This is a genomic window from Pseudonocardia nantongensis, assembly GCF_046546495.1.
Lineage (GTDB): Bacteria > Actinomycetota > Actinomycetes > Mycobacteriales > Pseudonocardiaceae > Pseudonocardia > Pseudonocardia nantongensis.
The window spans coordinates 1-57,024 of sequence record NZ_JBKGXT010000021.1 but is presented as its reverse complement, the minus strand read 5'-3'; the positions used below and the strand labels follow the sequence as shown (position 1 = coordinate 57,024).

Below are 57,024 nucleotides of genomic sequence, written 5' to 3'. Positions count from 1 at the left end.
GACGGCGCGTGACGACCTGTGGCCGGTTCGACGTCGTTGCGGAGTTCTTGGGCGGCAGGCAAGGCGGCGCCGACAGCCCGGGCACGCAGGCCTGCTGCGGGAGAAGCGACGGGTGTATCGGCGTATGAGGCACAATCGGGCGAAAAGGACGTCCAGATCCACGGCGGCGTCCTGGTCAGATGTGGAGGTCGAGATGGCAGGCATCGTCGCGCGGATCCAGTCGTTCCTGAAGAGTCCGCAGGGACGCAAGTACACCCAGCAGGCCAAGCGGATGGCGAGCGACCCGCGTAACCGGGCCAAAGCTCAGCAGATGCTGTCGCGGTTCCGCGGCAAGCGCTGAACGACCGATGTGAATGGGGCTTGGGACGGGACTCGCGTCTGGACCACCCGGCCACGGCGATCGATCAGGAGATCGGGATCGCGAGTCCCGCTGAACGCCGCGCTGCCCGGCATCCGGCGAGTGGCCCGCGGGCCACTCGCCGGGACGATTCACCCGTCACACCTCGTCGAAGACGGTGCCCATGTCGGCCCACGCGGGCGACCGCGTATACCGGATCCAGACGGCGACCAGCAGTCCGATCACCGCCACTCCGAGACACACCCACGGCACCATCGCCGTCACGAGCGGGATCGGCGTTCCGGGGGTGCTGGGTACGAACGAGTAGTACAGCCCGCCGAACACGGCCAGCGCGCCGACCATGGCCGCCAACACCGCGACGACCTGGAAAGCGGGCTTGCCGGTTCGCCGTCCCTGCATGGTGCCGGCGATACCGAGCAGCAGGTACACGAACATCAGCAGTGGTGTGCCCAGCCCGGCCAGGAAGGTGAACACGAACACCCCGCCGGTGAGCCCGCTGTCCTCGCCACCGGCCACCGTGATCTGGGTGGCTCGGCTGGTCAGTAGCACCGAGCCGCCCGCGAGGACCACCCAGGCCGCGACGTCGACCCCGATCGCCCGCCACGGGGTGTTCCACCTCGGATGCAGGCGGCCCAGCCAGGCCGGGAGCACCCGTTCGCGGCCCATCGCGAACAGCACCCGGGACACCGCCATGTGCACGCCCAGCGCACAGAACAGACTTGCCAGCGCGGCACAGGCGAGCACGATCGCGGCGGTGAGCGTGTCCGGGGCGACCGCGGCCAGCCCGGCAACCGAGGTGGGCCAGTCGGTCGCGGCCTGCTGCACTCCGAAGCCGACCGCGGTGGCGTAGGTGATGACCAGATAGAACAGCCCGGCCAGCACGATCGAGCCGACCACCGCGCGCGGGATCACCCGGCGAGGGTTGCGAGTCTCCTCGGCGAGGACTGCGCTGGCTTCGGCGCCGGTGAACGACAGCATCGCGAAGCTGAGCCCGAACAGGATCCCGGTCCACGGGACACCGGCCGCACTGGGCCAGAACGCAGCCAGGTCGAGGCTGCGGCCGGGGTCGGCGACCGGGGTGGACTGGTCGAGCACGCTGACCGACGGCGAGCCGATGGCGATCACGATCACCGAGACCGCCAGCATCGCCAGCATGCTGATCAGCAGGAACGCGAGCTGGATTCGGGTCGAGGCCTGCACGTTGAACAGGCTCATCAGCGTGATCAGCACCAGCCCCGCGAGCGAGAACCAGATCCAGGACGGGTCCGCGCCGGTGACCAGGTTGACCAGGGTGGCGGTGAAGAACCCGAACCCGCAGAGCACGGCTCCACCGAGGATCAGGAACGCCGCAGCGTAGCACCACCCTCCCAGGAACCCGATCCACCGGTTGGCGCCCCGGGTGAGGTAGGTGTACATCGAACCGGCCGAGGACAGCGACCGGGCGAAGTACGCCACCGTGCCCCCCACACAGAGCATGGCCAGCGTGCCGAGCAGGAACGCCAGCGGCGTAGCGCCACCGGCCTTGGTCGAGGCCAGGTAGGTCAGGAACGCCCCGGACATCGCCGGGGCGATGACCGACAGGCTCTGCGCGATGACGTCGGGCAGGCCGAGGGACTTGCGGAACCGCCCCTCGGAGGCGTTCGCGCCGGCGCCGGCGCGAACGCCGGTCGGCTCCAGCTCAGTCGCCATGACCGTCCCCGCCGGCCTGTCCGGACGCGCAGTGGCCGTTCGAGCTCGGCGGCACGTCCAGCGCAGGGTTGCGATCGAAGAACCCGTCCGGCTTCATGGTGAAGCCCGCGGTGTCCACCGGCATGACGGGCCAGTCCTCCGGACGGGGGTAGTGGGTCGGACCGAAGGTGTGCCAGAGCACGATGTCCTCGCCGTCCACGTTGCGGTCCGCGGCCGTCCACTCCGGGAGTCCGGCGCCGCCGGGGTGCTGGTTGATGAGGTCTCCGGCGGAATACCGCTGCGCCGGGTCGTAGCGGGTGACCCACAGGTGGCGGGTGGCGAACCCGGCGCGCTGGGCGACCACGGAGGACTCGTCGGCCTGCATCACCGGGTGTCCCTCCGGGTGCAGTACGTAGCCGACCGGGTTGCCGTAGCGGTTGTGCACCTCCGGGTTGAGGATGCGCCAGGTGCGGCCGTGGTTGTTGTCGGCCATGCGCTGCGCCGCCGACTCGGTGCTCAGCCGGGTGCGGGCGCGACGGAAGGCGTTGCCGCGCGGGTTGTCCGGACCGACCGGGAGGCGCTCGGTCTCGAGCTCGTCGACGGCGTTGCGTGTCCCGTCGAGGGTCATGTCCAGCCGCGCCGAGAACAGGTGCTGGTGGTACGGCGCGCCCAGCCCGGGTGCCACCTCCGTGGCGAACTCGGTGCCTTCCTCCGGGTAGGCGGAGGTGAACGGGATCCCGGTGGCCTTGACCTCGCACTCGAACGTGCCGTCGAGGTAGAGGTACCAGTAGTAGCCGTAGTCGTAGTTGCCGATCGTGGTTAAGTAGGAGATCACCATCCGCCGCTGCCGGCGGGTCTCGGCCGCGCCGGTGAACAGGTCGGTGTGCTTCCACAGCACGCCGTAGTCCTCCTCGTGCATGCAGATCGCGTTGCGGATCGTCCGCGGTGCGCCGAAGTCGTCGGCGATCACGGCATCCATGTAGTGGATCTCGCCGAGGCAGTCGCAGCCCAGTTCCAGGGAGTTGGCGTAGCGGGCGAAGTTGTACTCGCCCTGGTCGAAATAGTTGATCCAGGAGCGCACCGGCGAGGGGTCGGCGTAAGGAACGAGCATCTCGGCGATGGACGCCCGGTAGGCGAAGGACCGGCCGTCGAGGCTGATCTGGTGCAGGGTCAGGCCCTCGCGCTCGTTGAACCCGATCCGCAGATCCCACTTCTCCCAGCGCAGCCGGTTGCCCTCGACGGTGAACGAGGGGCCTTCCGGCTGGGTGATCTCGATCGGCCTGAGCGTCGTCCGGTTCGACCCGACCTGCGCGGGATCGTCGAAGTTGCCGGGCTCGGTCGGCACCGGAAACTCCCGCACGTCGATCACCTTGTTGACCGTGCGCGCGGTCAGGTCGACGTAGGCGACGACCCCGTCGATCGGGTGTGCCCACGGGCTGTCGGCCGGGTGGTCCTGACGGAAGCCCAGTACCCGCACGACGCGCCGCCCGACCTCCTCCGGGTATCCGTAGACCCCGGCCGAGAGCGGGGCCGCACGGACAGTGGCGGGGTCGACGCCGCGACGGCGCAGCGCCGAGCACCACTCGTCGCTCTCGAGGATGACGCCCTCGATCATGTCGAACTCTTCGTCGATGATCGGTGGCTGCCCGGCCGTGGCCGGGTCCAGCTCGCGCACCACGTCGACCCGGCGGTGTGTCACCGACACCACCACGTCGCGGGAGGCCCCGGTGTCGAGCTCGAGCAGCATGACCCGGAACCGGCGGTCCACGCCGTCACCCGGTTCGTGGGCCTGCACCTCGGTCTTGGCCGGCTCCTCCGGCAGCAGCGCCGCCCACCGGGTCTGCTCGGTGAGCAGGCCGGTATCGGACAGGATCTCGCGGACGTCCGAGATCTCGGACGCGGTGGTCGGATCGAGCGGGTGGGCCGTGTGGGCGTCGCGGTCGGCACTGGCCGCGTCGATGATCGTCATCTCGCTCCTCGGTCGGTCGGGCGGTCGTGGCCGGTGACGATGCGACGCCGGTCACCACCCGACAAGATGCCGTCCCACAACCCGAGAAGACGATCTGTTCGTGGTCTCACAACCCGGGAGAACCGGTTGCGCCCGCGGCAGCGGTGTGGTTCATCGACTCGGAACGGCTCGACCCGGGGAGGCAGCGGTCCGAGGAGGCGGCTCGAGGACCCATTCTAGCGATCAGGAGGCGTGGTGACACGTTCGCCCCGGGGCGCGGACCTGCTCCGCACACAATCCCCGATGGCCGGGCTGGACCGGCGCAATCTCGGACCGGTGCAGGTGTTCGCCCAATCGGTCTCAGGGGCGGCCCCGGCCGCGGCCATGGCGGTCGTCCCGGCGCTCGTGGCCGCCAGTTCCGGCTCCGCCACCATCTGGTCGATCGCGGTGGCAACCGCGCTGGCGCTGCTGGTCGCCAGCTGCATCGGCAGGTTCACCCGGCGGATGGCCGCGGCCGGTTCCCTCTACAGCCTCACCGCGAAGGGGCTGGGTCCGTGCCCCGCGTTCCTGTGCGGCAGCGGCCTGCTGATCGGCTACGGTCTACTGTCCATGTCGGCCTTGACCGGGGCGGCGATCCAGCTCAGCGCCGTGTTGACCCGCCTGGGGATGTCGCCGGCGTTCGCGCCGCCGAGCGTGATCGGCGCGTTGCTGATGCTGGCCGCACTGATCGCGACGCTCACCGTCCGCGGGGTCCGGCTCTCCGCGGTGGTGGTGCTGCTGGTCGAGACGCTCTCGATCGGTCTGATCCTGGTCGTGTTCGCCATCCTGCTGGCCCAGCACGGGGTGCTTGTCGACACCGCGCAGCTGACGGCGCCGGCCGATGTCGGGCTCGGCGCCATCGCTGCCGGGGTGCTGCCTGCGCTGGCCTTGTTCATCGGCTTCGAGGCGGCGGTCGCCCTGGGCGTCGAGGCCCGCCGCCCCTTCCACACCATCCCCCGCGCGGTGCGCCGCACGGCCGCGCTCACCGGCGCGTTGGGCCTGTTCGCCGCCTACACCCAGGTGGCCATGTTCGCCGCGGCGCCGGGTGGCCTGGCCGCGAACCCCAACCCGATCCCGACGGCCGTGGCGTCCGAGCAACTCCCGTGGCTGTCGATGCTGCTCGACGCCGGCCTGGCCGCCTCGTTCTTCGCCTGCGCGCTTGCCACCACCACCGCCCTGGTCCGGTTGCTGTTCACCGCCGGCCGCGAGGGAGTGCTGCCCGCGGCCCTCGGCACGGCACACCGACGCCACCGGACCCCGCACGTCGCCGTCGCCGTCGCCGTACCGGTGGTGGCCGTGGTCCCCGCCGTCCTGGTCGGCTGGGGGATCCCCCCGAGCGGAGCGCTCAGCGGGTTGCTCATCACGGCCGCGCTCGGATACCTGCTGGCCTATCTGCTGGTCTGCCTGGCCGCGCCGGTGTTCCTGCACCGGATCGGTGAACTGACCGTCGACGCGGTACTGACCACCGCGGTCATCGTCCCCGTACTGCTGGCGGTACTGGTGGCGTTCGTGGCCTCGGCACCGGTCACGAGCGCGCCGCTGGTCGTCGGCTCACTGCTGGTGCTCGCGGCGACCCGATACCTGTGGCTGCGGGGCCGGCATCCCGAGCGGGTCGCCGCGATCGGCATGTACGACGAGACCTCGGCCGTGGATCTGGTCGGGGCGCCGGTCGCGCCCGGGCGGTGATGGACCGTGTCACAGCCGCCCGTGGGGCGTCAGCAACGAGCGGTGCGCAACACGCTCGAGATCCTCGCCGAGGTGGTCGCCGCCGGCCCGGGAGTGACCGCACGCGAGATCTCCTCGGCACTGGGGCTGCCTCGCGCCACGACCTACCGCCTGCTCAACCAACTGGTCGCCGAGGAGTACCTGGTGCGGATGCCCGACCTGTCGGGTTTCGCACTCGGGACCCGGGCGGCACGGCTCAGCGCTCCGGTGAACCCGCCGCTCAGCACAGCCGCCCGAGCAGTGGTGTCCCGCCTGCGCTCCCGAACCCGTTGGGGCGTCCACCTGGCCTCCTACACCACGGGCAACGTCGTGATCCTCGACCCGGATCCGGACCACCCCCCCAGCCCGGCGCACCTACTGGCAGCGCATCCCCACGCGTCCGCACTCGGCAAGCTGCTGCTCGCCGAGGCTCCGACCAGCCAGAACCGTCCCCAGAAGTTGACCCGGTTCACCGAACACACGCTTGCCGGCCTCTCCGCGCTTCGCACAGACCTCGACTCGGTGACCCGATCCGGATTGGCCACGCAGCGCGGCGAGCTGCACCCCGAACGCGGCTGCCTCGCCGTAGGGGTGCGCAGCCCGACCGACAGTTCCCTGATCGCCGGACTGGCGCTGAGCGGACCGGCCCACCGGATGGCAGAGCCCCAGGTCGAGCTGGTGAACCTACTGCGCGAGCACGCCACCCAACTCGGCCCGCTGCTGGCCTGAACCGAAGATCACGAGTCCGAACGGCTTCCGATCCAGGGGTCGACCACTGCCACCCGGTCCTCGCGGACCGCCGGCTACGTCACGTGGCCCGACCGGTCGTGAACGGCAGCACGAGCCGGGAGGGATGCAGCGCGTCGCGGTAGATCTTGTGGGTCACCGGCCGGCCGACGGGCAGGTGGAAGGCGTCCGGGGGCAGCAGCGCGTTGTGCGCGTCGGCCGGCGGTTCGTTGTTGGACAGCTCCGCCACCAGGCGATGTCCCGGCAGGAAGGTGCTCGCGAAGGGATAGAGGCGCAGCACGTACTCCTCGACCCGGCCCGGCTCGACCGGGACCGCACGGGTGTGCGGGTGGTACGGGTTGCCCACGGTGGTCCGCTCGTCCAGCTCGCGGTGCGACGCCTTGAGGAAGCCGGTGGTGATCAGCTGCCGGCTCCCGTCCGGGGCGGCGTCCCACAGCCGCATGATGAGGTTGGTGTCCGGCTGGTCGATCTCGGCGAACAGGTGCACGGCACCGGTGCCCATCAGCTCGGTGGCCTCGTCGAACGGCGCGGTGCTCCAGCCGAGGATCTGCACCGTGTCGGTCACCGTCAGCGGTGCCTGGTAGAAGCCGTCCGGCGCGGCGTGCTCGGGGCCCATCAGCTCGGGCTCGGCGGAGATCTTGTGCCGTGGGCGCAGGTACAGCGACCGGTACTCGACCTCGCGCGGCGGCCACTGCGCGGCGGTGACGACCTCGCGCGAACCTTCGACGAAGACGCTCACGGCGGGCTCGTCCATGATCCCGTTGTCGATGCCCTTCAGCCAGTACTCGTACCAGCGGAACATCCGGTCGTGCTCCTCGCCCCAGGGGCGCGACTGCATCGGCGGGTAGGAACCGATGTCCAGCTTCTTGGGGCCCTTCAGCACGTCGAACAGCTCGATGTGACCGTCGACGGTCCAGCCGCGGCCCTGGTCGATCTGCAGGTGGACCGGGATGTCGATGTTCTCGGCGAGCGTGACGGGGTTGCGCTCGGAGTACCACTGCCCGTCGAGCTCGTTCATCACGATGTCGAACCACATCTCGCGGTTGCGCGGATATCTCAGCACGTGCACGAGGTTCGGCCAGGCGGCGACGTCCGGGTCCTGCAGCCGCTGCTCGACGAGCGCGGCCAACTCCTCGGGGGAGTGCCTCTCGATCATGCGCGACTTCACGTTCGTGTGCGCGATGCCGGAGTCGCCGCCGCGTCCCTCACGTGCGGCGCGCGGCATGAACCACATGATCCCGCCGTGGTAGGTCGTCTCGTAGAAGTCGAAGTGACCACCGCTGACGAAGATCGCCTTGAGATGCGGCGGACGCTCTGCCGCGGCCAGCACCTGCATGGACCCGAAGTACGAGATGCCGATCATGCCGATGTTGCCGTCGCACCACGGCTGCGCGGCGACCCATTCGATGAGGTCGTACAGGTCCTGGCCCTGGGAGACGCCGCCGAAATTGTAGTTGCCGATCATCTCGCCGCCGGAGTACCCGTCGCCGCCACAGAAGTGTCGGCGCCGCGTCGTCGTCGCCCGGACTCATCGTCGATGCAGGTGAGCGGGCAGGCGGAACTCGCCGGTGCGGAACGGTCCGCCGCCGATGATGACCTGCCGTCCGTCCTGGATCTGGTAGATCAACTGCGGCTGGGCAAGCGAGGGGTCACCGTGCTCGTCGACGCCGAGCGCGACCTGGCCGGGGGTGTCGAAGTTGTAGGTGCCGTTGACCCCGCGGTACGGCTCCGCACGCAGGTGCGTGGCGATCGCGTCGGCGTCGGACAGGTCGCCGCACGCGCTCCATGCCCGGGCGATGCGCTGCATGCGGTCGTAGGCGAGGCCGGCGTGGGAGCGGCCCGGGGCGGCGCCGAACCGGTCGGTGTAGCGGCGGGCGAAGGCGCGCCCGGGACGATCGGAGTAGGTGCCGGTCGTGGTGGCCCAGATGACGCCTTCGGCGAGCGATCCGAGGCGGTGACGGAAGGCGGGGACCGACGGCGCGTAGATCGAGTAGGGGAGCACGGGGGCTCCCCGCTCGTGCAGGGCGGTCACCGCCTGCACCGCGTCGTCGACGAAGAAGCTCCCGATCATGACCGCCGCGGCCGGTTCCCGGACGGCGTCACCCACCGCCCGGGCCCAGCCGTCACCACCGCCCGTCCGGCCGACCGGCACGACGTCGAGCGACCACCCCTGCCGGTCGGCGACCGTCCTGGCGCGGTCGATCCCGAAGTCGACGCCGTGCCACGGCCGCACGACGATCGCGAGCCGGTCGGACGCGATGCCCCAGCGACCCTGTTCCCGTACGGAGGTCATGAAGGACACGAACCGCGAGGCGTACTCGGTATCGCTGGCGCAGACCTGGAAGACCCGGCCGAACCGGCTGAGGTCGTCGCGCACCATCTGCTCCATGGCGCCGCTGGTCGCGGCATGCAGGTAGGGCACGCCCGTGGACGCCGCCGTCTCGTGGCCGATCTCCTGCGCGGCGAGGTAGCCCGAGGTCAGGATGTCGACGCCGCCGCCCGCCAGTGACTCGAAGGCCGTCCGGACCGACGCGGAGCTGGTCACCTCGACGTCGCGGACCGCGGCCCGGACCCTGCGGCCCCGGACCCCGCCGGCGGCGTTGATCTCCTCGATCGCCAGCCGGAGACCGTTGACCATCTCGTGTCCGTCGTCGCTGCCCGTGCCCGTCAGCGGCAGCGCCGCACCGACGACGAGCTCGCGGCGCGGTTCCGCCGGACGGGGACGGGGCACCTCGCGCCGGGGCCCGCCGGAGGGAGCGGCCGCGTCGGAGGAAGCGGCCGCGGCGGCGAGGAGCCGGCCCACCGACAGGCCCGCGTAGTGCTCCGCCGATCCCGGTAGCGGCACGCACAGCAGGCCGGTGTCCAGTGCGTGCGTCGCGGCAGCCGTGCGGGTCGGGGTCCCCAGCTTCTGCATCAGGTGGGTGACATGGGTAGCGGCCGTGCGCTGGGTGATGCCGAGCTCGCCGGCGACCTCGGCGTTGGAGAGGCCGACGACGAGCATCGTCAGCACCTCCAGCTCGCGCGTCGACAGCCCGCCCGGGAGCTGCTCGACGGGGTCACCGCTCAGCTCGACGTGGTCGAAGCCGAGCTCGGTGCAGGTGGTGAGGGAGACCCTGCAGAGCCGGGCGGACAGCGGTGCGCGCCAGTGGAACCGGCATTCCCGCAGGTCGGTGTGCTGCATCGCGGACGCGATGCGGTGCAGCTCCGGCGGCACGTCGCAGTGGGTGCCGCGGTCGGCCAGCCCCAACCGCCCGTCGGGGCGAACCTGCACGGTGAAGGCCGCGCCCGACCACGCCGATCGGGAGCCACCCGGTGTCGTCATCGAGGTACCTCCTTCCCGGCGCGGTGGCCGCACGGGGCGCGTCGTCCCACGAGCATGCCGTACGGATGCGCATCCGGCGATGGCCGTGCTGGCCCGTGGCCGCGTCGTCGCGCCCGCCGACGCTACGTACATCTGACGATGGCGGGCGGCCCGGCCGGTCCTAGCTTCGCTCCGAACCGGCCGGGCTCATCGACGAGCGGTCGCACCGTCGCCGGAGCCGTGATCGGCCGGACCGTCACACCGAGGATCGGAGATGTAATGGGACATCTGCAGCTGCCCCCGGGGAAGAAGATCGCCGTCAGTCTCGGCACCGACTTCGACTCGCAGTGCCTCTGGCTCGGGGCGTACAACCGGCCCACCCCGTCGTCCATGTCGCGCGGGGAGTTCGGCGCCGAGGTCGGCGTGCCGCGTCTGCTGTCGCTCTACAAGCGCTACGACGTCCGCACGACCTGGTTCACCCCGGGCCACACGATCGACACGTTCCCCGAGTGGTGCAAGAAGGTGCTCGACGACGGCCACGAGTTCGGCCACCACGGCTACTACCACGAGAACCCGACGCTGATCTCCGGTGAGACCGAGCGGCGCCTGGTCGAGCTGGCCTTCTCGACGTTCGAGAAGGTGCTGGGTATCCGGCCCGTCGGCTACCGGTCCCCGTACTGGGACTATAGCGAGTCCACCCTGGACATCCTGGAGGACTCCGGGCTGATCTACGACACCAGCCTGATGGGCCGGGACTTCCACCCCTACCACCCGCAGCGCTGGCAGGTGCGCTGGGAACAGGGCAACGTCGCCGGTCGCGCGAGCCGGATCCTCGAGGTCCCGGTGAGCTGGTACCTCGACGACTTCCCGCCGCTGGCCTACACCGGCAGCTCGATCGGCATGCAGGACTCGGACACGATCTACCGGCGCTGGAAGGACATCTTCGACTACGCGTACCGGAACGAGACCGACCCGGTCTTCGCGACGTGCGTCCACCCGCAGATCATCGGCCAGGCCAACCACATGCTCTGGTACGAGAAGCTGGTCGACTACATCAGCGGGCACGAGGGCGTCTGGTTCGCCACGATCGAGGAGATCGCGCGCGCCTGGGTCGACGACGAGACCGACGAGGCGAAGTTCGCACTCCCCGACGTGCGCGGCGTCGAGCCCGCTCCGGCGGACTCCGGCTGGGCCTGACCCACAGCACGCACGCCCCAGCACGCACGCTCAGCGAGGAGAGGCATGACCACACTCCCGTCCGACTCCCTTCCCCTGCCGGGACTGCACGGCGAGGTCGAGGTGATCCTCGACCGCTGGGGTGTTCCGCACATCTACGCCACGACCCGGCGCGACGCCTATGTTGCGCAGGGCTTCCAGGCCGCCCGCGACCGGCTGTTCCAGATCGACCTGTGGCGTCGGCGCGGCCTGGGTCGGCTGTCCGAGGTCTTCGGCAGCCGGTTCCTGGCGCAGGACCGGGCGACCCGGCTGTTCCTCTACCGCGACGACATGCGCACCGAGTGGCTCGCCTACGGCACCGCCGTCCGTGACGTCGTCACCGCGTTCGTGACCGGGGTCAACGCCTACGTCGACTGGGCCCTGCAGGCGCCCGACGAGCGGCTCCCGCCGGAGTTCGCCGCCCTCGGCCACGAGCCGGCGCACTGGGAGCCCGAGGACGTCGTCCGCATCCGTACCCACGGCCTGCTCTACAACGCCGAGCAGGAGCTCGCGCGGGCGCTCACCGTCCGCGATCTCGGTGCCGCCGCCGAGGAGCTCCGCTCGGTGCGGGACCCGCACACCGACCTCGCCGTGCCCGACCCCGAGGCGCTGACCCACCTCACCGAGGACGTGCTCGACGTCTACCGGCTGGCCTTCGCCCCCGCCGATTTCACCGGCCTGCCCGGGGCGTCCGCGACGTCGGCGATCCCGACCGGCAGCAACAACTGGGTCGTGTCGCCGGAGCGGTCCGCCACCGGCCGGCCTGTGCTCGCCAACGACCCGCACCGGGCGGTCACGGTGCCGTCGCTGCGCTACCTGACCCACCTCGAGGCGCCCGGGATGAGCGTGATCGGGGCGGGAGAGCCGAACCTGCCGGGTGTCTCGATCGGCCACAACGGACGGGTCGCCTTCGGACTGACGATCTGGCCGGTCGACCACGAGGACCTCTACGTCTACGAGCTCCACCCCGACGACGACAGCCGGTACCGCCACCGTGGCGCGTGGGAGGAGTTCACCGTCGTCGAGGAACGGACCGCGGTCGCGGGCGCCGGCGAGGAGACCCTGCGGCTCACCTACTCGCGGCACGGGCCGGTGGTGCACCTCGACTCAGACGCCCGCGTGGCGGTGGCCGTGCGTGCGGTCTGGCTCGAGCCGGGAATGGCGCCCTACCTGGCGAGCCTGGAGTACCAGGACGCCGACGACGCCGCCGACTTCCGCCGCGCCCTGCGCCGGTGGGGAGCACCCGGGGTGAACCAGCTGTTCGCCACCGCGGACGGTGACATCGGCTGGCAGGGCTGCGGTCTGGTGCCGCGCCGGCCGGGCTGGGACGGCGCACTGCCCGTGCCCGGTGACGGCCGCTTCGAGTGGGACGGGTTCGCCCAGCTCGACGAGCTCCCCGGCGTCGGCAATCCGGAGTCGGGGTGGTGCTCGACCTCGAACGAGGAGAACCTGCCGCCCGGCTTCGACAACGACGCGCTGACGATCACCACCGACTGGTACTCGTCCGCACGGCACGAGCGCCTCACCGGCTGGCTCGACGGGGACGACCCCGTCGACGTCGCGAGCAGCGTCCGGATGCAGGGCGACGCCCTGAACGTGCACGGCAGGCGGCTGCTCGATCGGCTGAGCCCGATCACCGGGCCGATGCCGCACGCGCAGGAATGGGCGGCGCTGCAGGCCTGGGACGGCGTCGAGACGACCGGCTCCCGGCCCGCCCTGATCTTCCAGGTATGGGTCCGGCGGCACCTGCGTCCGTGGCTGGTCGACCGGTGCCTGGAACGTCTCGGGGTCGACGCGGAACGGGCGAAGACGGCCCGCCACCGGCTGATCCGCGCCGACACGCTGTTCTCCGACCTCCGCCCGGACCTGCGCATGCTCGCCATGTTCGATCCGGTCGACCCGGGCGATGCCGAGCGCCTCCGCGCCGGGATCGGCGACACACTCGGCGAGGCGCTGACCGAGCTCGCCGACCTGCTCGGTGGCGATCCGGCGACGTGGACCTGGGGCGCGCTGCACCGCACCGAGCTGCGGCACACGGTCTTCGGGAACGACCCCTCGGCCCCGGAGTCCTGGCGCGCGCTGCCGTCCGTGCCGCGTGCCGGCAGCGGGGACACCGTCGGGCTCTCCGGGCACGACCCGTCGTTCAACGCCGTGATGGGCAGCAGCTTCCGGATCGCCGTCGACGTGGGGGAGTGGGACGCGACCATGGTCCTCAACTCGCCCGGCCAGTCCGGGGATCCGCGGTCGGTGCACTACGCCGATCAGCTCGGTCTCTGGGCCGACGGTGTGGCGTTCCCGCTGGCCTACAGCCGTGCCGCGGTCGAGGCGGTCGCCGAGAGCCGGCTGCGGCTGGTCCCGGGCGCGGACGGCCCGGCGCCGGCCTGAGGTCCGCTGGAGACCGTGTGCACCGACGTGCGGTTGGTGCACACGGTCAGCCGGACCGCGGTGGACGCGTTCGCTCCATCCACGCCGCGAGCTGTGCGCAGCGGCAGAACCCGAGCGCAGCGCCGACCGCGCACGCGGGTTCGGCCGTGGCCAGCAGGGCCGGGGCCGAACCCTCGTGGGTCGGAGGATCCGGCTACGCGGCCTCGACCTTCGGCAGGATCTCCTCCTTCAGGCGCTTGAGGTCGTCGAGCGTCTTCGCGACCGGGACGTCCTGGAACGGCGGCCAGAACATCGGCATCGTCATGCCGGCCTCCTTGTAGGCCTTCAGCCGGTCGGTGATCTGCCCCGCGGTGCCCACCAGGAGGTTGGTGACCTTGCCCTGCGGCGACTGGTCGACCTCTTGGTCGGTGATCACGGTCCAGAGCATGCTGCTGATCTCGAGGTCGTCGACCGAGCGGGTGCTGCCGATCTCGCCGAGCTCGCGCCCGATCTCACCGCGCCACCGGGCGATGTCGTCGGGGGAGTCCTGGATCCCGATCCAGCCCGCGAGGTCGTACTTGCTGATCCGTGTCGCCGCGCGCCGCGGGTCCTTCAGGCCGCTGAAGAAGATCGGCGGACCGGGCTTCTGCAACGGCTTCGCACCGAACCCGCAGCGATCGAAGTCGGCGAACTCACCGTGGTACTCGAAGACGTCGTTGCCCCAGATCCCCTGCATGATCTCGATCGTCTCGCGCACGTGCTTGTTCCGTTTGGGGAAGATGTGCGAGGCGCTCGAGGCCGCGAACTCCTCGGGCATCCACCCGGCTCCGACGCCGACGTTGAGCCGGCCGCCCGAGAGGTGGTCGATGGTGGCCATCTCGGCGGCCAGGACGCCGGGCGAGCGGAACGGGGTGTCGATGATGCTCATGCCGATCCGCACCTTCGACGTCTTCGCCGCCAGCCACGGGATCAGCGGCATGCCCTGCAGCCACTCGCCGCGCGACGACACCGGGAGCCCCTTGGGCATCTCCGGGATCATGCCGAACGAGTACTGCAGCTCCCCGCGGTCCGACGCCTCCGGGACGACGATCCGGTCGAGCGTCCACACGGAGTCGAAGTCGAGGTCCTCGGCGAGGCTGGTGAGGTCCTCCAGTTCGGAGACGGTCACCTTGTCGCGGAAGTTCGGGAGGTAGAGAGCGAGCTTCATGAGTACGGCCTCCTAGCCGTTCTGGAGAGCGGATCGCGCCGCCCCGTGTGACGAGTACGAGGGTTCCAGGAGCTGTTTCCGGATCTCGGTCTTGAGTACCTTGCCGATCTTCGACCGCGGGAGGTCCGCCCAGACCTCGACCTGTTTGGGCGTCTTCACGCTGCCGATGCGGGCCTTGACGAACGACGCCAGCTCGGCCGGATCCAGCGCGCTTCCCGGACGGAGCGCGACGACGGCCGTGAGGCGCTCACCCCACTTGTCGTCGGGCAGGCCGATCACCGCGCAGTCGGCGACGGCGGGGTGGGCCATCAGCGCCTGCTCCACCTCGGAGGAGTAGACGTTGAACCCACCGGTGATGACCATGTCCTTGGCCCGGTCGACGATGAACAGGAAACCGTCGTCGTCGAGGTAGCCGATGTCGCCGGTGTGGTGCCAGCCGTGCGCGGAGACCTCCGTGGTGGCCGCCTCGTCGTCGAGGTAGCCGCGCATGACCAGGGAGCCGCGCACGACGATCTCCCCGCGCTCGCCGCGGCCGAGCAGCCGGCCGTCGTCGGCCATGATGGCGAGCCGCACCAGTGGTGACGGCCTCCCGGCCGAGGAGAGCCGCCCGCGGGCGATGGAGCCCTCGGCGTCGAAGTGGTCGGCCGGGGCCATCGTCGAGATCATCATGGGCGCCTCGGTCTGCCCGAAGAGCTGGGCCATCACCGGCCCGATCCGGGTGAGCGCCTCCTCCAGCCGGGTCACCGACATCGGTGCGGCGCCGTACCAGAAGCACTGCAGCGACGACAGGTCCCGCCCGTCGAGCGACGGGTGGTCGAGCACCATGTAGATGAGCGTCGGCGGCAGGAACGTGTGGGTCACCCGATGCGCTTCGACGCGGTCCAGGAAGCCACCGACGTCGGGGCTGCGCATGACCACGATCGAGCCGCCTCGGCACAGCACCGGGAAGCACAGGACCCCGGCGGCGTGGGTGAGCGGGGCCAGCGCCAGGTAGACCGGGCGCCCGCCGTCCGGTGGCCACGGGTAGCTCATCAGCGTGATCGCCGTCATCGTCTCGATGTTCGTGCCGGTCAGCACCACGCCCTTGGGCCGGCCGGTGGTGCCGCCGGTTCCGACGATCATCGCGACGTCGTCCGGGCAGTGCCGGTCGACCGGCTCGGTCCCGGTGGCGAGGAAGGCCTCCCACCCGGTGGCCCACGGCAGGTCGGCATCGAGACAGACCAGGGTCCGCAGCTGCGGCAGCTCGGCGCGGATCGCGTCCACCAGCGGCGCGAACGACGACTGGAAGACCAGGACCGAGCAGCCGAACAGCTCCAGCAGCTCGCGGTTCTCCGCGGCTTCGTTCCGCGGGTTGATCGGGCACCACACGGCGCCGGCCCGGCTGATCCCGAAGACGCAGGTGAACGCCGTCGGGTCGTTCGCCGAGAGGATCGCGACCCGGTCACCCGGCTCGACGCCGTTCGCGGCCAGTGCGGCGGCGACCCGGCCGCCGAGGTCCCGCACCTCGGCGTAGGTCGCCACCTCGCCGTCGCAGACCAGGCACGGCGCGCCGGGATCGAGCGAGGCCCCCTTGTCGAGGTAGTCGGTCAGGCGCATCACATTCCCATGCCGCCGTCGACGGACAGCCCGGCGCCGTTGACGAAGCGCGACGCGTCGGAGGCGAGGAAGGCCACCGCGTCCGCGATGTCGGAGACCTCGCCGAGCCGGCCCGACGGGGTCAGCTCCACCACGGCGCCGACGGCGGCCTCCGGGCTCTCGAACAGGCCGAGGCCGGCGGTCTCCACCGCGAGCTTCTGGCCCATCGCGGTCGGGATCAGGCCGGGGTAGAGGCAGTTGACGCGGACGCCGTAGCCGAGCTTGCCGGACTCCATCGCCGCGACCCGGGTGAGCCGGTCGATGGCCGACTTGGTGGCCGAGTAGCCGCCGATCGCCGGGAAGGCGATCGTCGCGGCGACCGAGGCGACGTTGATGACGGTCCCGCCCTGCCCGGCCGACCCGCCCGGGCGCATCGTCCGGAAGGCGTGCTTGATGCCGAGCATGGTGCCCACCACGTTCACGTCCAGCATCCGGCGCATGTCGTCGGGCTCGGTGTCGGCCAGCAGCTGCGTGACCTCGAGGCCGGCGTTGTTGACGACCACGTCCAGCCCGCCGAACCGCTCGACGGTGGACGCGACGGCGGCCTCCCACGACGCGTCGTCGGTGACGTCGAGGTGGACGAAGCCGTGCTGCGCACCGAGCGTCTCGGCGAGCTTGGTCCCGAGATCGTCCTGGATGTCGGCGACGACGACCCGCGCGCCCGCGTCGGCCAGCGCGCGGGCCATCCCCTCGCCGAGTCCCTGCGCGCCCCCGGTGACGAGCGCGGTGCGTCCGGTCAGGTCGATCTGAGTCACTGGCACTCCTTCATCGGCGGTGATGGTCGGCACACCATCGCGGGTCCCTGACCGACTGTCAAGATTTCACTGACCGACTGTCAAGATTTTCGTGACCGGCTGTCACGAGGATGGGTTACCGTGAGGGCCTGCCGGCGGAAGAAGGGACGTGGCATGGCGCGGGCCAACCCGATCGACAAGCACGACGAGCGCCGGCGCGCGCTCGCCGACTCGGCGCTGCGCACCCTCGGCGAGCTCGGCTACGCCCGCTCGTCGCTGCGCGAGATCGCGAACAACTCGCCGTTCAGTCACGGGGTCGTCCACTACTACTTCAGCGACAAGCTCGAGCTGATCGTCTACGGCGTCCGGCAGTACAAGGCCGTGTGCGTCACCCGCTACGACGGTGTCGTCGCCAGCGCGACGACGGCCGACGGGCTGGTGTCGGCGTTCGCCGACAAGCTGTGCGAGACGATCGTCGACGAGGCGCCGATGCACCGGCTCTGGTACGACCTGCGGTCGCAGAGCATGTTCGAGGAGAGCCTGCGCGAGGCGGTCCAGCAGATCGACCACACGCTCGAGGACATGGTCTGGCGGGTCCTCACCCGCGTCGCCGACCTGGCCGGGACCGACGTGGCGCTGAGCTCGCACACCGTCTACGGCATGTTCGACGGCGTCTTCCAGCAGGCGCTGCTGCGTTACGTGTCCGGGCAGGAACGGGAGGCGCTCGACGACCTCCGCTCCGAGGTGCGCGCGCTCCTGCCGCTCACCCTCCGTCCGGGCGCGGCCGTCGCGCCGCCTGCCGAGGTGGGGTCGACGCCGTGAGCCGGCACCGTCGGATCATTCGGTCCGCGGTGTGTCCCGCTCCGCCGCGCCCCGTCCCTCGTCGCGGATGACCGGGCGGCCGGCCATCATCTCGGCCTTGTTCGCCCGGTGGTGCTTCTGGGCACCACGGGGCAGGCCCGAGCTCTCGGCGGTCCGCTCCGAGGTCGCCCCCGGTAGCCGTGGCGGACGACCGCGGTGACGGCGGTTGCGCCGCGGTCTCGTGGCGGGCGGATCGGTGTAGTCCGCAGTCCGGTCGCGCGGGGCCGGGACGGCGGGTCCCCGGCCGCCGCCGGAGGCGCGGGGCGGCCGGTGCCCGCCGCCGGGCCGGCGCGCCTCACCGGTCGAAGTCGACGGCGACGGCCGGGCTGGTCGGGCGGGACTGGCAGGTCAGGACGGCCCCGGCCCGCACCTCGTCGTCGCCCAACGCGTAGTTCTGCTGCATGTGGACGGTCCCCTCGGTGACGGTCGCACGACAGGTCCCGCAGATCCCACCGGTGCACAGGTAGGGCACGTCGATGCCGGCGTCGAGCGTCGCCTCGAGGATGGACGCGGTGCCCTCGGTGCGGACCGCCGCCCGGGTCCCGCGGACGGTGACCTCGACCGTGGCGGGGACGGTGTCGGCGAGCGCGACGTCGTCGACCTGGTCCTCCGGGGCCACGAACAGCTCGCGCCGGACCCGCTCGGCGGGGACCTCGTGCTCGTCGAGGACGGCCTGCGTCCGGTCGAGCATCTCCGGCGGTCCGCAGAGGAGCCATTCGGCTCCCTGCAGGCGCGGGTCGTGCAGGTGCTCGCGCAGCTGCCGGGCGTCGAGGCGCCCGTGCCGGACCTCCTCGTGCTCGGTCGTCGTCGTCCCGGCGTCGGGTGCCGGCCGGGAGTGGTGGTGGACGATCGTCAGCCGGCCCTCGAACCGGCGGGTGAGCATGGCCAGCTCGTCGGCGAACATCGTCGACGCCGCGTCGCGGTTGGCGTAGAGCAACGTCGCCCGGCTGCCCGGTTCGGCGTCGAGGACGCTCGCGAGGATGGAGATCACCGGGGTGATCCCGCTGCCGGCGGCGACGGCGGCGAGGTGGCGACGGGCGCCCGGTTGCGGGGTGAGGGTGAACCAGCCGCTCGGGGGAGCGACCTCCAGCTCGTCACCGGCCGCGAGACGGGTGGTGGCCCAGGTCGAGAAGCGGCCGCCGGCGCAGTGGCGGACCGCCACCCGCAGCACCCCGGAACCGGCGGCGGTGCAGATCGAGTAGTTGCGCCGGACCGTCTCGCCGTCGATCTCGGCCGCGACGACCACGTTCTGCCCCGGTGCGAAGCGGTACGCCTCGCGCAGCTCGTCCGGCACGTCGAAAGTGATCGAGATCGAGTCGGGGGTGAGCCGGCGGAGGTCGGCGACGCGCAGCCGGTGCGGGCGGTGGGGGAGGTTGGCATCGCGGTCGAGGTGGTCGGTGAGCCGGCGCCACGCGCGGTACTCGGCGGGCGAGAGCTCGGTGCCCCACGCCGTCGAGATCGGGACGTCGCGATCGAGGAAGTCCGATTCGGTGCGCCGCCACACCTGCACGTAGCGGTAGAACGGGATCGTCGGGTGGATGTGATGCACCAGGTGGTAGTTCTGGTACAGCATCAGCGGGGTCATCACCCGCTCCCATCCGACCCGGATCCGGGTGGCCCGGAACCGGTTCGACGCCGCGGTGGCGCCGAGCTCGTGGTGCGGCAGCCAGTCGAACCACCAGGCGAGCACGGTGGTGCCGAGGCGCTGTGGGATCAGGTAGATCGTCAGCAGCTCCCAGCCGTGACCGCTTAGCACGAGCGCGGTGAACACGGTCGAGACCGCGAGCGCGACACCGACCTGCTCGAGCACCTCCGCCCGCGGGCGACGGTGCATCAGCGGGATGTAGAAGCGGAAGTACCACAGGTCCTGGGTCAGCCACCGCAACGGCAGCTGCCACGGCGGTCCGGCCTCCGACCAGCTGTCCGGATCGGTGTAATAGTCCTCGTTGGTGTTGCGGTGGTGTTCGATGTGGACGAACCGGAACGTCGGGAACGACGCCCAGGCCGCGACGAACACCGCGGAGAGCCTGCCGAGGAGCTCGTTGACCCACCGGAGCCGGCCGGCGGCGAGGTGCGCGGTCTCGTGCAGCACGGTGAACATCAGGAACGTCACCGCGGCGTGCACCGGGATCGTCAGCAGCAGCCACCACGCACTCGTCTCGGCGAGCGCCAACCAGGTCGCCGCGACCCACAGCAGCAGCGACACGACGAACAGCGCCACCGTCGGGTGCGCCACCGTGGGCATCGGCACCCGGGGATCGGGGACGCCTCGGCGGATCGCCCGGGACTCCTCCTCGCTCAGCACCCGCCGCTCGTCCGCGGGCTCGGTCGTCGTCATCGACGCCTCCAGGAGACGGGGAACCGGAGCGCTCACGATCGTTGACAAACGAAGACCGTTTGTCAACTGGGGCGACGATCGTCCTCTGGATGTAGTCTCGGCACGTGGCGGAGCCCGCATCTTTCCGGGAGGACGTGCGCGCGTTGCTGCGCGACCGCGCGCTGGACGCCGCGCGGGAGATCACCGCGACCGAGGGGTGGTCGGCGCTGACGATGGGCGCCGTCGCCACCCGGGTCGGCATCAGCCGTCAGCACCTCTACAACGAGCTCGGGACCAAGCAGGCCCTCGGCGCCGCGATGGTGAACCGGGAGACCGCGCTGTTCCTGGAGGGGATCCTCGCGCGGCTGCGCGAGCACCCGGCCGACCCCGTCGAGGGGGTCGTCGCGGCGGTCGGGCACGCACTCGTCGACGGCTCCACGAACGCGCTGCTCACGGCGATCCTCGCGGCGGACGGCGCGGGCGGCGAGAGCCTGCTGCCGCTGCTCACCGCCCGCCCGAACGCCGTGCTCGGCTGGGCGAGCGAGCGGATCACCACGGCGATGACCGAGCTGTACGCCAGTCGCGCCGGTTCCGCCGAGGACCTCCGGGCGTGCGTCGACGGGATCGTGCGGCTCGTCCTGAGCCACCTCACCCAGCCGTCGGTGCCGCCCGAGGTCGCCGTCACGCAGGTGCGGTGGCTGGTTCACGGGCTGCTCGGCGCGACCGCCGCCCCCTGATCCCGCCGGTGCGTCCTGCTTGCAGCACAGGGTGGGTGTGCCTCGCACAGGACCGGACTCGTGCGGTGCACACCGGACCTGTGCGGCGCGCGGGAGCCGTGGAGCCGCGGCTTCAGCGCAGCGGATCGAAGCTGCGCAGCACGGGGTCGGTCTCGCCGTGCAGGATCTGGCGCGCGAGCAGACGCCCGGTGAGCGGGCCGAGCGCGACGCCCCACATGCCGTGTCCGCCGGCCACGTGCACGCCCGGGGTGCGGGTGCGCCCGACGAGCGGGAGGCCGTCGGTGGTGCAGGGCCGTGAGCCGACCCACTCGTCGCGGCGGGCGGCGAAGTCGACACCGGTGAACATCGGCCCCGCGGCCTCGGCGATCGCGTCGACGCGGCGGGGGTCGAGCGGGGCGTCGGGGTCGCGGAACTCCATCATCCCGGCGACGCGCAGGCCGTCCTCGGGCCCGCCGAGCGGGGTGCAGGCCACTCGCTGGGTGGGGAAGTAGATCGGGTTGCGCGGGGTGGAGTCGGGCCGGACGGTGAAGCTGTAGCCACGGCCGGCCTGGACCAGCCGCCGGACGCCGTGGCGGCGGGCGAGGTGGTTCAGCCAGGCCCCGTTGGCCAGCACGACGTGGTCGGCCTCGAGCGCGTCGCCGTCGGTGAACCGGACGCGGGGCCGGCCGGCGTCGCCGTCGATCCCGGCCACGTCCCGGCCGGTGACGATCTCGGCGCCGGCGGTCTTGGCGGCGTCGGCGAGGGAGTGCACGAACCGGCCCGGGTTGATGAACCGCTGCCCGTCGATGCGCAGGCCGCAGCGCACGCCGGGGCCGAGCGCCGGTTCGAGCTCGTGCACCGCGGCGTCGTCGAGCGGGGTGTAGTCGGTGTGGCCGCCGTCGGTGTTGACCCGGCGGAACTCGGCGAGCAGGCCCTCGCGGTCGGCCTCGGTGGCGAACGCGGCGAGCATCGGCGACGCCGGCTTGATCGGCTCCTCGACCCCGGCGTCGGTCGCCTCGGCCAGCTCGTCATAGGCGGTCAGCGCGGAGGCGTTGGCGGCGATGAACACCTGCAGCGCCTGTCGCCACTTCTTCTCGGTGCAGTGCCGGGCGAACCCGGCCAGGAAGCCGAGCAGCTTCGGGTCCAGCCGCGGCGGGACGTAGACCGGCGACTTCGGGCTGAGCAGCGCCCGGATCCCGGTCGCGAGGATCGCGGGTTCGGGAAGCGGCAGGGTCAGGGCCGGAGCGAGCCAGCCCGCGTTGCCCCACGACGACCCGGCGGCGATCTCACGCCGCTCCACGACCGAGACCTCCGCGCCACCGCGCGCCAGGTGCCAGGCGGTGGCGAGGCCGACGATGCCGCCACCCACCACGACGATCCGCTGAGTGCCCATGCAGGGAAGTGTGCTCGTGATCACCGCCCGCGACTGTGGTGTTTCGGCCACGACGCGAAGGTCAGGGTTGTGGGATCCCACAACCCTCGTCGGAGCGTCGGGCGGCCAGGTGGGCCATCAGCGCGAGCCGGGTGGCCGGGTCGTCGGGATCGACCTCGCACGCCTCCCGGATCCGGTGCAGGCGGTTGCGGACGGTATTGGGGTGCACGCAGAGGATCTCCGCCGCGCGCGCGACGCTGCCCGCGGCGGAGAGGTAGGCGTCGACCGTGGGCACGAGTTCGGTCCGGTGCTCGGTGTCGTGGCGTTCGAGCCGTAGCAGGGGACTCGCGTCGGCGTGGGTGTCGAGGAAGCTGCGGACCCGGTCGACGAGCACGTCGGCGAACACGTCGCGGAGATCGGCCACCCGGGTGCCGGGCCTGCGCCGGAGCAGGACCGTGACCACCTCGGTGGCGGTGGCCGCCGATCGGGGCAGCTCGTGGGCCGGTACCGCGTCGCCGATGCCCGCCACGAACGCCGACCGGCCGGCCACCCGCTCCACGAAGTCGGTGAGGATCCGACGCCCCGAGGACGCGGCGAGCACGCAGAACAGGGTGTCGTCGTGGACCGCGCACACCGACCGCGGAGCCACGGCGTTCAGGTGCAGGGTCAGCGCGCTCGCCACCCGCTCGAGCTGGTCGGGGGCGCTGCCGCGGATCGCGACCGCCACCAGCGGCCCGGGCAGCGCCGCCTCCCCAGCCTCTCGGACGGCGGCCTCACCCCCGGAGAGCAGCCTGTCGAGCCGATCGGCCCGTGCGCGGTGGGCGTCGTCCGACTCCCGGCGCGCCTTCCGGATGTGCTGCGCGACGGCAGGCGCCGCCGCGCGCAGTGCCGCTTCCTGCTGCGGGGTCGGTGCGCCCTCGGTGACCGCCCAGATCGAGCCGAGCAGCTCGCCGGCACCGCGCACGGCGATCACGGCCCGGGGTCGCATCTCCAGCTCGGACAGCTCCACGACGACCACGTCGTCCGAGGTGCGGAGCCGGTCGAAGACCCCGACCCGGTCCAGGGCGCGGCGCACCTGCATGGGGACCTGACGGTTGAGGATGGTGTCGACCCGTGTCCGGTCCGCGCCGGCGTGGTCGCCCGCGTACGCGACGACCACGGTGTCCGGGTCCTCGATGGTGATCGGGCAGCCGAGCAGCTCGGCCAGGTCGCGCGCCAGCCCGAACAGGTCGCTCTCGCCGGACATGGGCCTCCACTGGAACGATGCGGAGCGGACGCCGGGGTGCTGCGCAGGCCGATGCCCGGGCGGCCGACGGCACCTCCGGATCCTGCCACGGCGTGCGGAGCAGGTCGCGCCTAGGTCGCCTCGCGCTGCGCGAGCACCCGCCTGGTCTGCTCGGACACCGGCGCACCCAGCACGGCGGTGAGCAGGTCGACGAGGTAGTGGGTGAACAGGGTGTCGTCGGCGCGCGGCGCGTCCCGGGCCCGCCGGCTCAGCTCCAGGTGAGCGAAGCGGATCGCGGCCATCCGGCGGTGCAGCGGTGGACCGACCGCTTCGGGAGGGAGCAGCGGTGCCACCAGGTCGACCCAGCGGACCAGGCTGCGGTCGGGATCGCGCAGCACCCGCATCGCCGGTGAGTCGTCGGTGAGGGTGCGATCGGGCCGTCCCAGCAGCTCGGCGGCGATCTGCAGATAAGCGCGGCCACCGTCCGGATCGGACAGTTTCGCGATCAGCGGCAGGACCAGGGCGGCGGCCAGCTCCCGCAGGTCCGCACGGCCGGCCAGCTCGTACTGGTCGAGTAGCGCGTGCCGGCGCTGCCCGACCTCGCGCAGGTGCGGCTCGAGCACCTCGCGCAGCAGGCCGTCCCGGTCGGTGAAGTGGTACTGCAACGCGGTGGTGTTGCGCTGTCCGGCGACGCGGGTGATCTCGCGCAGGGACACCACCTCGACCCCGTGCTCGGCGAACAGCCGGCCTGCGGCCTCGATCAGGGCCGCCCGGGCGTCGGTGCGGGGCTCGGCGTCGCCCCGCACCCGGCCGGGTGTCACGGCCGCCCGTCCGGGACGCCGGTCTGCACGTACTCCGCCCGCAGCCGGTGCTTGAGGACCTTCCCGGCGGCATTGCGCGGGAGCTCCGCCTCCTGCGCCCAGAGCCGGACCGGGATCTTGAACCGGGCGATCCGGCCGGTCAGGAACTCACGCAGACCGGCCTCGTCCAGCGACCCGCCCGGCGTCAGCTGCACCACGACCCCGACCTGCTCGCCGAGCGCCTCGTCCGGGATCCCGAGCACTGCGCAGTCGGCGACCTCCGGGTGTTCGTGTACGGCGGCCTCCAACTCGGCGCAGTAGACGTTCTCGCCGCCCCGGATCAGCATGTCCTTGGCCCGGTCGACGACGTAGACGAAACCGTCGTCGTCGACCCGGGCCAGGTCGCCGCTGTGCAGCCAGCCGTCGGTGATCGCCTCCGCGGTCGCGTCCGGGCGGTTCCAGTAGCCGGTGACCACGTTCGCCCCACGGATCCACAGCTCGCCGACCCGTCCGGCCGGCAGGTCCGCGCCGGTGCCGGGGTCGACCACCCGCAGGTCGCAGATCGCCACCGGCTGCCCGACGCTGTCCGGCCGCTCCAGATAGTCGACCCCGCGGTTGGCCGTGGTCATCGAGGAGGTCTCGGTGAGGCCGTAGCCGTTGGCCGGTACCGCACCGGGCAGCCGCCGCGACGTCCGCGACACCAGTGCGGGCGCGGCGGGTGCCCCACCGCTGCCGACCGAGGTCAGGCTGGAGGTGTCCCGGCGGTCGAGGTCCGGGTGCGCGAGGAGTTGCTGCAGCATCGCCGGAACGCCGGTCAGCGTGGTGACCCGCTCGCGCTCGATGAGCTCCAGCGCGGCACCGGGATCCCACTTGTGCATCAGCACCAGGGTGGCCCCGGTGTGCACGGCCCCGAGCAGCACCGAGTGGCAGCCCGTCCCGTGGAACAGCGGGACGGTCACCAGGGCGACCCCGGGCGGCGCGGGCGCGGCCAGGTCGTCGAGGGTCCCGCCGCCGCGCAGCAGTGCCCGGGCCGCCGAGTAGGCGAGGCTGGTGACGTTGCCGCAGATGTTGCGGTGGGTGCCGAACGCGCCCTTCGGCGTGCCGGTCGTCCCGGAGGTGTAGAAGATCGTCGCGGGGTCGTCGGGGACGAGCGGGACCTCCGGCAGCTCGTCGGCCGGGGCGATCCCGCCGAGGTCGCGCACCCCGGTGGGGAGCGGCCCGCCCGGCCGTGCCACCAGCGCGCCGATCCCGAGCCGGGGCAGCACGCCGTGCAGCCGGTCGAGGCGCTCCCGGTCGGCGATCAGTACCCGGGCGCCCGAGTCGCGCAGCCCGAACTCCAGCTCGGACGCCTCCCACCAGGCGTTCAGCGGGACGACGACGGCACCGGCCGCGGCGGCGGCGAAGAACGCGACCGGCCACTCCGGCAGGTTGCGCATCGCGATCGCCACCCGATCGCCCTTCCGGACCCGGTGGGTGTCGACCAGCTCCCGGGCCAGGCCGGCGACCCGCCGGTAGACCTCCGCATAGGACAGTCGCTCCGGGGCTCCGGTGGGCCCCGGAGTGTGCACCAGGAAGTCCCGGTCCGCGTACACCCGGGCGTTCTCGATCATCGCCCGGAGCGTGGGCGGGGCGTTGCGCCAGGCCCGTACCCGGGTTCCGGCGTTCCCCAGCTCGACCGTCTCGAACGGGGCACCGGGGGCCGTCAACGCGGCCCGTACCTCGTCGTGTCCCCGGGTCGGCAGTGTGCCGCGCTGCTGCACCTGACACCTCCGTCGGCGGTCGGACCCGCACCCGGCGGGCCGGGCGTCGAGCGGCACGCCGATCCTGCGACAGATCGATTGGTACGGCAAGGGGAGAAGCGAATGCTTGTCTGAGTAATGCGGTCGAATTACCGTGCGTTCGCGAGTCACCGCACGCCGACAAGATCACGCCAGGTCCCGCACTGCCGACGACGCCAGTACAGGAGTACCCGTGAAACTGTCCCATTCGGCCAGGACGCGATGGGTGATCGTCCTTCTGATGCTGTTCACCGCGATCAACTTCGCGGACAAATCGATCATCGGGCTGGTCGCCGCGCCGATGATGGAGGAACTCGGCCTGACGGTCACCGAGTACGGCACCATCTCCAGTGCCTTCTACCTGCTGTTCAGCATCTCCGCGGTGGTCTTCGGCTTCCTCGGCAACCGGGTGCCGGGACGGTGGCTGCTGGTCGGCCTCGCCGTCGTCTGGTCGGTGGCCCAGCTCCCGGTGATGATCCCGGCGGCCGGGTTCGGCGTGCTGCTGGCGACCCGGATCCTGCTCGGCGCCGGTGAGGGCCCCGGCGTCCCGCTGGGCATGCACGTGGCCTTCACCTGGGTCGCCGAGCACAAACGCGCGTTCACCGCGGCGCTGCTCACCGTCGGCTCCGGCCTCGGCGTGATCATCGGTTCGCCGCTGCTGAACGCGCTGATCGAGGCCGCGGGATGGCGCTCACCGTTCCTCGTCCTGGGTGTCACCGGGCTGATCTGGGTGGTCGCCTGGCTGCTCATCGGCGGTGACGGTCCCTACGCGGTCACCTCGCCGGCGCCGGACGCCACGACCGCGGCCCCGGCCGAACCGCGCATCCCGTACCGCAGGCTGCTCACCACCGGCACCTGGCTGGGCACCCTGTTCTCCGGCTTCGCGGTCTACTGGGGACTGGTGCTGGGCATCTCCTACCTGCCGCTCTACCTCGGTGAGGTCATCGGCTACGACCGCAGCAGCATCGGTTTCCTGGCCAGCCTGCCCGCCTACGTCAGCATCCTGTTCATGCTGGGCGGCGGTGCGCTGGCCGGTCGGCTGCTCCGGCGCGGACGGTCCCGCCGGCTGGCCCAGGGCGTGGTCGGCGGCATGTTCGCGCTGGTCTCCGGCCTCAGCATGATCCTTCTGACCCGGGTCGACGCCACGTTCGCGGTCCTGCCGTTGATCGCGCTGGCCTTCGGGATCGGGAACGCTCAGACCCCGCTGTCCCAGGCGGCCGTCGCGGACACCGTGCCGGCCCGCCAGCGCGGCGCGGCACTCGGCGTCTGGTACGCCGTGGTGTCGATCGCCAGCATCATCGCCCCGGTACTCAGCGGGGCGATCGTGGACGCCGCCGGCGACCGGGTGACCGGCTTCGGCATCGTCTTCGACCTGGCCGGCGGGCTGGCGGTGCTCGGCGGGCTGACCGCGATGCTGGTCGTCCGGCCGGACCGGGACGCCGCCCGCCTGGGGCTGGGCGGGGTCGACGCTGGCAAGCCCGCGGTGCCCAGTGGCTGACTCCGTCCGACCGGACTCCTGCCCCTCGCGGGCCGGGGTGGAGGTGGTGGCCTGCGAGGTCAGAACCGGTCGCGGTGTGCCTCCTGCTCGAGCAGCGCGTCGAGGTCGGGCAGCTTGTGCATCTGGGCGACGGCGCGTCCGGTGCGGTGGTTGGCCGAGAGCAGCTCGCGGTGCCGGTGCACGAACTGCCAGTAGCCCGCGGTGAACGGGCAGGCGTTCTCGCCCACCCGTACGGACGGGTCGAACACGCACTCGCGGCAGTGGTCGGTCATCCGGTCGAGGTAGGCGCCACCTGCGGCGTAGGGCTTGGTCGCGAGCCGGCCACCGTCGGCGTGCTGGCTCATACCGATCACGTTGGGCGGCATGACCCAGGCGAACCCGTCGACGAACGACGTCGCGAACCATTCGGACAGCTGCCGGGGGTGGTAGCCGCGCTGCAACGCGTGGTTGCCGAGGATCATCAGGCGCGGGATGTGGTGCACCCATCCGGTCTCGTGCACGCCGGACAGGGTGTGCGACAGGCAGGCGGCGCGCACCGCGTCCGCATCCAGACCGGTCCACCAGTCGGGCAGCGGCGTGTCCGCCCCGAGCTCGTTGTGCGCCTCGTAGTCCGGGCCGAAATGCCAGTACAGGTGCCAGATGTACTCCCGCCAGCCGAGGATCTGGCGGACGAACCCCTCGACGCTGCGCAGGCTCGCCGTTCCGTCCCGGTACGCATGCTCGGCGGCCCGCACAGCCTCCAGCGGGTGCAGCAGCCCGAGGTTGAACGGGACCGACAGCAGCGAGTGGGCCATGGTCGGGTCGCCGGCCATGACCGCGTCCTCGTAGGGGCCGAACTGCTCGAGGCGGTGGTCGACGAACCGGCGCAGCGCCGCGCGGGCCTCGCCGGAGGTCACCGCGAACCGGCGCGGGCCGTCGCCGCCGACGGTCGGCAGGTCCATCGCATCGAGGTCGGACCGGACCCGCCGGTCGATGTCGTCCTCCTGCGGCCACCACGGCTCGGGCACGCCGAGGGTGCGCCGGCCCTTGGGCGGTCGCTCGCGGTTGGAACGGTCCAGGTTCCAGGTCCCGCCGACCGGCTGGTCACCGTCCATCAGCACGTCGAAGCGCCGGCGCTGCGCGCGGTAGAAGGTCTCCATCGTGAAGCGCGACGCCGCACCGGCCCAGTCGGCGAAGTCGGCGCGGGGCAGCGCGAACGTCGTGGTCGGTAGGACCGCGGCCACCAGGCCCTGCTCGTGCAGGTCGGCGACGAACCGCGCCGCGGCCCACGAGGTGGGCTCGTGCACCACGACCGGGCGGCCGACCTCGGCGAGGGCTTCCCGATAGGTGGCGGTGCGGTGCAGGGTGGCCCGGTCGCCGAGCTCGTAATCGAGGTGGCGCATCGCCGAGAGCACCAGGTGCAGCTTCTGGCGGTGGTACCGCCGCCGGCGCAGCGCGCGCGACGACTCGACCAGCACGACCTCGCGCTCGGTGTGCTGGGCGAGCCCGTGGATCGCGGGGCCGAGCTGGTCGGCGAAACACCACAGCGGCGCGGCCGGGTCCACCCCGTCGAGTGCCTCGTCGATCCGCGTGCCGAGCGCCTCCGGAACCGCACCCGACGGCGGTCCCGGCGCGCAGGTCCGGCACTGCTCACCGTGTCGCCTGTTCGCCATCACCGCATGCTCCTCCTGGAATCAGCAGCGGGCACCCGGCGACGAGGCCGCCCGAGGATCCCGAGCACCCACACTCCTCATGAACCCCCGGCCGCGGGGCCGTCGGGCGGCCCGCTGCCGGCGGATCAGCTCGTTCCGTTCCCGCTCACCGACCCCGCCCCACACCCCGTAGGGCTCCTCGATCCGCAGCGAGTGCTCGAGGCACTCGGTGCGTACCGGGCAGCCGTCGCAGACCTGCTTGGCCCGCTGCTCCCGTCGCCGCCACTCGGGCCCGCGCTCGGCGAAGGGATGGAAGAAGCCCTCGAGGTCCATCCCCCGGCACGCGGCCGACCGTTGCCAGTCCCAGTGCGCCGCCACCGGACTCGGAAGGCGCGTTGTATGGGCCATGCTCACCTCCGTCGTGGTCGTGAGAGGAGAGTAACTGTGGCACAAGCGTTGCGCTTGGCGGAGCCATCGCTGCCGTTGCAGGGCGCGGGTGCGGATCTGATGGGGGAGGATGGCGGGGTGAACGAGTCGCCCGCCGTCGACCGGGTCGCCACGCCGGCGTGGACGGTGTCCGCCGTCGCTCGCCGGCTCGGCATCGCACCGGCGACGCTGCGCAGCTGGAGCAACCGGTACGGGATCGGGCCGGCCGGCCACGAACCCGGTCGCTACCGGCGCTTCACCGACGACGACGTCGCCGAGCTGGACACCGTGTGGCGGCTGACCCGGCAGGGGATGCCGATCGCCACCGCGGCCGCGGTCGCACGCGACCAGCACCGCGGCGCCGTCGTGCGGGCCACACCGGACGTCGGCACCGGCGTTCCGGCGGCGTCCGGCGGGCCGGGCACGCGCGGAGCGGACGTCGCTCCGGACGAGCTGGACGCACTGCTCGGTGCAGCGGGCCGGCTCGACGTCGACACGCTGCTGAGCACGCTCGGCGACAGTCTCGCCGCCCGCGGAGTGTCGGCGACCTGGGAGCAGTTGTGCCGCCCGGCCCTGGCCCGGAACGCCGCCGCGGAGCTGGACCCCGACACCGACGACCTCGCCTGCATCGACGCCGAGTGCGCGCTGGCCTGGTCCATCATCACCAGCCTGCGCCGCCTCCCGACCCCGCCGCCCGCTCCGCGCGGTGCGCCGCGGGTCCTGCTGGCCTGCGTCGCGGGGGAGCAGCACACCCTCGCCCTCGACACCCTGTACGCGGCGCTCGGCGAGCGTTACGTGCCCGCCCGCATGCTCGGCCCGTCGGTACCGGCCCCGGCGCTGCTGCACGCCGCCGAACAGACCCGCCCGGCCGCGGTGTTCGCCTGGGCGCAGACCACCCGCACCGCCCGGCGTGCCGTGTTGAGCAGGCTGCGCCCGCACACTCCGACGGTGGTGGCCGCCGGACCCGGCTGGGATTCGACGTCGCTGCCCCCCGGGGTCCGCGCGGCGACCGGACTCGATGCGGCCGTCGCGCTCGCCCGGTCCGCGGTGAACGGTTGCTCGGTCGGCCGGAACTGACCGGCCCGTTCCAGGGCGCGGGAACCCGGACGACGTACTCGTCACCGGTGCGGAGCTCGCCGAGCCGGCCCGCAGCTTGCGGAACGAGTCCCGGCGGTTCGCCTCGGCCTGCCGTTCGACGGCGCCGGCCAGCGCCTCCCGGTCCCGCACGGTGACGATGACACCAGGGTGGCGCAGGACGCCGAGCGGTTCGAGACCGGAGACCGGGCTTGGAACCGGATGCACGTCCCGCGCGCGGTACCGGGCATCCGCGCCGGTTACCCGCCACCACGCCGCTCACGCCGCGGCACGCCGGTGACATGTTCGGCCGGTACGGACGGCGCGAGCACGGGTGAACCGCGCTCCGGCGGGTATGCCGTCCCGGCACGCACCAGATCAACGGAAGGTCGTTCGTGACCGATACACCCGCCGTCGTCGCCCAGCTGCGCACCCTGGAGCAGCTGACCCGCACCGAGAACCAGGTCGCCCGGCTCCGGGTGGCCCAGGCGCGCACCGACCGGACCCGCCGCGAGCTGGAGGACAACGCCGGCCGCGCCGAGCGCCGGCTCGTCCGGATCCAGGACGCGCTGCGCGAGCTGGACGCCGTCCCGGACGTCGTTGGAACCCTCGCCGGACGGATCGTCGCGCTGGGGAAGAGCCAGGCCGAGCAGGCCCAGCGGTTCGACGAGGCGCTGCTCGGCGACCTCGCTCTGGAGCGCCAGCTGCAGGACCGGGCCCGCTACCTGCAGGCGTTGACCGTGCACGGTCCGGCCGAGGTGCACCGGTTGGCGGGCGAGCTGGTCGAGGCACACACCGAGACCGTCGAATGGCTGACCACCGTGCTGGCCGAGGAGGCCGTCGGCGGGCCCGCACCACTGCGGGCCACCCCGCTGCAGGTCGTCCGAGGCGGGATCACCCACGCCGTCCGGCTGCCCGGTCGGGTCACCGCGGACGGCATCAACCGGGCCGGACACGAGATCAGCCGGGCCGGGGAGCGGGCCCGTCGCTCGATGTTCGCGCTCACCGACGGTGTGCAGCGCGCCGTCCGGGACACCGGCGAGATCCTGGGGACCGGCCTCGACGCCGCACTGGACCGGGCCGAGAACGTCGCTCGTCGGGAGGGCGCCGATGACGCCGTCCGGGCCGTGCACGGCACCCGGCGGGCCCGCGGGGCGCTGACCTCCGCCGAGCTGCCGGTCACCGACTACGACGCGCTGTCGGTCCCGGACGCCGCCGAGGCCGTCCGCGGGCTCGACGCACCGGAGGACGTGCAGGCCGTGCTGCGGTACGAGGAACTGCACAAGAACCGCAGCGGAGTCGTCACCGTGGCCCGCACCCGGCATGCCGAGGTGGCCCGCGAGACCGTCTCCTGAGATGGCCGCGTTCCTGCTGAGCTCGCCGGGGGTCTACCGGCCGCAGTCCGACAGTGCCGTGCTCGCCCGGACGATCGAGCGGTCCGGCCGGGCCCGCGGGCGGGACGTGCTCGACCTCGGCACCGGGACCGGCGTCGCGGCCCTCGCCGCGGCCCGGTCCGGCGCCGGGTCGGTCACCGCCGTCGACCTGTCCCGGCGGGCCGTGCAGGTCGCCCGGCTGAACGCCCGGCTGCACCGGCTCCGGCTCGACGTGCACCGCGGCGACCTGTTCGCTCCCGTCGCGGGCCGCCGATTCGGTCTGGTCACGGCCAATCCGCCGTACGTCCCGTCGGGGACCGACCGGCTGCCCCGCCACCGCGCCGCGCGCTGCTGGGACGGCGGGCGGGACGGCCGGCTGCTGATCGACCGGATCTGTGACGGCGGCGCCGACCACCTGCTGCCCGGCGGCACGCTGCTGATGGTGCACAGCGCCGTCTGCGGCGCGGACCGTACGCTGGACCGGCTCGCCGGCCACGGCCTGCCCGGCCGGGTCGTGGACCGGATCCGGATCCCGCTCGGCCCGGTCATGCGGGCCCGCGCCGCGATGCACGAGGCGCGCGGGTTGGCCGAACCCGCCGCGGTGACCGAGGATCTCGTTGTGATCGAGGCCAGCCGTGTGCCCGAGGCGAGTCGTGCCGACTGAACCGACCCGGGTGTCCCTGACCGACGACGGCCCGGTCCTCGTGCACGGCCCGGTGGAGATCGAGCTGCCGGACGGGCGCCGGGTGCGGTCCGACCGCCCGGTCACCGCCGTGTGCACGTGCCGCCGGACCCGCCGACCGCCCTTCTGCGACACCAGTCACCGCACCCGGGTCCGCGAGGAGGAACGACCGTGACGCCCACCGCCGCGGCCGCCGAGCCGGCCGCTCGGACCGGGCTCGCCCCGCTGCCCGACGCCCGCGGCCCGCTCTCGGCGGCCGTGCTGGCCCTGCTGCGGGGCCGGGAGCCCATACCGGAGCCCGACCCCGCGGCCGCCGATCCCTACGGCGACGACCTGCAGCTCGCCCTTCACTGCTGCTACGAGCTGCACTACCGCGGCTTCGTCGGCGTCGACGACGACCGCGAATGGGACCTGCGGCTGCTCGGCCTGCGCACCGCGCTGGAGGAGCGGTTCCTGGCCACGCTGCGCGCCGACGTCGAGCCCGACGACGACGTCGCCACCGCCGTCGAGGACCTGCTGGTCGAACGGGTCGGCCCCGGCGCGGAGACCGGCGTCTCGCACCACTTGCACCGGCGCGGCGAGCTGTGGCAGCTGCGCGAGTACGTCGCTCACCGCTCGATCTACCACCTGAAGGAGGCCGATCCCCAGGCGTGGGTGATCCCCCGGCTGCCTGCCGCGGCCAAGGCCGGCCTGATGACGGTGGAGCACGACGAGTACGGCGCCGGGGACGCCGCCCGCATGCACGCGACGCTGTTCGCGGAGATGATGCGCGAGCTCGACCTCTCCGCCGGTTACGGCCACTACGTCGACGCGGTGCCCGGCGGCACCCTCGCCGAGACCAACTTCATGTCGCTGTGTGGTTTGCGGCGCAGCCTGCGCGGGGCGCTCGTCGGCCAGTTCGCGCTGGTGGAGCTGACGTCGTCGCCCGGCTCCGAACGGTTGGTGCGCGGCATGCGCCGGCTCGGCTGCGGTCCGGCCGCGATCCGGTTCTACGACGAGCACGTCGAGGCCGACGCGGTGCACGAGCAGGTCGTCCGCCGCGGGGTGCTGGTCCCGCTGCTCGCCGACGAGCCCCACCTCGCCACGGACGTCGTGTTCGGGATCCGGGCCGCCGGGTTCCTCGGCGACCGGCTCGGCGGGCTGCTGCTCGAGCGCTGGGCGGCCGGACGGTCCAGCCTGCGCCGGCCACTGCCGGAGGGACCCGGCCGGTGAGCGCCGGAGTCGTCGCGCTGGAGTCCGGCCCCGCATTCTGGGACGACGCCGCCGGCCTGCGTGCCTGCCTCACCGAGACGGTCCCGCGGATCCCGCCGTGGTTCGGCTATGACGCCCGTGGATCGGACCTGTTCGAGCAGATCACCGAGCTGCCGACCTACTATCTGACCCGCGTCGAGTGGGAGCTGTTGCACCGGCATGCCGACGACATCGCGGCACGGCTGGACTGCGGGCGGCTCGCTGAGCTCGGCTCGGGCAGCGCGAAGAAGACCCGGTTGCTGCTCGAGGCCTGCGTGGGGCACCGGAGCAGCGGCTACCTGCCGATCGATGTCAGCCGGGAGATGCTCGAATACAGTGCCGAGCGCCTGGCCGACGTCCCCGGGCTGACGGTCACCGGCCTCTGGGGCCGCTACGAGGCGGGGCTCGATCGGCTGCGTGCCGACGGTGGACCGCCGCTGGCCGTGCTGTTCCTCGGCGCCAACATCGGCAACACGACCCGATCCGAGCGGGACGCGTTGCTCGCCCGGATCGGTACGACCCTGCGCTCCGGTGACGCGCTGCTCGTCTCGGCGGACCTGATCAAGCCCGCGCCGGTGTTCGAGACCTGCTACAACGATCCGCCGGGCTGGTCGGCGTTCGCCGACTTCCGGCTCAACCACCTCGCGCACCTGGCGCATCGCTTCGGCGGCCGGGTCGACCTCGACGACTTCCGGGCGCAGGCCCACTACGACCCCGGCGCGGAGGTCGTCGAGGGGCGGTTGTGGCCGTGGCGCGACCACCGGATCGCACTGCCCGGCCTGGACCTGGATCTCGACGTGCGACGCGAGGTGGGGATCAATGTCGGCTTCTCGGCGAAGTTCGACGGTGACCGGTTCCGCCGGGACGTCGAGGCGCACGGGCTGCGCGCCGAGGCCGAGTGGGTGGACCAGGAGCGGCGCTACGGTCTGTTCCTCTTCCGGCGCTGACCCGGCCCGGCCGGTGTCACCCGTACGGTCGTCGGGTATGCGGTGATGACACCGACGACGGGAGCGGACATGGCGGAGGTACGGGTACGAGCGGTCGGGGTCGAGGCCGGGTCGGGTCGGCCGGTCGTGCTGCTCGAGGAGGCCACCGGGCGTGGCCGGATCGTCCCGGTCTCGGTGGGTGAGACGGAGGCCGCCGCGGTCGCGGGGGCGCTCGGCGGCCTGTCCGGGGAGCGCCCGGACACCCATCAACTCGTCCTGAACGTGCTCGCCGCGTTCGGTCGCCGGGTGCGCCGGGTACGCGTGCACACGCTGCGCGACCAGGTCTTCCACGCCGAGCTGGTGCTCGACGACGACACCACGATCGATTCCCGTACCAGCGACGCCGTCATCATCGCGCTGCGCGCGGAGGCGGACGTCGAGGTCGGCCCGGCGGTGCTCGACGCGGCGGGAGTCGACGCGCGCACCGTCCGGGTCGAGGGTGGCGAGGCGGAGGGTGCCGAGGTCGAGGAGTTCCGCAGGTTCCTCGACTCGGCATCCCCGGAGGACTTCGATCCGGGCCGTACCGAGGAGTGACCTCACCGCCAGGTGTGATGGACAACTCACTTGCGGCGGCGCTAACCTGAGTGCGCGATCTCCGGAGCGCCGCACGCAAGGACGGGGCCGGACCGCGCACCGGTCGGGTTCAGACCATGACGCCCTGACTCCGCCGATGGGTCGTGCCCATGGGCACGACCAGCCGTCAGGGGTGATCGTATGCCCGAGTCCCCGGACACGGTCCCGGGCCGCCGCGCTCCGGCGCCCGCCGTCCCTCCGGAAGGTCTCGTCCGCATCGAGCGGCGGGACGGCGTGACCGTGATCAGCATGGCGGGCGAGATCGACCTGGACTCCGCACCCGGCGTCGAACGGGCGGTGCTCGGGGCGGTGGAGGCGTCGGCCGGACGCCGGGTCGTCGTCGAGCTGAGCCGCGTACGGCTGTTCGGCGCCTGCGGCGTCACCGTGCTCGTCACCGCTCACGAGCGGGCCCGCTGCCGCGGCGGCGACGTCGTCGTGGTGCTCGACGACGCCGCTCCGGCCGCGCGGACCCTCGGGTGCATCCCGGAGATCGTCCTGCCGGTGTTCCGCACGGTGACCGCCGCGCTGGACGCCGCGCCGGCACAGGTCGCCGACCGGCACGGCCCGTAACGGGGCCGCGACCGGTGGCCCGGGCGCCCGGGCCGGCAGCCGGCGGCCGGCCGTCGGTCAGGCGCGGTCGGCGACGCCGGTCCGCGCGCTGCCCCCGCCGTTCGCGCAGTGGGCGCAGCAGAAGACGCCGTCGCCGCTCTGCACACCGTGCCCGATGATCTTGCATCCACAGTGGTCACAAGTCGGGGCCACCCGGTGGATGGCGCACTCGAAGCTGTCGAACGTGTACACCTGCCCCGCGATGTGGACCTCGAAGGCGCGGTCGTAGTCGTTCCCGCACACATCGCACACTGCCATCGTCGGACCTCCTCGATCGTGCACTCGACGGACGCCGGCTGCCTACCCGGAACTGCGGCGATCATGCACGTGTCCGCATACCTTCACGAAGGACCGGGTGATCCAGGTCGGGTCGGTGATCGCCGTGCCGACGACGACCGCGGTCGCCCCGGCGCGGAAGGCGTCCGCCACGGTCGCGGGGTAGTGGTAGCGCCCCTCGGCGACGACCGGGTGCCCGGGCAGGGCCCGGCGCAGGTCGGCGACCAGCGCGACATCGGCGTCGTCGGCGTGCCGGCGCCCGGCGGTCTCGTCGGTGTAGCCCGACAGCGTGGTCGCGACCAGGTCGGCGCCGGCGGCGGCGGCGAGCTCGCCATCCCGCAGGGTGGCGACGTCGGCCATGGCCAGTGCCCCCGCCTCGTGCACCGCCTCGATCGCCGAGGCCAGCCGGGCACCGTCCGGGCGGGGGCGGTCCGTGCCGTCCAGCGCGACGACCTCGGCGCCGCGCCGGGCGACCTCGCGCGCATCGGCGACGGTCGGGGTGATGAACACTCCGGACCGGTCGTGCTTGGTCAGGCCGACGACCGGCACGTCCACGGCGGCCCGCACGGCGGTGACGTCCGCGAGCCCGCCCACGCCGCCGCACCGGATCGCCGCCGCGCCGCCGTCCACCGTGGCCTGGGCCATGCGGGCGATCGTGGCCGGGTCGCGCAGGGCGTGCCCGGCCGACGCCTGGCAGGAGACGATCAGGTTGCCGGACAGCTGCTGCAGGATCCGGTCACGGTTCACGGTGGCCTCCGGGGAGTGGGTGGGCGGCGAGGAGCGCGGCGCCGAGCACGGGCGCGTCGGGCACGGTCGGCCGCAGCACGGGGGTGACCCGGCCGGGTGGGCGGGTCTCGGCGTGCAGCGCCCGCGACAACGGGTCCAGCAGCGGCGACCCGATGCCGGCTGCGCCGCCTGCCACCAGCACGGCGTCCACGTCCAGGGCGGTGACCAGGCCGGACAGCGTCCGGCCGAGGAGCAGCCCGGCGTGCTCGACGACCTCGGCGGCGGCCCGGTCCCCGTCCCGGAGCCGGGCCGCGACCTCGACCAGGTCGGCCTCACCGGCCCCGGCCCGCGCCCGGTAGGCGGCGGCGATGGCGGGCCCGGCCGCGACCGCCTCCAGGTGGTCCCGGCGACCGCAGCCGCACGGGTGCTCCCCGGGTTCGGGGACGAGCAGGTGCGCGATCTCGCCCGCGGTCCCGGCGGTGCCGCGCAGGATCCGGCCGTCGCAGCTGAGGGCCCCGCCGACGCCGGTGCCCAGCGACACGTGCAGCACCCGCCGGTGACCGGCCAGGACCGGGTCGTGGGTGTGGGCCAGGGCGGCGGCCCGGACGTCGTTGTCCACCGACACCGGCAGCCCGGCCCGGGCGGTGAGCAGCTCCGCGATCGGGGTGTCGAGCCAGCCGGGCAGGACGTCGGTGCACGAGGTCACGACGCCGGTCGCCGGATCGACGGTGCCGGGGGCGCCGACCCCGATCGCCCCGACTCGGATCCCCCCGACGCCGGCCTCGACCGGCGTGTCGCCCCGCAGCGCCTCGACCAGCTCGGCGGCCCTCCGGACGACGTCGTGGCCGCCGGTGCGCGGGGTCGGTGCGGTCCGGCGCGCCGTGACCCGCCCGTCGATCACGACCCCGGCGGCGATCGTGGTGCCGCCGATGTCCAGCCCGATCAGCGCGTCGGTCACAGCAGGCCCGCGGCGCCCAGCAGGGTCCGGATGTGCCCGGTCTCGTGGTCGGTCAGCGGGAGCTGGGGCGGCATCGTCGCCGGGAAGTCGATGATCCCGCGCAGCGCCAGGGCGGCCTTGAACGCCCCGAGCGCCGAGCTGCTGGGCCCGATCCGGGCCGGGTCCCCGGCGTCGACGATGCCGAACAGGTCGACCAGGCGATCCTGCTCGTCGGCCGCGGCCTTGGCCGCGCCCTCCCGCACCAGCCGGGCCAGCGTGACGTAGCCGTGCGGGTCGACGTTGCCGAGCCCGGGCACGACGCCGTCGGCGCCGGCGGCGAGCGCGCTGTCCACGGTCAGCTCGGAGCCGGTGAGCACGACCGGCTGCGCGCCCGGATGGTGGGCGCGGCGGCGCAGGAACCGGCGCAGGCCACCGTCGTCGCCGCTGGAGTCCTTGACCCCGGCGACGACGCCGTCGTCGGCCAGGGTCAGCAGCAGCTCGGCAGAGAGCTTCACGTGCACCGAGACCGGGAGGTCGTAGGCGTAGAGCGGGAGGTCGACGCCCGCGGCGACGGTCCGGAAGTGGTGCTCGATCTCGGCCGGGTGGGTGCGGGTGTAGAACGGGGCGGTCGCCACCACGGCGTCCGCCCCGGCCTGCTGCGCGGCCCGGGCGTGCGCGAGCACCCGGTGCGCGGACATGTCGATGGCCCCGCCGAGGACCGGCACCTGCCCGGCCGTCACCGCGGTGGCGACCTCCAGCACGGTCGCGCGCTGCCGGTCGGTGAGGTAGGCGGCCTCGCCGCTCGAGCCGAGCACGAACAGGCCGTCCACGCCGGCGTCCAGCAGGAAGGTGACGAGCCGCTCGAGGGAGGCGACGTCGACGTCCAGCTCGGGGGTCAGCGGGGTGCAGACCGGCGGTACCACGCCGGTCACGGGGGAGATGGTCAACGCAGGTCCTCAGGGGTCGGGGTCGGTTCCGGGGGTGGGGTGGGAGTGGCGCTCATCGGGCGGAGCCACCGGGCACGGAACCGCCCGCGGCGGCGCCGTCGAGCGCGTCGGTGCCGGCGGCGGCGTCCGGGCGCAGGGCCCGCTGCAGACGGGCCGGGGCGTCGATGCCGATGAGGACGATCACGACGAGGGTCAGCGAGAACGACAGGACGGCCAGCGCGGTGCCCAGGCTCATCGACGCGCCGAGGGACGCCCCGAGGGTGGGTGCCACCGCCCCGCCGAGGGCGCCGACGTTGTAGATGAACCCGAGTGCCGCCACGCGTTGCCGGATCGGGAAGTGCCCGCCGATCCATTTCGGGAGCAGCCCGGAGATGCCCTGCCCGAACACCTGTTGGACGAACAGCAGGCCGCCGAGCAGGAGGATGCTCGACCCGCCGACGGCGAACACCGGGAAGATCACGATCTGCGAGATCAGCAGGCTCGCCCAGTACGCCCGCCGGGTGCCGAACCGGTCACCGGTGAACCCGGCCACGATGCAGCCGGCCGCGGCACCCAGTCCGGCGAAGGACAGGGCCTGGCCTGCCTCGACGGGTGAGTACCCGAGGTCCGTCTTCAGGTAGGTCGGCAGCAGGGACTGGATCGGCCACGAGTAGAGGAATGCGCAGAACACGATGACCATGACCATGATCCCGGTCGGCCACCGGGGCCCGGCGAACTGCACGACGTAGGAGACGAAGACCGCCGCCGCCACGGCACCGAGCAGGCCCACCATCCAGGCGGGTCCGGCGGACCGGGTGAAGATCAGCACGAGGGCGAGGAGCGCGACCCCACCGGTCACCGCGTTGACCACGGCCCGGCGGCCACGGAACAGGCTCTCCATGACCAGCGGGGGTTCCGACCCGCTGCCGGACGGCCCGGCCGCCTGCTCCCGGCTCCAGTCCCGGGACTCCGGCAGGCTGCGCCGCAACCAGATGGCGACCGCGATCGGGGCCAGCCCGATGATGAACAGCGCCCGCCAGCCGAACGCCGGCACCACCACGCTGTAGACGCCGGCCGCGGCCACCGTGCCGATCGAGTACCCGGAGATCAGGAAGCCGCTGGCCTTGTTGCGCATGTGGGTCGGCCAGGACTCGATGACGTAGGTCGAGCTGGCGCCGTACTCGCCCGCCATGCCCAGGCCGATCACCAGCCGGGCGGCGAAGAGCACCCCGTAGCTCGGTGCGAGGCCGCAGGCCAGGGTGCCCATCGAGAACAGCACGATGCTGAGCACCATCGCCGACCGGCGTCCGAAGCGGTCGGCGAACGCGCCGATCGCGAGGCCGCCGACCCAGCGGGAGATGAACGCCGCCGAGACCAGCGTGGCCGCCTGCACCGTGCTGAGGCCGAACTCGTCGGCGACCTCGGTCAGCACGAGCGTGATGAGGACGAAGTCGAAGCCGTCGAGCAGGTAGCCGATCCACGCCGCGACGAACGCCTTCCACTGGCTCCGGTCGAGCTGTCGGTACCAGCGGACGGGGTTTCGGCTCCCGGCCCCGGCGGGTTGGCGGTCCATGTGCGCACCTTTGCTCTCTGCAGACCCGGCAGGACATCAGACGTCTGATGTCATGGGAGCGGACGGTATAGTCGGTCGCTCGTCGTGTAAAGAGGCTCGACGGCACAGATCAGACGTCATATGTCCGTGTAGCCTCGCGGGTCAGCCGGCGCGAGAGAGGGCGAGATGCGTACTGCGAGTGGGGCCCGCGGCTCCGACGGCGGTCCGGTGGACTCCGGTCCGCCGCCGCGGGAGACGACCGCCGACCGGATCAAGGACTACATCCTCGGCGCGGGGCTGCGGCCCGGTGACCTGCTGCCGACGGAGGTCGAGCTGTGCGAGCGCCTGGGCGTCTCGCGGTCCAACGTGCGGGAGGCGATCCGGCGGCTGTCGACGCTCGACATCGTCGAGGTCCGGCACGGGCACGGGACGTTCGTCGGTCGGATGTCGCTCGACGCGCTCGTCGAGTCGCTCGTGTTCCGGGGGGTGCTCAGCCCGGGGGACGACCTGCGGGCCCTGCGCGAGGTGATCGACCTGCGCAAGACCCTGGATCTGGCCATGGCCGAGCGCATCGTGGACGTCTTCCGCGGGACGTCCGACCCGGACCTGCACGAGCTCGTGGAGCAGATGGTCGAGATCGCCTCCGGCGGGGCGACCTTCCCGCGCCAGGACCGGGACTTCCACACCCGGCTGCTGTCCCGGTTGGACAACTCGCTGGTCGGTCAGCTGGTCGGGGCGTTCTGGGACGTGCACACCGCCGTCGTGCCCAGGCTGGGCGTCTCGGTCGCCGCGGACCTGGTCCGGACCGCGAGGACGCACGGCGAGATGCTCGGCGCCGCGGAGGACGGCGACGTCGAGCGCTTCCGGCTCGCGGTGCACGCGCACTACGAGCCGATCGAGCGTGCGCTGCCCGGGGGCGGCGCGTGATCCGACCGGCAACAGTGGAACGAGGTCTCCTGCCATGGAAGTCCTGATCGCCCGACCGCACGAACTGGCCGGGCTCGCGGCGGACGCCGTCGAGGATCTGCTGCGCACCCGGCCGGACGCCGTGCTGGGACTCGCCACCGGCTCCAGCCCGCTGCGGGTCTACGACGAGCTCGCCGACCGGTACCGCTCCGGCCGGGTGAGCTTCGCCAGGGCCTGTGCCTTCACCCTCGACGAGTACGTCGGGCTGCCCGCCGAGCACCCCGAGCGCTACCGCAACGTGATCCACCGCGAGATCGGGTCCCGGGTGGACTTCGCGCCCGGCGCGGTGCAGTCCCTCGACGGGAACGCGCCGGATCCCGTCGCGGCCTGCCGGGACTACGAGGCGGCGATCGCCGGCGCGGGCGGGGTGGACCTGCAGATCCTCGGCATCGGCTCGGACGGGCACGTCGCCTTCAACGAGCCGGGCTCCTCGCTGGCCTCGCGGACCCGGGTCAAGACGCTGACCCGGCAGACCCGGGAGGACAACGCGCGCTTCTTCGGTGGCGACGCCGGCGCGGTGCCCCGGCACTGCCTGACCCAGGGCATGGCCACGATCATGGCGGCCCGGCACATGGTGCTGCTCGCGACCGGGGCCGGGAAGGCCGAGGCCGTGCGGCAGCTCGTCGAGGGTCCGGTCTCCGCGCTCTGGCCCTCGACGCTGCTTCAGATGCACCCGCACGTCACCGTGCTCGTCGATGACGAGGCCGCGGCCCGGCTCAGCCTCGCCGACTACTTCCGCGAGGCGTCCGCGGCGAAGTCCGCGGTGCCGGCGGGCTGAGCGCCGCCGGTCGTCACGACGACGTGCTCGACCGCCGGCGTGACCTGATGACGTCCGCGGCGGGGGTTACACCATTGCCGGCCGCTCGTGATCGAACAGCGCTCGCGTACCTCTCGTCGGTCAGACGTGGTCCTCCTCGGGCAGGCCGAGCTCGGCGAGGACCTTCCCGTTGTGCTCGCCGAGCGCGGGCACCGCGCCCATCGGCAGCTCGACGTCGCGGAAGGTCATCGGCGGCAGCACCCCGCGGATGTCACCGGCCTCGGTGGCGACCGTGCGCCAGCGGTCCCGTTCGCGCAGCTGCGGGTGCTCGACGAGCTCGGCGGTGCCGTTGACCTGGGCGGCCGGGATACCGGCGGCGGCGAGGCGCTCGTCGAGGTCGGCGGTCCTCCGGCGGACGGTGTGCCCGCCGACGGCGGCGTCGCAGGCGGTGCGGTGGCGGACCCGTTCGAGGTTGGTGGCGAAGCGGGGGTCGTCGGCGAGGTCGGGGTCGTCGAAGACGTCGGTGACCAGGGTGCGCCAGCCGCGGTCGTTCTGGACGCCGATGAGGATCTGCCCGTCGGCGGTGGGGTAGGTGTCGTAGGGCGCGATCGCGGCGTGGCTCAGGCCCATGCGCGGGATCTGGCGGCCGCCGTAGAGCTGCATGTAGAGCGGGTGGCCCATCCACTCGACGGCCGCGTCGAACATCGAGACGTCGACCACGGCGCCGGTGCCGGTGCGCTCGCGGCGCAGCAGCGCGCTGAGCACGGAGGTGACGGAGTAGAGCCCGGCGGCGATGTCGGCGTTGGGGACTCCGGTCTTGGTCGGGGTGTCCGGGGTGCCGGTGACGGCGACCATCCCGGACTCGGCCTGCACGAGCATGTCGTAGGCCTTGCGGTCGGTGCGCGGCCCGCTGGTGCCGTAGCCGGAGATGTTGACCACGACCAGGCGTGGGTCGGCGGTGCGGAGGGTGCCGGCGTCGAGCCCGAGCCGGTCGACGACGCCGGGGGCGGTGTTGTGCAGGAACACGTCCGACCGGGCGATCAGCTCGCGCACGATCCGGATCCCCTGCTCGGTCTTGAGGTCGACCGCCAGGGACTCCTTGCCGCGGTTGAGCCAGACGAAGTGCGTCGCCAGGCCGTGCACGGCGTCGTCGTAGTGGCGGGCGAAGTCGCCCTCCCCGGGGCGTTCGATCTTGACGACGCGTGCGCCGAGGTCGGCGAGGTGGCGGGTGGCGATCGGGCCGGCGACGGCCTGTTCGAGGGCGACGACGGTGATCCCGTCCAGCGGCAGGTCCTGCGGGGCGCTCACGAGCGGGCCGCCGCCTGCTTGACCAGCCCGCCGCCGATGATCAGTCGCTGGATCTCGCTGGTGCCCTCGTAGAGGCGCAGCAGCCGGACGTCGCGGTAGATCCGCTCGACCGGGATCTCGCGCATGTAGCCGGCGCCGCCGTGCACCTGGACGGCGAGGTCGGCGACCTTCCCGACCATCTCGGTGCAGAACAGCTTGGCCGCGGACGGCGCGATCCGGCGGTCGGTGCCGTCGACGTAGGCGCGGGCGGCGTCGCGGACCATGGCGCGGCCGGCGAGGACGCCGGTCTGCATGTCGGCGAGGTGGGCCTGGACCAGCTGGAAGCCGCCGATCGGCTGCCCGCCCTGGGTGTTCTGGGCGGCGTAGTCGACCGACTCGTCGAGCGCGCGCTGCGCGGTGCCGACGGCGAGCGCGGCGATGTGCACCCGGCCGCGGGCCAGCGACGTCATCGCGGCCTTGTAGCCGGCCGCGGCGTCGCCGCCGACCAGCGCGTCGGCCGGTACCCGGACGTCGTCGAGGTGCACGTCGGAGGTCGACGCGCCCTCCTGGCCCATCTTGGCGTCCTTGGGGCCGACGGTGACGCCGGGCGTGTCCGCGGGGACCAGGAACACGGCGATGCCGGGGTTGCCGGGCTCGGCCTCGGCGTAGCGGGCGAAGACGACGAACAGGTTCGCCGACGGGGCGTTCGTGATGAACTGCTTCTGCCCGTCGATGATCCAGCCGGCGTCGGGGGAGTCGCCGTCGCGGCGGGCGCGGGTGCGCAGCCCGGCCGGGTTCGACCCGGCGCCGGGCTCGGTGAGGGCGAACGAGGCGACGACCTCGCCGGAGGCGATCCGCTCCAGCCACTGCTTCTTCTGGGCGTCGGTGCCGAAGCCGACCAGCACCTGCCCGGCGATGCCGTTGTTGGTGCCGAACATCGAGCGCAGCGACAGCGCGGTGTAGCCGAACTCCATCGCGAGTTCGACGTCCTGGGTCAGGTCCAGCCCGATGCCGCCCCACTCGCCGGGGATCGCGTAGCCGAACAGGCCCATCTCGGCGGCGGCCGAACGCAGGTCGTCCGGGATCCGGTCGGTGGCCATGATCTCGTTCTCGCGCGGGACGACGGCGGTCCGGACGAAGTCCCGGACCTGCTGGTGGATGACCTCGAAGTCCTCGGCGGAGACTTCGGAGGCCGACGGCGCTGACTGGCTCATCCCTCGATGATCGGCCGCGATCCATCCGCTGTCCAATGCCGGTCCTGCGGCTGTTGTTTCCTCCCACGCATCAGTGCAGGCGCGGCGGAGGTGACGTCGATCTCGACGACGACTCCGGGCGATCGAACCTGCACCCGGCGGTCATTCCGCCCAGCGCACCGTCGACGCGCTGAGCGGGCGACTGCGCGCGGTGAACGAGCAGAGGGGGAAGCCGGTTCAGCTGGTCGGGCAGCAAGGGTGTCCGTTTCTTGCTACGGCGTCGCGCGCCCGGTCCACCGCGCCGAACGGCTCGAGCGCGGTACGGCGCCCCGGGCGCGCGCGTGATAGGCACCCCCGGTGGGCGACGACACGACGCTGCTACTGGTACTGGACCTGATCGGCACGTTCGCGTTCGGCCTCAACGGCGCGCTGACCGCGGTGCGCGCCGCCCAGCTCGACCTGGTCGGCGTGGTCACCCTCGGCATGATCACCGCGATCGGCGGCGGCATCATCCGGGACCTGCTGCTCGGGGACGTGCCACCGGCTACGTTCAGCGACTGGCGTTACCTCGCGGTGGCCGCCGCCGGGGGCCTGATCGCGTTCCTGCTCAGCCAGCGGCTGGACCGGCTGGCCGGTCCGATCGTCGTGCTCGACGCCGTCGGGCTGAGCCTGTTCGCGGTGACCGGGGCGAGCAAGGCGCTCGGGTTCGGTCTCGGCGTACCCCAGGCGATCATCCTGGGCACCATCACGGCGGTCGGTGGCGGCACGCTGCGCGACGTCCTCGTCCGGCAGATCCCGTCCGTGCTGCACAGCGGGTTCTACGCGGTACCGGCACTGATCGGTGCGACGCTCATCGTCGCCGCCATCGGCCTCGGTGTCGAGGGGCTGGTGGCCACGCTGGGCGCGGCGGCGGTCTGCTTCGCCGTGCGCATGCTCGGGCTGCGACTCGGGTTCCGGGCACCCCGGCCACCCCCCGGAAAGGGCGCCCGCTGAGCGCTCCCCCCCGTCACCCGTCGGGCGCGAGCCAGGCCAGCGCGGCGGCCACCAGCGCCCGGGTGCCGGTGTCGCAGGTGGGCTGGAGGACCGGCGCGAACGCGGGGGAGTGGTTGACCGGGATGTCCTGGGCGATCCGGCCGGCCTCGGCAGCCGCGGCATAGGTGTCGGGGTCGACACCCCCGAAGCCCCAGTAGGTGTACGGGACGCCGAGCGCGTCCGGGATGTCGCTGAAGTCCTCGCTGGCGGTCTGGCGGCCCATCGTGCCCGCGCGGTCGCCGAAGAACTCGCCGAACGCGTCCGCGACCAGCCGGGTGGCGGCGGGGTCGTTGCTGGTCAGCGGGAACCGGTCGAACAGCTCGAAGTCCGGTTCGGCCGGCGAGCCGGACGCCGTGCACTCGGCGGTGACGATCCGGCGCACCCCCTCCAGCAGCGCGTGCCGGGCCTGCTCGCTGTAGGTGCGCAGGTTCAGCTGCAGCACCGCGCGGTCGGGGATGATGTTGCTCTTGCTGCCCGCCTGGATGCTGCCGACGGTGAGCACCGCGGTCTCGCCCGGCGGTGTCTCCCGGGAGACCAGGGTCTGCAGCCGGACCACGACCATCGCCGCGAGCACCACCGGATCCACCGTGGCCTGCGGTGTCGACCCGTGTCCGCCGCGGCCGTACACGGTGACCCGCATGCTGTCGGCGGCGGAGAGCACCGGACCGCTCCGGGTGCCGACCTGCCCGGCCGGCGCCGGCAGGACGTGCTGGGCCAGCGCGACGTCCGGGGTGCGGATCAGGCCGGCCAGATCGTCGTCGAGCATGGCCCGGGCGCCGTCCCCGGTCTCCTCGGCGGGCTGGAACAGCGCCACGACGGTGCCCTGCCACCGGTCCCGCGCCCCGGCCAGCAGCTCGGCCGCCCCCAGCAGCGCCGTGACGTGCATGTCGTGTCCGCAGGCGTGCGCCACCGGCCCCTCGACGTCGTCGGCACCGCGGGCGGTCACGGTGCTCGCGTAGGGCAACCCGGTGTCCTCCCGGACCGGGAGGGCGTCCATGTCCGCCCGCAGCAGCACCGTCGGGCCCTCGCCGGCCCGCAGTGTCCCGACCACGCCGGTCCCGCCGACGCCCTCGTGCACCTCGTAGCCGGCCGCGGCCAGCCAGCGCGCGACCTTCGCGGCGGTGTCGTGTTCGCGGTGCGACAGCTCGGGGTGCCGGTGCAGGTCGCGGTAGAAGTCCTCCTGCCAGGACCGCACCTCGTCCAGGCCGGCCAGCACGTCGGACGCCACTGACGCCACCCCCATCGCTCGCTCCCTTCGCCTCGGAACCCGCGCGCCCGTCTCTCGAGCTGGTCCTCCCGGACCGTTCCCGGGTGCGACCCGCTTCAACCCCGGGCACTCCTCGCCGGGATGCGGCCCGGCCCTCGCCGAGATGCAACTCAGCGGGAGTTGTCGATCTCCACAGCCCGCTGGGCCGCATCTCGGCGGGATCCGGGGGGGCACCGCCGGTCCGCGTGTGACGCAGCGGAGTCGGGCCGATGCTGAGAGGATGCGCGCCGGGCACATGCACAGGGTGTGCGCTGCGCGGATGCCGCAGGACCCGGCGGACGGCGACGAGAAGGTGTGACGGTAGATGGGCGTGCCCGCTGCGGTGTGGTGGCTGACGATCCTCGCGATCGTCGGGCTCCTGCTGTTCGACTTCGTGTTCCACGTGCGCAAGGCGCACATCCCGACGCTGCGCGAGGCCGCGGTCTGGTCGGCGCTCTACGTCGGGATCGCGCTCGTGTTCGGGCTGGGCGTGCTCGCCTTCGGCGGCACCACGATGGGCGCCGAGTACTTCGCCGGGTACGTCACCGAGAAGGCGCTCTCGGTGGACAACCTGTTCGTCTTCCTGATCATCATGTCCAGCTTCAAGGTGCCGCGGGCCGACCAGCAGAAGGTCCTGCTGTTCGGGATCGTGTTCTCGCTGATCGCGCGCACCGGGTTCATCTTCCTGGGCGCGGCGCTGATCAACACCTTCGCCTGGGTGTTCTACCTGTTCGGCCTCATCCTGATCATCACGGCCGGCAACATGCTCAAGCCCGGCGGTTCCGAGGACCGGCCCCCGGACAACGCCGTGATCCGGATCGCCCGCCGGGTGATGCCCGCCTCCGAGCACTACGACGGCGACAAGCTGTTCACGGTGGAGAACGGCAAGCGGGTCATGACGCCGATGCTGCTGGTCATGGTGGCCATCGGCGGCACCGACATCCTGTTCGCGCTGGACTCCATCCCGGCGATCTTCGGGCTGACCCAGAACGTCTACCTGGTCTTCACCGCGACGGCGTTCTCACTGCTCGGCCTGCGCCAGCTCTACTTCCTGATCGACGGCCTGCTGGACCGGCTGATCTTCCTCAGCTACGGACTCGCGGCGATCCTGGCGTTCATCGGGGTCAAGCTGATCCTGCACGCGCTGCACGAGAACAACGTCCCGTTCATCAACGACGGCCGGCCGGTCGGCGTCGTCGAGATCAGCACCGGACTCTCGCTGAGCGTGATCATCGCCGTCCTGGTCGTGACCGTGGTCGCCTCGCTGGTCAGCCCGAAGGGCCGGGCCCAGAACTCGGTGTCCGCGGCGCGCCGGTACGCCACCGAGTACCTCGACCCCGAGACCGACGCCCAGCGCCGGGAGGAGATCTTCGCCAAGCTGGAGACCGAGGAGGACCGGATCCGCCGGCTGCCGCAGAAGTACCGGGCCCGGATCCGCGACGAGGACAAGCTGATGAACCTGCTCCGCGACGTCCACGCCCGGCACGACCGGACCGGCGCGTCCTGAGCCACCTGGGCCCGGGCCGGCCGGGGCCGCCACGCTGCGGGCACCCGGGTACCGGCGTCACGATGCGGGGATGAACGAGCAGATCGCAGGGGTCGAGATCCCGGACAGCGCGCTGGCCCGGGAGGCGACCGAGCTGGTCCGTGCGGCGGCCACGCCGCTGCTGTTCCACCACAGCCGGCGGACGTACCTGTTCGGGACGCTGTACGGGCGTGCCCGGGGAGTGACCGCCGACCCGGAGCTGCTCTACGTCGGCGCGATGTTCCACGACCTGGGCCTGACCGAGCGCTACCGGCGCACCGACCAGCGGTTCGAGATCGACGGCGCGGACGAGGCCCGGCGGTTCCTGGTCGAGCACGGCATCGCCGAGCAGTCCGCGGCGCTCGCCTGGACCGGGATCGCACTGCACACCACCCCGGAGATCCCGCTGCACATGGCGCCGGAGATCGCGCTGGTCACCCGCGGCGTGGAGCACGACGTGATGGGCGTGGGCTTCGACGTGATCACCGACGAGCAACGCGCCGCGGTCACCGCCGAGCACCCGCGCCCGGACTTCAAGAACCAGATCCTGCAGGCCTTCACCGAGGGCATCGAGGACCGTCCGGAGACGACGTTCGGCAACGTCAAGGCCGACGTGCTGGCGCACTTCCTGCCCAACTTCGTCCGCGGCGACTTCGTCGAGGTGATCCGCGGCTCGCCCTGGCCGGAATGACCCGGACCTCAGCCGTCCGATCCGGGACTGCGGCGCCGGTCGCGGGCGACGCGGGCGATCGCGTGGCTCGCGGCCGGTGAGCTCAACACGATGAACGCGATCGCCAGCCCGGCGAAGGTGATGATCGCGGCGTTCTCGGTGGCGATCGAGGACGCGAGCACGGCGATGATGCCCGGCCCGGTGGCCAGGCCCTGCGCGTGCAGCTGGTCGTGCGTGTCCTCCAGCCGCAGCACGCCGACCAGGCCGATGGTCATCAGGCTCAGACCGACCAGCAGGAGCAGGCCGCCGAGCACGTCGAGCACCGTCGAGATCATGCGAGGGGACCTCCGGAGCGCAGGTAGCGCGCGGCGGCGACGGTGCCCACGAAGGACGGCAGCGCCGGCGCCACGGCGGCGTCGAGGTAGTAGGGCTGGTCCCGGGCGTAGGACAGCGGTGGCGCTCATGCCGCCTCGCGGGTGTCGTGCTGCTGGTCGCGGGCCAGGGTGTCCTCGTGCGCGGTCTCGCTCTCGGCCAGCTCGTCGCGCTCGGCGGTGCGCAAGACCACGACGACCCGGTGCACCAGCGCGAGCAGCAACGCGATCGTGTACGGCGCCGTCCTCGCGATCTCCCGGGGCGACGCAGGCCGATGGCCAGCGCGGTCAGCGCGAGCGCCTGCGGGACCGGGGCGGCGACCGGCTCGTTCGTCGTCGTCGCCGCCGCGCTGACCCGCGTCGCAACAGGGCCATCACCCCGACCACCGCCGCCTGCGCGGAGGCGCTGGACCGGATCCGGCACCGCTCGTTCCTGGGGCGGCCAGCGCCGCGAGCGCGCCGAGGCCTCCGACGTGGGCAGGTCGATGATCGTGACCCGGCCGCCAGCCTCGACCAGCCGCCGGACGGCGGCCAGCCCGAGCCCTGACGCGCCTCCGGTGACCACCGTGGAGAGATCTGACAGACGCATGGTGCCGCCTTTCGGAAGCGGAGTTCCGCTGGGTCAGGTGGTGGCGCCGGACGCGCGGTAGGCGTCCCGCACGTCGCGCCGGAGCAGCTTCCCCGAGCTGGTCCGGGGGAGCGCGTCGGTGAACTCGACGGCGCGCGGGACCTTGTAGCCTGCCAGCGTCGAGCGGCAGTGCGCGATGAGTGCCTCGGCCAGCGGCGTCCCGGCCGTCGCGTCCGGTTCCGGCGCCACGATCGCGACGGCGCGCTGACCCCACTCCGGGTCCGGGACCCCGATCACCGCGGCGTCCGCCACGGCCGGGTGCGCCGCCAGCACCCCCTCGATCTCGGCGGGGTAGAGGTTCACCCCGCCGGAGATCACCAGGTCGGTGCGCCGGTCGTGCAGGAACAACCAGCCGTCCTGGTCGAGGTGGCCGATGTCGCCGGCGGAGAACAGCCCGTCGTGCATCGCGGAGGCCGTCTTCGCGGCGTCCTTGAGGTACTCGAACGGGGCCGCCGGGGTGAAGTAGACCGTGCCCGCCTCGCCGGTGCGGGCGTCCCGGCCGTCCTCGTCGAGGACGCGCACCCGGATCCCGGGCAGCGGGTACCCGACACTGCCCGGCTTGGTGAGCCACTCCGCCGAGGTCAGCGCGGTCGCCGTGCCCTCGGTGGCGCCGTAGAACTCGGTGAGCACCGGCCCCAGCACGTCGATCGCCCGGTGCTTGATCTCCGGCGGGCACGGCGCACCGGCGTGCACGACGCTGCGCAGCGAGGAGGTGTCGTGGGCGTCGCGGACCTGCGCGGGCAGCCGGACCAGGCGGTGCAGCATCGTCGGGACCGTGAAGGTGACCGACACCCGGTGCCGCTCGACCAGGTGCAGCCAGTCCTCCGGCGTCGGGCGCTCGGCGAGCACCACCGTGTGCCCGAGCTGGAGCGCGAGGGTGGCGAAGGTGCCCGGTGCGGCGTGGTACAGCGGCCCCGCCGCGAGATGGACCTCGTGGCCGGGCCGGATGTCGAGCCGGGCCATGAAGCCCAGCACGTACGGCGAGAGCCGGGGCGGCCCGTCGGGCAGCGGTTTGCGGACCGCCTTGGGCCGGCCCGTGGTGCCCGAGGTGTAGCCCATGACCTCACCGGCACGCGGCTCGGCGGGCGGGCCGTCCGACACTCCGCTGAGGAGCTGCTCGTAGTCGGTCCACCCGGGCGCGCCGCCCACCGCGAACCGGTCGGCACCGGGGAAGCCCAGCCCGTCGAGGGCGGCGCCGACGGTGTCGACCAGCGACCGGTCGGCGACGACCAGTCGCGCCTCGCTGTCCGACACGAGGTAGCCGACCTCGGCGACCGTCCCGTGGTGGCTGACCGGGGTGAGGTAGAGCCCCGACTGCCCGGTGGCCAGCCGCAGCTCGAAGTACGCGCGGCGGTTCGGCAGCACGGCCGCGACCGCGTCGCCGGGCCGCAGCCCGTGTGCCGCGAAGCCGCGCGAGAGCCGGTCGACCCGCCGCGCGAGCTCGCCGTAGGTCGTCGGGGTGCCGTCGCCCTCGATCACGGCGACCCGGTCCGGGTCGGTCGAGGCGATCGCACCGAATCCGATCGTGTCGGTGGGTGCCGGCACGGCCTGCTCCTCCTCGCTCAGTGGGTGGTGGCCGCGGCGGGCGGGCCCACCAGCCGGGCCCTGTCCCGTTCCGGGTTCACGGTCAGCAACGCGATCACCGCGCCGACCACGGAGAGCACGCCGAAGATCTGGAAGGCGAGGGCGTACCCGTCGCCCGGGGTGGCCGCGGCGTCCACGACGAGCCCGGTCAGGTACGGCCCGATGAGCCCACCGGTCGCCATCAGCGCGAGGAACACCCCGAGCGTGCCCGCGAGCTGCCGGGTCGGGACCACCTCGGAGATCGCCGAGTTGAACAGCGGGAAGATGCTCGCGCCGAACGAGTACCCGACGGACACGACGACCACGGCCAGCCACGGCACGTCGACATAGGGCAGCGCGGCCAGCGACAGCCCGCAGACGAGCAGGCCGGTCGCGGGGAGCACGCCGCGCAGCATCCGCGACGTCGATCCCCGGGAGAGCAGCCGGTCGCTGATCCCGGTGAGCACGAACAGCATCAGCAGGCTGACGATGCTCGGGAAGCCGAACATCACGCCGGCCTGCACCCTGGAGTACCCCAGCCCCACCTCGAAGTACGACGGCAACCAGGTCAGCACCACGGTCACCACGGCGTACATCGGGAGGATCGCCGCGACACCGCCGAGGAAGGTCGGGGTGCGGAAGATCCGCGCCCACGGAACGGGTGCGGGCTCCCCATCGGCCTTCCGGGCCGACGCCGGGTCCGGCGTCCGGGGCGATTCCCGGGTCGACTTCGCCGCCGCTTGCTTGCCGTACGGGCCCTCCCGCCACGCCGGCAGCCAGATCGCGCACCAGGCGACGCCGACGACCGCCAGCGCCACGAACGCGGCCCGCCAGCCCCAGGTGGCCACGACCAGCGCCAGCGCCGGTGCGACGGCGATCTTCGCGATGGAGGCGGCGGCCGTGACGCAGGCCGACGGCACACCCCGCTTCTCCGGCCGGTGCCACGAGTAGACGCCGGTGTGGACCATCGCGCTGGTGGGGCCCTCGGCGAACCCGAGGAACATCCGGCTCGCGAGCAACACCACGAACGTCGCCGCGAGGACGACGGGCAGCATCGCCACCGCCCACCCGAGGGAGAGCAGCACCAGCGACCACTTCAGCGTCATCCACCGGTCGAGCAGGCCCGCGAAGAACCCGCCGATCGTGAAGGTCACGAAGAACGCGCTGCCGACCAGGCCGATCTGGGATGCCGAGAGGCCCAACTCGTCGGCGAGGGGCTGCGCCACGATCCCGAGGACGGCCTTGTCTCCCCAGTTGATCACGTACAGCAGCACCAGCAGCCCGGTCAGGCTCCAGGCCTGGGGCCGGGACTCCTGTCCGGGTTCCGTCGTGGTCGCGGTCCCGACCGTCGCAGTGCCTGAGGTCATGTAGATCCCTTCGACGCGGGGGACGAACTCGGCGGTGAGAACGCCACAGGTAGGCCCGCTCGCCGTGCACAGTGAAGGTGACGTGGATCGCACCGGTCAAAGACGGGAGCCGGAACAGGGTGTGAGTCGCTGCCTATGTGCCCAGGTCGCAGGCCCGACCCCGGGCGCGACGGCCGGTATCGTCGGTGCGATGGAGCTGCACCAGGCCGAGTACTTCCTCGCGGTCGTCGATCACGACGGGGTCAATGCGGCGGCGAACGCGCTCGGCCTCGCCCGCCCGACGGTCTCGCAGGCGATCCGGGTCCTCGAGCGCGATCTCGGTGTCGACCTGTTCCACCGGATCGGGCGCGGCATGGTGCTGACCTCCGCAGGCCACGCGCTGGTCGGACCCGCCCGCCGGATGCTGCGCAGCGTGGTCTCGGCCGAGGGGGCGCTGGTGGACGCCTCGGGGAAACCGCGGGGCCGGCTCGACGTCGTCACGTTGCCGGGGTTGGCCGCCGATCCGGTGGCCCGCCTGGTCGGAGCCTTCCGACAGGGGTACCCCGGGGTCTCGGTCCGGATCGGCGACCTCCGGGACGAGGCCCTGGCCGCCTCGCTGGTCCGGGACGGCCACTGCGAGATCGTGTTCTGCCACCTGCCGGTGCTCGACAGCGCCGACCTGCAGGTGCACGAACTCGGCGTCCAGGAGTGGTGGCTCGCCTTCCCACCCGGTGCGGACGTTCCCCCGGACGACCCGATGCCGCTGGCCACGCTGCCCGACCTGCCGCACGTCATCGTTCCCCGGGGTGGCGCCCGCGCCCAGGCGGGGGAGATCGAACGCGCGGTGCGGCAGGCCGGAGGGCGGGTCCGGCCCGCCGCCGTGCTGCAGAACCGGGAGGCACGGCTGCCGTTCGTGCTGGCCGGGGTGGGGGCGACGTTCCTCGAACGGTCGATGGCGCGCAGCGCCGCCGCGCGCGGAGCGATCGTGCGCGCCGTCGAGCCGCGGATCAGCCGGTCGTACGGCCTGGTCTACGATCCGGCGGCGTTGTCGCCTGCGGGGCAGGCGTTCGTCGGGTCGGCGGATTCGAGCGCCCGACCCGGGTGAGCTCGGCCTGGTGCAGGAACGCCGTCGCCGCCGGGGACAGCGGGCCCGTGCGGTGCACGACGCGGAGGGTGTGCTCGATCGCCGGGGCGACGGAGCGCACCACGACGTCGCGCAGCTCGCTCTCCGCGATGCGCCGGGGGAGGAGGGTGGCACCGGCCCCGTGCACGACCAGCTCCCAGATCGCCTGCCGGTGTGCGCACTCCACGCCGACCTGGCTGACGACCTCACCGAGCTCGGCCTCGAGCGCCGCACGGCTGCCCGAGCCGGAGAGCTCCACGATCAGCGGCACCTCGGCGAGCGAGTGCAGCGGGACCGGGTCGGGCAGCTCCGCCGCCAGCGCCGGTGGCAGGACGAGCGCGATCTCCTGCGTCCAGAGGTCGCGGACCTGCAGCGTGTCGTCCGGCACCGGCCGGTCGACGAGACCGAGCTCGGCGTGTCCGCGGCGCACCGCGCCGAGGACACCGGCGGCGCTGCCCGGGTCCAGCACCGTCACCCGGACACCCGGGTACGTCCCGTGCAGCGCGCTCGTCAGCTCCGGGAGCGGGTCCACCGTCAGCGTGGAGACCGCGGCGATCTCGAGGCGGCCGGACGCGAGGTCGCGGACCGACCGCACGCGGGACCGTGCGCGGTCGGCGTCGGCGAGGATCCGCCGGGCCGGCGCGGTGAACGCCTCGCCGTCCGGGGTCAGGACGAGGTGGCGCCCGGACCGGTCGAACAGGGTGACGCCGAGCTGGCGTTCGAGGGTACGGATCGCCTGGGACAGCGACGGCTGGGCGATGTAGAGCTCCTGCGCCGCCCTGGTCGTCCCGCCGTGGTCGACGACGGCCAGGAAGTACTCGACCAGTCGCAGGTCCACCCGCGGCACCGTACACCGCCCGCTGAGTGCCACAGGGTGTACAGGATGCGGGTCGCTGCTTCCGAGGGCTGGTTCCCCTCGCCGGGCACCTGAGGCAGCCGCGTCAGGAGAGCCGCACGATCAGCTCGGGCAGGCGGTGGAATCCGAGCTGCGACGGCTCCGCGGCCGCGTCGGCGTCCGCGAGGCGCAGGTCGGGGAAGCGCTCGAACACCACGCGGAGCGCCACCTCGATCTCCTGCCGGGCCAGCGCCGCGCCCAGGCAGTAGTGCGCGCCGTGGCCGAACCCCAGGTGCCCGTCGCCCCGTCCGGCGTGGCGCCGGACGTCGAGGTCCTCGGGGGCGTCGTAGGCGCGTGGATCGAAGTTCGCGGACAGGAGCGCGGCCATGACCGTCGAGCCCTCCGCGACGGCGACCCCACCGATCTCCACGTCCGCAATGGGGTAGCGGGGCAGGCCGATCGGCACCGGGCTGCAGGTGCGCACCAGCTCGTGCACCGCACGGGGCCAGAGGCCGGGATCGGCCCGCAGCGCGGCCAGCTGGTCCGGCCGGGTCAGCAGAGCCAGCGCCGCCTTGGAGATCAGGTGCGCGGTCGTCTCGAAGCCGGCCGTGACGAGGTCGAACACCATGGTGAGCATCTCGCGTTCGGTGAGCCGGTCACCGTCGTCGTCGTGGACTCCGACCAGAGCCGTGACGAGGTCGTCGGCAGGGTCGGTCCGTCGCTCCTCGATCAGCTCCGTCACCTGGGCGACCACCGCGCGGGCCGCCTCGGGCAGCCGCTCCGGATCCGGTGCGGTCAGGGACCTGCCGAGCTCCCGCCAGCGTGCGCGCCGGTCCTCGGGCACACCGACCAGCTCGCAGATCACGGTGATCGGGAGCGGGTAGGCCAACGCCGCCACCAGATCGACTGGCCGGCCGTCGGCCTCGCCGGTCCTCGCGGCGTCCGCGGCGTCGTCGAGTAGACCCTCGGTGAGCGCCTCGACACGGGGGCGCAGCGCGCCCACCCGCCGGACGGTGAAGGCGCGCGAGACGAGCCTGCGCAGCCGGGCGTGCTCGGAGCCGTCCCGGGTGAGCAGGCCGTGCCCGAGGTAGGCGAGATCGTCCGGCATCCCGAGCTGCTCGAAGAGCGCCGGCAGGCCGTTCGCCGCGCCGGCGATCGAGCTCGCATCACAGCGGAAGCGCGGGTCGGCCAGCATCGCGTGGACGTCCTCGTACCGGGTGACCAGGTGTGCCGGGCCGACGCCGAACTCGGGCGTTTCCACCACGGGAGCCTGCTCGCGCAGCTTCCCGAACTGGGTGACCGGGCAGCCGGGGGTATCCGGTTCCGTCGACGTGTCCATCGTCTCTCCTCCCGAGCGGTCGCACTACTCGCCTCCTGCGGAGGTCTGCATCAGTGCACACCGTGCCGTCGCGGCATGGTCAAGGCTGCAGCCGGACCGAGCCGCCGACGCAGGTTCCGCGAGCGACCACGGCGGCGGTCACCAGTGCTCCGGTGGAGGGAAGGTCGAGCATTCCGGGCGGGCGGCGCCGAGCAGCAGCCTCCGACGAGGCGCTCGCGCCAGGCCAGAACGGGATCGGGTCGTCCTCGCTCGGGGCGTCGTCCGGATCGGCGTCCCCTGGACCGGTGCGGCCCGGATCGGTGCGGCCCGGATCGGTGCCATGGCCCTCGGTGTCTCGGGTAACAGCATCCCGAGCCGCGGCCTGACGGGAGTCGGCGTCCCTGAACGCGGCGTCGTGGGACACGACATCACTGGCCGTATCGGTACGGCTGACGGCGTCACCGGCTGGTACGCCGCTGGTTACGACGTTGCTGGTTACGACGTCGCTGGACGCGGCGTTGCTGGTCGCGGTGCCGTTCGGTGGTGGTCCGCGGTCCCGACGACGCAGGGCCGGCTCGTGGTCGGTGTCGGGTGCCGGGTCGTCGAACCAGGGATCGGGGTCACGGGGCACGATCTGCGGTGCCGGGGGCAGGATCGGTTCCGGCTCGACCGGATA

The 57,024-nt window shown here is 72.7% G+C and carries 51 protein-coding genes and 1 pseudogene; 22 read left to right on the top strand and 30 right to left on the bottom strand.

The window, feature by feature from the left end; genetic code table 11:
- Positions 1-193 precede the first annotated feature (193 nt).
- Positions 194-340 carry a hypothetical protein gene (locus tag ACLFMI_RS21260; protein WP_410949681.1) on the top strand — a complete coding sequence of 49 codons (147 nt, stop codon included), beginning with the start codon at positions 194-196 and terminating at the stop codon, positions 338-340.
- 156 nt (positions 341-496) lie between these two features.
- Here ACLFMI_RS21260 and ACLFMI_RS21255 read toward each other — a convergent pair whose 3' ends face one another.
- Together ACLFMI_RS21255 and ACLFMI_RS21250 are read right to left on the bottom strand one after the other, a co-directional pair.
- Positions 497-2,047 (bottom strand): APC family permease, encoded by a 1,551-nt coding sequence (locus ACLFMI_RS21255; RefSeq protein ID WP_410949680.1) that lies wholly within the window; start codon positions 2,045-2,047, stop codon positions 497-499.
- Positions 2,037-3,995, bottom strand: coding sequence for a primary-amine oxidase (locus tag ACLFMI_RS21250; RefSeq protein WP_410949679.1), 1,959 nt, complete (start codon positions 3,993-3,995; stop codon positions 2,037-2,039). The genes ACLFMI_RS21255 and ACLFMI_RS21250 overlap by 11 nt, the downstream gene beginning before the upstream one ends.
- Before the next feature lie 234 nt (positions 3,996-4,229).
- Between ACLFMI_RS21250 and ACLFMI_RS21245 the strand changes: the two genes are divergently transcribed.
- Positions 4,230-5,699, top strand: a complete 1,470-nt coding sequence (locus ACLFMI_RS21245; protein ID WP_410949678.1) for an APC family permease — start codon at positions 4,230-4,232, stop codon at positions 5,697-5,699.
- 42 nt (positions 5,700-5,741) lie between these two features.
- Complete coding sequence (locus tag ACLFMI_RS21240) at positions 5,742-6,446, top strand: IclR family transcriptional regulator (protein ID WP_410949677.1); 705 nt, start codon at positions 5,742-5,744, stop codon at positions 6,444-6,446.
- 79 nt (positions 6,447-6,525) lie between these two features.
- Here ACLFMI_RS21240 and ACLFMI_RS21235 read toward each other — a convergent pair.
- Together ACLFMI_RS21235 and ACLFMI_RS21230 are read right to left on the bottom strand one after the other, a co-directional pair.
- Positions 6,526-7,941, bottom strand: a pseudogene (locus tag ACLFMI_RS21235) (CocE/NonD family hydrolase); the annotation flags it as partial.
- 51 nt (positions 7,942-7,992) lie between these two features.
- Entirely contained in the window at positions 7,993-9,786 is a 1,794-nt protein-coding gene (locus ACLFMI_RS21230; protein WP_410949676.1) for an ABC transporter substrate-binding protein, read from the bottom strand.
- 258 nt (positions 9,787-10,044) lie between these two features.
- Between ACLFMI_RS21230 and ACLFMI_RS21225 the strand changes: the two genes are divergently transcribed.
- Both ACLFMI_RS21225 and ACLFMI_RS21220 read left to right on the top strand, forming a co-directional pair.
- Positions 10,045-10,962 carry a polysaccharide deacetylase family protein gene (locus ACLFMI_RS21225; protein WP_410949675.1) on the top strand — a complete coding sequence of 306 codons (918 nt, stop codon included), beginning with the start codon at positions 10,045-10,047 and terminating at the stop codon, positions 10,960-10,962.
- Positions 10,963-11,007: 45 nt separating this feature from the next.
- Positions 11,008-13,365 carry a penicillin acylase family protein gene (locus ACLFMI_RS21220; protein WP_410949674.1) on the top strand — a complete coding sequence of 786 codons (2,358 nt, stop codon included), beginning with the start codon at positions 11,008-11,010 and terminating at the stop codon, positions 13,363-13,365.
- A gap of 193 nt (positions 13,366-13,558) precedes the next feature.
- On the opposite strand, the gene ACLFMI_RS21215 is transcribed toward ACLFMI_RS21220, so the two are convergent.
- The 3 genes from ACLFMI_RS21215 to ACLFMI_RS21205 are packed head-to-tail and all read right to left on the bottom strand — an operon-like array spanning position 13,559 to position 16,941.
- The gene (locus ACLFMI_RS21215) at positions 13,559-14,551 is read right to left on the bottom strand and encodes an LLM class flavin-dependent oxidoreductase (RefSeq protein ID WP_410949673.1); all 993 of its coding nucleotides are present in this window, start codon (positions 14,549-14,551) and stop codon (positions 13,559-13,561) included.
- Positions 14,552-14,563: 12 nt separating this feature from the next.
- A complete protein-coding gene (locus ACLFMI_RS21210; RefSeq protein ID WP_410949672.1) occupies positions 14,564-16,147 on the bottom strand; it encodes an acyl-CoA synthetase in 1,584 nt (527 codons plus the stop codon).
- Entirely contained in the window at positions 16,147-16,941 is a 795-nt protein-coding gene (locus ACLFMI_RS21205; RefSeq protein ID WP_410949671.1) for an SDR family NAD(P)-dependent oxidoreductase, read from the bottom strand. The genes ACLFMI_RS21210 and ACLFMI_RS21205 overlap by 1 nt, the downstream gene beginning before the upstream one ends.
- A 153-nt stretch (positions 16,942-17,094) precedes the next feature.
- Between ACLFMI_RS21205 and ACLFMI_RS21200 the strand changes: the two genes are divergently transcribed.
- Positions 17,095-17,742, top strand: a complete 648-nt coding sequence (locus ACLFMI_RS21200; protein ID WP_410949670.1) for a TetR/AcrR family transcriptional regulator — start codon at positions 17,095-17,097, stop codon at positions 17,740-17,742.
- A gap of 334 nt (positions 17,743-18,076) precedes the next feature.
- Here the strand turns inward: ACLFMI_RS21200 and ACLFMI_RS21195 are convergent, their stop codons facing one another.
- A complete protein-coding gene (locus ACLFMI_RS21195) occupies positions 18,077-20,119 on the bottom strand; it encodes a fatty acid desaturase (RefSeq protein ID WP_410949669.1) in 2,043 nt (680 codons plus the stop codon).
- A gap of 104 nt (positions 20,120-20,223) precedes the next feature.
- Here ACLFMI_RS21195 and ACLFMI_RS21190 point away from each other — a divergent pair, with 104 nt between their 5' ends.
- Positions 20,224-20,835, top strand: coding sequence for a TetR/AcrR family transcriptional regulator (locus ACLFMI_RS21190; protein WP_410949668.1), 612 nt, complete (start codon positions 20,224-20,226; stop codon positions 20,833-20,835).
- 112 nt (positions 20,836-20,947) lie between these two features.
- On the opposite strand, the gene ACLFMI_RS21185 is transcribed toward ACLFMI_RS21190, so the two are convergent.
- The 4 genes from ACLFMI_RS21185 to ACLFMI_RS21170 all read right to left on the bottom strand — a co-directional run bounded on the left by ACLFMI_RS21185 (position 20,948) and on the right by ACLFMI_RS21170 (position 25,971).
- The gene (locus ACLFMI_RS21185) at positions 20,948-22,231 is read right to left on the bottom strand and encodes an NAD(P)/FAD-dependent oxidoreductase (protein WP_410949667.1); all 1,284 of its coding nucleotides are present in this window, start codon (positions 22,229-22,231) and stop codon (positions 20,948-20,950) included.
- 37 nt (positions 22,232-22,268) lie between these two features.
- Positions 22,269-23,432: a PucR family transcriptional regulator gene (locus ACLFMI_RS21180; protein ID WP_410949666.1), complete on the bottom strand. Its 1,164-nt coding sequence runs from the start codon at positions 23,430-23,432 to the stop codon at positions 22,269-22,271.
- 110 nt (positions 23,433-23,542) lie between these two features.
- Positions 23,543-24,232: a TetR/AcrR family transcriptional regulator gene (locus ACLFMI_RS21175; protein WP_410949665.1), complete on the bottom strand. Its 690-nt coding sequence runs from the start codon at positions 24,230-24,232 to the stop codon at positions 23,543-23,545.
- Positions 24,229-25,971 (bottom strand): class I adenylate-forming enzyme family protein, encoded by a 1,743-nt coding sequence (locus tag ACLFMI_RS21170; RefSeq protein ID WP_410949664.1) that lies wholly within the window; start codon positions 25,969-25,971, stop codon positions 24,229-24,231. The genes ACLFMI_RS21175 and ACLFMI_RS21170 overlap by 4 nt, the downstream gene beginning before the upstream one ends.
- 244 nt (positions 25,972-26,215) lie before the next feature.
- Here ACLFMI_RS21170 and ACLFMI_RS21165 point away from each other — a divergent pair, with 244 nt between their 5' ends.
- On the top strand, positions 26,216-27,487 hold the full coding sequence (locus ACLFMI_RS21165; protein ID WP_410949663.1) for an MFS transporter: 1,272 nt from the start codon (positions 26,216-26,218) through the stop codon (positions 27,485-27,487).
- A gap of 59 nt (positions 27,488-27,546) precedes the next feature.
- Here the strand turns inward: ACLFMI_RS21165 and ACLFMI_RS21160 are convergent, their stop codons facing one another.
- Together ACLFMI_RS21160 and ACLFMI_RS21155 are read right to left on the bottom strand one after the other, a co-directional pair.
- Positions 27,547-29,139 (bottom strand): cryptochrome/photolyase family protein, encoded by a 1,593-nt coding sequence (locus tag ACLFMI_RS21160; protein ID WP_410949662.1) that lies wholly within the window; start codon positions 29,137-29,139, stop codon positions 27,547-27,549.
- Positions 29,140-29,160: 21 nt separating this feature from the next.
- Positions 29,161-29,526: a WhiB family transcriptional regulator gene (locus tag ACLFMI_RS21155; RefSeq protein ID WP_410949661.1), complete on the bottom strand. Its 366-nt coding sequence runs from the start codon at positions 29,524-29,526 to the stop codon at positions 29,161-29,163.
- Between the two features lie 117 nt (positions 29,527-29,643).
- Here ACLFMI_RS21155 and ACLFMI_RS21150 point away from each other — a divergent pair, with 117 nt between their 5' ends.
- The 8 genes from ACLFMI_RS21150 to ACLFMI_RS21115 all read left to right on the top strand — a co-directional run bounded on the left by ACLFMI_RS21150 (position 29,644) and on the right by ACLFMI_RS21115 (position 36,032).
- Positions 29,644-30,621, top strand: coding sequence for a MerR family transcriptional regulator (locus ACLFMI_RS21150; protein ID WP_410949660.1), 978 nt, complete (start codon positions 29,644-29,646; stop codon positions 30,619-30,621).
- A gap of 392 nt (positions 30,622-31,013) precedes the next feature.
- Positions 31,014-31,973: a coiled-coil domain-containing protein gene (locus tag ACLFMI_RS21145; protein ID WP_410949659.1), complete on the top strand. Its 960-nt coding sequence runs from the start codon at positions 31,014-31,016 to the stop codon at positions 31,971-31,973.
- A gap of 1 nt (position 31,974) precedes the next feature.
- Complete coding sequence (locus ACLFMI_RS21140; protein WP_410949658.1) at positions 31,975-32,655, top strand: HemK2/MTQ2 family protein methyltransferase; 681 nt, start codon at positions 31,975-31,977, stop codon at positions 32,653-32,655.
- The gene (locus ACLFMI_RS21135; protein ID WP_410949657.1) at positions 32,645-32,848 is read left to right on the top strand and encodes a CDGSH iron-sulfur domain-containing protein; all 204 of its coding nucleotides are present in this window, start codon (positions 32,645-32,647) and stop codon (positions 32,846-32,848) included. Before ACLFMI_RS21140 ends, ACLFMI_RS21135 begins: the two co-directional genes overlap by 11 nt.
- Positions 32,845-33,885 (top strand): iron-containing redox enzyme family protein, encoded by a 1,041-nt coding sequence (locus ACLFMI_RS21130; RefSeq protein ID WP_410949656.1) that lies wholly within the window; start codon positions 32,845-32,847, stop codon positions 33,883-33,885. Before ACLFMI_RS21135 ends, ACLFMI_RS21130 begins: the two co-directional genes overlap by 4 nt.
- A complete protein-coding gene (locus tag ACLFMI_RS21125; RefSeq protein ID WP_410949655.1) occupies positions 33,882-34,850 on the top strand; it encodes an L-histidine N(alpha)-methyltransferase in 969 nt (322 codons plus the stop codon). Before ACLFMI_RS21130 ends, ACLFMI_RS21125 begins: the two co-directional genes overlap by 4 nt.
- 69 nt (positions 34,851-34,919) lie before the next feature.
- On the top strand, positions 34,920-35,423 hold the full coding sequence (locus tag ACLFMI_RS21120) for a bifunctional nuclease family protein (RefSeq protein WP_410949654.1): 504 nt from the start codon (positions 34,920-34,922) through the stop codon (positions 35,421-35,423).
- 180 nt (positions 35,424-35,603) lie between these two features.
- A complete protein-coding gene (locus ACLFMI_RS21115) occupies positions 35,604-36,032 on the top strand; it encodes an STAS domain-containing protein (protein ID WP_410949653.1) in 429 nt (142 codons plus the stop codon).
- Positions 36,033-36,089: 57 nt separating this feature from the next.
- Here the strand turns inward: ACLFMI_RS21115 and ACLFMI_RS21110 are convergent, their stop codons facing one another.
- Genes ACLFMI_RS21110 through ACLFMI_RS21090 form a run of 5 tightly spaced genes read right to left on the bottom strand, consistent with a single transcriptional unit; the run spans position 36,090 to position 40,509 of the window.
- Positions 36,090-36,329: a hypothetical protein gene (locus ACLFMI_RS21110; RefSeq protein WP_410949652.1), complete on the bottom strand. Its 240-nt coding sequence runs from the start codon at positions 36,327-36,329 to the stop codon at positions 36,090-36,092.
- Positions 36,330-36,371: 42 nt separating this feature from the next.
- On the bottom strand, positions 36,372-37,094 hold the full coding sequence (locus tag ACLFMI_RS21105; protein ID WP_410949651.1) for an N-acetylmannosamine-6-phosphate 2-epimerase: 723 nt from the start codon (positions 37,092-37,094) through the stop codon (positions 36,372-36,374).
- Positions 37,084-38,031: an ROK family protein gene (locus ACLFMI_RS21100; RefSeq protein WP_410949650.1), complete on the bottom strand. Its 948-nt coding sequence runs from the start codon at positions 38,029-38,031 to the stop codon at positions 37,084-37,086. Before ACLFMI_RS21100 ends, ACLFMI_RS21105 begins: the two co-directional genes overlap by 11 nt.
- Positions 38,028-38,951, bottom strand: a complete 924-nt coding sequence (locus ACLFMI_RS21095; RefSeq protein ID WP_410949718.1) for a dihydrodipicolinate synthase family protein — start codon at positions 38,949-38,951, stop codon at positions 38,028-38,030. The genes ACLFMI_RS21100 and ACLFMI_RS21095 overlap by 4 nt, the downstream gene beginning before the upstream one ends.
- 58 nt (positions 38,952-39,009) lie before the next feature.
- Complete coding sequence (locus ACLFMI_RS21090) at positions 39,010-40,509, bottom strand: MFS transporter (protein ID WP_410949649.1); 1,500 nt, start codon at positions 40,507-40,509, stop codon at positions 39,010-39,012.
- Positions 40,510-40,674: 165 nt separating this feature from the next.
- Between ACLFMI_RS21090 and ACLFMI_RS21085 the strand changes: the two genes are divergently transcribed.
- A complete protein-coding gene (locus ACLFMI_RS21085; protein ID WP_410949648.1) occupies positions 40,675-41,415 on the top strand; it encodes a FadR/GntR family transcriptional regulator in 741 nt (246 codons plus the stop codon).
- A 34-nt stretch (positions 41,416-41,449) separates the two neighbouring features.
- The gene (gene nagB / locus ACLFMI_RS21080) at positions 41,450-42,232 is read left to right on the top strand and encodes a glucosamine-6-phosphate deaminase (RefSeq protein ID WP_410949647.1); all 783 of its coding nucleotides are present in this window, start codon (positions 41,450-41,452) and stop codon (positions 42,230-42,232) included.
- Positions 42,233-42,352: 120 nt separating this feature from the next.
- Here the strand turns inward: nagB and ACLFMI_RS21075 are convergent, their stop codons facing one another.
- Both ACLFMI_RS21075 and ACLFMI_RS21070 read right to left on the bottom strand, forming a co-directional pair.
- Positions 42,353-43,519 (bottom strand): CaiB/BaiF CoA transferase family protein, encoded by a 1,167-nt coding sequence (locus ACLFMI_RS21075; RefSeq protein ID WP_410949646.1) that lies wholly within the window; start codon positions 43,517-43,519, stop codon positions 42,353-42,355.
- Positions 43,516-44,712, bottom strand: coding sequence for an acyl-CoA dehydrogenase family protein (locus ACLFMI_RS21070; RefSeq protein ID WP_410949645.1), 1,197 nt, complete (start codon positions 44,710-44,712; stop codon positions 43,516-43,518). The genes ACLFMI_RS21075 and ACLFMI_RS21070 overlap by 4 nt, the downstream gene beginning before the upstream one ends.
- A gap of 336 nt (positions 44,713-45,048) precedes the next feature.
- On the opposite strand from ACLFMI_RS21070, the gene ACLFMI_RS21065 reads away from it, so the two are divergent.
- Positions 45,049-45,684 carry a trimeric intracellular cation channel family protein gene (locus ACLFMI_RS21065; RefSeq protein WP_410949644.1) on the top strand — a complete coding sequence of 212 codons (636 nt, stop codon included), beginning with the start codon at positions 45,049-45,051 and terminating at the stop codon, positions 45,682-45,684.
- 13 nt (positions 45,685-45,697) lie between these two features.
- Here the strand turns inward: ACLFMI_RS21065 and ACLFMI_RS21060 are convergent, their stop codons facing one another.
- Positions 45,698-46,966 (bottom strand): amidohydrolase, encoded by a 1,269-nt coding sequence (locus tag ACLFMI_RS21060; RefSeq protein WP_410949643.1) that lies wholly within the window; start codon positions 46,964-46,966, stop codon positions 45,698-45,700.
- A 328-nt stretch (positions 46,967-47,294) separates the two neighbouring features.
- Here ACLFMI_RS21060 and ACLFMI_RS21055 point away from each other — a divergent pair, with 328 nt between their 5' ends.
- Together ACLFMI_RS21055 and ACLFMI_RS21050 are read left to right on the top strand one after the other, a co-directional pair.
- The gene (locus ACLFMI_RS21055) at positions 47,295-48,476 is read left to right on the top strand and encodes a TerC family protein (RefSeq protein WP_410949642.1); all 1,182 of its coding nucleotides are present in this window, start codon (positions 47,295-47,297) and stop codon (positions 48,474-48,476) included.
- Positions 48,477-48,546: 70 nt separating this feature from the next.
- Positions 48,547-49,185: an HD domain-containing protein gene (locus ACLFMI_RS21050; protein ID WP_410949641.1), complete on the top strand. Its 639-nt coding sequence runs from the start codon at positions 48,547-48,549 to the stop codon at positions 49,183-49,185.
- An 8-nt stretch (positions 49,186-49,193) separates the two neighbouring features.
- On the opposite strand, the gene ACLFMI_RS21045 is transcribed toward ACLFMI_RS21050, so the two are convergent.
- The 5 genes from ACLFMI_RS21045 to ACLFMI_RS21025 form a co-directional block, all read right to left on the bottom strand.
- Positions 49,194-49,499: a cation:proton antiporter gene (locus tag ACLFMI_RS21045; RefSeq protein WP_410949640.1), complete on the bottom strand. Its 306-nt coding sequence runs from the start codon at positions 49,497-49,499 to the stop codon at positions 49,194-49,196.
- On the bottom strand, positions 49,496-49,615 hold the full coding sequence (locus tag ACLFMI_RS21040) for a monovalent cation/H+ antiporter complex subunit F (protein ID WP_410949717.1): 120 nt from the start codon (positions 49,613-49,615) through the stop codon (positions 49,496-49,498). Before ACLFMI_RS21040 ends, ACLFMI_RS21045 begins: the two co-directional genes overlap by 4 nt.
- A 9-nt stretch (positions 49,616-49,624) precedes the next feature.
- Complete coding sequence (locus ACLFMI_RS21035) at positions 49,625-49,759, bottom strand: hypothetical protein (protein WP_410949639.1); 135 nt, start codon at positions 49,757-49,759, stop codon at positions 49,625-49,627.
- A 398-nt stretch (positions 49,760-50,157) separates the two neighbouring features.
- Positions 50,158-51,708, bottom strand: a complete 1,551-nt coding sequence (locus tag ACLFMI_RS21030) for an AMP-binding protein (RefSeq protein ID WP_410949638.1) — start codon at positions 51,706-51,708, stop codon at positions 50,158-50,160.
- 17 nt (positions 51,709-51,725) lie between these two features.
- Entirely contained in the window at positions 51,726-53,093 is a 1,368-nt protein-coding gene (locus ACLFMI_RS21025; protein WP_410949637.1) for an MFS transporter, read from the bottom strand.
- Between the two features lie 190 nt (positions 53,094-53,283).
- Here ACLFMI_RS21025 and ACLFMI_RS21020 point away from each other — a divergent pair, with 190 nt between their 5' ends.
- Entirely contained in the window at positions 53,284-54,177 is an 894-nt protein-coding gene (locus ACLFMI_RS21020; RefSeq protein WP_410949636.1) for a LysR family transcriptional regulator, read from the top strand.
- Here the strand turns inward: ACLFMI_RS21020 and ACLFMI_RS21015 are convergent.
- The 3 genes from ACLFMI_RS21015 to ACLFMI_RS21005 all read right to left on the bottom strand — a co-directional run.
- Entirely contained in the window at positions 54,080-55,033 is a 954-nt protein-coding gene (locus tag ACLFMI_RS21015; protein ID WP_410949635.1) for a LysR family transcriptional regulator, read from the bottom strand. The genes ACLFMI_RS21020 and ACLFMI_RS21015 overlap by 98 nt on opposite strands.
- 103 nt (positions 55,034-55,136) lie before the next feature.
- Positions 55,137-56,369, bottom strand: coding sequence for a cytochrome P450 family protein (locus ACLFMI_RS21010; protein WP_410949634.1), 1,233 nt, complete (start codon positions 56,367-56,369; stop codon positions 55,137-55,139).
- A gap of 79 nt (positions 56,370-56,448) precedes the next feature.
- A partial coding sequence (locus ACLFMI_RS21005) for a hypothetical protein (RefSeq protein WP_410949633.1) occupies positions 56,449-57,024 on the bottom strand: 576 nt, incomplete at its 5' end.

Coding starts and splice junctions, on each gene's coding strand:
- ACLFMI_RS21260 (WP_410949681.1), top strand. CDS start 194: ATGGCAGGCATCGTCGCGCGGATCCAGTCGTTCCTGAAGAGTCCGCAG.
- ACLFMI_RS21255 (WP_410949680.1), bottom strand. CDS start 2,047: ATGGCGACTGAGCTGGAGCCGACCGGCGTTCGCGCCGGCGCCGGCGCG.
- ACLFMI_RS21250 (WP_410949679.1), bottom strand. CDS start 3,995: ATGACGATCATCGACGCGGCCAGTGCCGACCGCGACGCCCACACGGCC.
- ACLFMI_RS21230 (WP_410949676.1), bottom strand. CDS start 9,786: ATGACGACACCGGGTGGCTCCCGATCGGCGTGGTCGGGCGCGGCCTTC.
- ACLFMI_RS21225 (WP_410949675.1), top strand. CDS start 10,045: ATGGGACATCTGCAGCTGCCCCCGGGGAAGAAGATCGCCGTCAGTCTC.
- ACLFMI_RS21220 (WP_410949674.1), top strand. CDS start 11,008: ATGACCACACTCCCGTCCGACTCCCTTCCCCTGCCGGGACTGCACGGC.
- ACLFMI_RS21215 (WP_410949673.1), bottom strand. CDS start 14,551: ATGAAGCTCGCTCTCTACCTCCCGAACTTCCGCGACAAGGTGACCGTC.
- ACLFMI_RS21210 (WP_410949672.1), bottom strand. CDS start 16,147: ATGCGCCTGACCGACTACCTCGACAAGGGGGCCTCGCTCGATCCCGGC.
- ACLFMI_RS21200 (WP_410949670.1), top strand. CDS start 17,095: ATGGCGCGGGCCAACCCGATCGACAAGCACGACGAGCGCCGGCGCGCG.
- ACLFMI_RS21195 (WP_410949669.1), bottom strand. CDS start 20,119: ATGACGACGACCGAGCCCGCGGACGAGCGGCGGGTGCTGAGCGAGGAG.
- ACLFMI_RS21180 (WP_410949666.1), bottom strand. CDS start 23,432: ATGTCCGGCGAGAGCGACCTGTTCGGGCTGGCGCGCGACCTGGCCGAG.
- ACLFMI_RS21160 (WP_410949662.1), bottom strand. CDS start 29,139: ATGGCGAACAGGCGACACGGTGAGCAGTGCCGGACCTGCGCGCCGGGA.
- ACLFMI_RS21155 (WP_410949661.1), bottom strand. CDS start 29,526: ATGGCCCATACAACGCGCCTTCCGAGTCCGGTGGCGGCGCACTGGGAC.
- ACLFMI_RS21140 (WP_410949658.1), top strand. CDS start 31,975: ATGGCCGCGTTCCTGCTGAGCTCGCCGGGGGTCTACCGGCCGCAGTCC.
- ACLFMI_RS21120 (WP_410949654.1), top strand. CDS start 34,920: ATGGCGGAGGTACGGGTACGAGCGGTCGGGGTCGAGGCCGGGTCGGGT.
- ACLFMI_RS21115 (WP_410949653.1), top strand. CDS start 35,604: ATGCCCGAGTCCCCGGACACGGTCCCGGGCCGCCGCGCTCCGGCGCCC.
- ACLFMI_RS21110 (WP_410949652.1), bottom strand. CDS start 36,329: ATGGCAGTGTGCGATGTGTGCGGGAACGACTACGACCGCGCCTTCGAG.
- ACLFMI_RS21090 (WP_410949649.1), bottom strand. CDS start 40,509: ATGGACCGCCAACCCGCCGGGGCCGGGAGCCGAAACCCCGTCCGCTGG.
- ACLFMI_RS21085 (WP_410949648.1), top strand. CDS start 40,675: ATGCGTACTGCGAGTGGGGCCCGCGGCTCCGACGGCGGTCCGGTGGAC.
- nagB (WP_410949647.1), top strand. CDS start 41,450: ATGGAAGTCCTGATCGCCCGACCGCACGAACTGGCCGGGCTCGCGGCG.
- ACLFMI_RS21070 (WP_410949645.1), bottom strand. CDS start 44,712: ATGAGCCAGTCAGCGCCGTCGGCCTCCGAAGTCTCCGCCGAGGACTTC.
- ACLFMI_RS21060 (WP_410949643.1), bottom strand. CDS start 46,966: ATGGGGGTGGCGTCAGTGGCGTCCGACGTGCTGGCCGGCCTGGACGAG.
- ACLFMI_RS21055 (WP_410949642.1), top strand. CDS start 47,295: ATGGGCGTGCCCGCTGCGGTGTGGTGGCTGACGATCCTCGCGATCGTC.
- ACLFMI_RS21050 (WP_410949641.1), top strand. CDS start 48,547: ATGAACGAGCAGATCGCAGGGGTCGAGATCCCGGACAGCGCGCTGGCC.
- ACLFMI_RS21045 (WP_410949640.1), bottom strand. CDS start 49,499: ATGATCTCGACGGTGCTCGACGTGCTCGGCGGCCTGCTCCTGCTGGTC.
- ACLFMI_RS21025 (WP_410949637.1), bottom strand. CDS start 53,093: ATGACCTCAGGCACTGCGACGGTCGGGACCGCGACCACGACGGAACCC.
- ACLFMI_RS21020 (WP_410949636.1), top strand. CDS start 53,284: ATGGAGCTGCACCAGGCCGAGTACTTCCTCGCGGTCGTCGATCACGAC.
- ACLFMI_RS21010 (WP_410949634.1), bottom strand. CDS start 56,369: ATGGACACGTCGACGGAACCGGATACCCCCGGCTGCCCGGTCACCCAG.